The following is a 57,671-nucleotide window of genomic DNA, read 5'->3' on the forward strand; positions in this document are numbered from 1 at the left end:
TAACTTGCATAAAATCAATCTCCTCACTGTATAGTGTAATCCTTCAAAGTTAAAAGTTGGCAAAAAAATTACCTTCATTTTCGACTGTCGGGCATATAACGACTACTCTCAATGAAATACTCCAATCAGTTATTTTGAGAATACAAAAAAACAAGATCACTATGATTTATTCGGCCCATCCAGTTTTTATTCTTTCATCATGACAAATAAGATACCCCTTGAGGTTATTAGACAAAAGCCTTTCTTCGACCATTTCTAATTTAACTAAACTGCATTCGTTAGTGGAAGAACAAAGGCACAACTAGCTAAGAACTACTAGTTGTGCCTTTTTCCGGGCGAAACTTCCGATTGCCCCAGTTTATGAACCCGTCCCGTCCCTGTGGTGTTTCTCGTTACTACTTTCAGTATCAATATTCAACTGTAACTGAAGTAGCGGCCGGGGCACTGGTACCTGCATCATTTGATGCTGTAACAGAAATGGCATAAGTTTGACCTGGTTTAGGCTTACTTAACGTTGCATGTGTTTCTGTGATGGGCCTCAATCTATACGTACGGCCATTCACAGTAAACCAAACGGTAAATTTGACATTTTGAGTAACAGCATTATTGTTGTCCCATTTAATAACAATATTATTAGAGTCTTTATCAAAGTAAGCTTGCAAATTGGTTGGACTGTTTGGCACTTCTGTTTTTTCTTCAACTGTTATTGAAACAGATGCTGGATCACTTTTTATCTCTTCAGAAATGGCAACGATTGTAAGTGTATATGATTTTCCTTTCTCCGGGCTTTGAAGTACTGCTTGGCTTTCATTTGTAGATGTTAGTTTTGTTGTAATTCCATCCACTGTATAAGAAACATCAAAGGTTGTTTCTGAACTGGTTTCAGAAGCATAATTCCATGATAATTGAATGCTATCTGAAGCTTCATCATATTTCGCCTGAACATTGGTTGGTTTATCAATCTTAGGTGCTGGTGGCTTTTCTCCGCCTTGTACATAGTATTCCTTGCCCAATTTTCCAACACTGCTTGGTTGTATAAATCCTTCCGTGCTGGTAGCTGCTCGTGACATAATCTCTTTAAACGCTAATTTAGAGAAGTTCTCGCTTTTGCTTCCTAAATAGTCATCTGAAGAAGTAGTTTCTGTGTAGCCTGTCCAAACAGCACCTGTGTACTGCGGTGTATAACCTACGAACCATGCATCTCTTGTTGCATTATTAGGTAAACCGTATTTCTCTATTGCTGATTGATCGAAGCTGGTTGTTCCTGTTTTTCCAGCTATATCAAGACTACTAACATTTGCCATGGTTCCTGTACCTGAATCCACCACTGTTCGTAACATATCTGTGATGAGGAAGGCAGTAGAGTCTTCCATTACTTTCTTTTTACTTGAAGCTAAGTTCTTTTCCGTTCCATCGGGATAAATTATTTTGGAAACAGTAAATGGTTCTGCATAGTAACCTCCATTCCCAAAAGCTGCATACGCTCCAGCCATATTTAATGGAGATGCTGCATCAATGGCGCCTATTGCATTCGATTCATTTGCTTTTTGAGATTCTGTAATAGGAAAACCAAGGCTATTGGCAAAATCAGTGGCATAGTCTGCTCCTACTTCCTGATATGTTTTTAATGCAGGAATATTACGTGACCAGGCCAGATGATCTCTAATCGTTTTATCTCCTGCATAGGTATGACTTGCATTTCGAATAGGGGCTCCATTTGAGTATTGATACTTCTCATCTTTTATTATGTGTCCAGTTGACCATTTGAATTTTTCAATAGCTGGGCCGTAGTCAAGAATTGGTTTAATCGTAGAACCAGGATGACGTTTAATCCTTGTTGCATAGTTAAATTTGCCGGTTTGATAATTTCTTCCTCCGCCAATGGCTTTAATGGCTCCTGTCTGAGTCTCGGTAATGATAACAGCTGTTTGCAGCTTATCATTATCAGGAAAATTGATATAATCATTTGTTGAAAGAACATCTTCCGTAACTTGCTGGATATTTGGGTCAATGGTAGTATAAATTTCTAATCCATCTTCAAAAATATTCCCACCTGTTTTTTCTTGTACTTCTGAAATGGCAGTATCAACAAAGGCTTGATATTTATTTGATGCCGCTTTTTGAATATTTAATGTATCTTCAATTGGTGTACTTTGTGCTTTCTCCATTTCTGATTTGGAAATATATCCATGTCTATTCATATAATAAAGAACCATATTTCTTCGTTTTTCTGCTGCATCAAGATTATTTTCAACAGTAGGTGTATAGTTATTGGGACTTTGTGGAATCCCGGCAAGGAGTGCTGCTTGTTCCAGTGTTAATTTATTTAACTCATCGGGACCAAGCCCGAAGAACCTTTCGGCCGCTTTTGCGACGCCATATACATCATTGCCATATAAATTCTTGTTAAAATACATTTCTAGGATTTGATCCTTAGAGAACTTTTTTTCTAATTGAATGGCTAAATACCATTCCTGCACTTTTCTTGTAGGGGTTTTTTCAATTGATAAGAAAGAATTTTTCACAACTTGCTGTGTAATCGTACTGCCGCCTTGAGAAGAACCAGTCGTAATATTTGTCCAAACAGCAACAAGAGTACGTTTAACATCAATTCCATGATGCTGATAAAAACGGGCATCCTCTGTGGCCAAAACAGCATTTTTTAAGACATCAGGTATTTGCTTAGTATTAATTTCATTCCGTTTCTCTTTACCGATTTCGGCAATGACGGTTTTCCCATCACTAGCAATAAGTTTGGAAGATAAAGGATCCTTTAATAGCGTTTCGTCAAACTTAGGAGCGTCTTTAATGATCCAGTAAAAAGCGCCCACTCCAAACAAGAACAGTACAATGCCTAGTGTAAGACAAATGTATAAGAATTTTTTCCAAAATCCTCTTCTTGGCCTCTTATTCTCATCCTGTTTTGAAGAACTTTGTTGTTGTTCTTGTATGTTTTTTCTCCGGTCAGTCCGAGACCAATCATTTTCTGTCATGTTTCTTTCTCCTACCTTTCAAGACCATGGACAAGACTGTGGCCCGATTTGAACGAGGCGAACCGTTCCTGTGGTGTTTTTAAAATAAAAGTTGCTATCATCCAAGAACTTTCAATGGGTGAGAAAACCGTAAAAAATCAGCAGAAACCTTTCGATATATCTTCACTATTTTATACTAAGCACTTGAAGTTCTTCGAAAATGCAGGGTTAGTTTCCTTCAGAAAAGCGGAAAAGGTATAGGTATTATTATCTCCAGCTCTATCAAATCATAACAAATCGTAACATTTGCCTTAAAAGAAAGTTTTTTTATAGTGCATCAAATTCAATAAAATCGTCAATAAACCTATGCATGTATTGCTCATGATTTTAATAACTAAATCTAAAAAAGGAAATACTTTACCTTATTAACTTTTCATTCATGATTTCTTAATAAAACTCAAAATGACGTGTATTAGCACACGTCATTTTTGTTTGGACCTATTTTTTTGAACTGATATCAGCCATTTCCTTAGGTTAGTTGGTTAATCATTAGACAATTCTTCCGGCTTGTTTAATTGCTGCTGACGGTCATTTATACTACGGTTTGAAAAACTAGGGAGCGGGTTTTCTTCTTTCCGCACTCGTCTTTTATTTAGCCATTCCCGAATACGTCTGCGCAACCTTGACCTCTTTTTCACTATATATCTCCCCTATCACCTTCACATTTTCCTTGGGCAATCCACCGGATTAGCATTATTTGGGTCTCACTAGTAGTATATGGTTTCATTTTAACAGGTTAAGGGGAATTTTGTTAAATTTATTTGTATCTTCTAGTACGGTCTGCAAACTGCAAGCGGCTTGGTTTGACCGCCTTCGCATCCAACATACTTATTGGGATTATACTGCAAAAAAATGTTTCTTCCTGTTCCGTTGAATTTTCACTAAAAAGTAGTGGTTGTGACGAAAATCAAAGAAAAATAGAGGATGAAAAAGAATCAGTAATTTGTGTCCGTTTTCATGGGATTTCACAAATTTGTCACATTCGCTTATACTTTGTTTTGTTAACAACGGCCCCGACTTTCATGAGAGTTGAAAGTCAAAAAAAAATAACAAAATAAAGGGAGATGTGCTCAGTTTGAATGTAAACACAATTAAATATTCATGGTTTGGAAATATCAAGGGAGATATTCTTTCTGGGATAGTGGTTGCAATGGCTTTAATTCCGGAAGCAATTGCCTTTTCCATCATTGCTGGTGTCGACCCAATGGTTGGATTATATGCTTCGTTTTGTATTGCGGTTACCATTGCTTTTGTTGGTGGCAGACCTGGGATGATTTCAGCTGCTACGGGTGCAACAGCATTATTGATGACGACATTAGTGAAAGACCACGGGTTGCAATATTTACTGGCTGCCACAATATTAACTGGTGTCATCCAAATCATTATGGGAGCTTTAAAGTTAGGTCGTTTAATGAAATTTGTGCCTCGCTCGGTTATGACAGGCTTTGTCAATGCTCTTGCGATTTTAATTTTTATGGCTCAACTTGTTCAGTTCAAAGGTGCATCATGGCAAATGTATGCGATGGTTGCTGGGGCTTTAGCGATTATTTATATCCTGCCTCGATTTACGAAAGCTGTTCCATCGCCATTAGTAGCCATTATTGTTATTACAGCCATCGCAATTTTTACGGGCAGTGATGTTCGTACTGTTGGAGATATGGGTGAATTAGCGTCTAAATTACCTGCATTTTTAATTCCAGACATACCATTTAACTTTGAGACGTTGCAAATTATTTTTCCGTATTCCTTATCGATCGCTGCTGTTGGATTAGTGGAAACCCTTCTTACGGCTTCTATTGTTGATGACATGACCGATACAGAAAGTGATAAAAACAAAGAAGCGCGTGGCCAAGGGATTGCCAATATCGTATCTGGTTTGTTCGGCGGTATGGCTGGATGTGCGATGATTGGACAAACCGTTATTAATGTTAAGTCTGGCGGTAGAGGCCGTTTATCTACATTTGTTGCGGGTGCGTTTTTATTAACACTTATTGTTTCGCTGCAAGGCTTCCTCGTACAGATTCCAATGGCTGCATTAGTCGGTGTCATGTTTATGGTTTCAATCGGTACATTTGATTGGTCTAGCTTAAAAGCAATCAGAAAAATTCCGGTTACAGACACGATTGTTATGATTGTGACCGTTTTGACAGTTGTAAAAACCCATAACTTATCTTTAGGCGTATTGGTAGGAATTATTTTAAGTGCTATTTTCTTTGCCTCAAAAATTTCAAAAGTAAAAGTAACTAGTCTTTCTGCAAAAGGTTCTCATAAGAAGGTTTATCATGTTTCTGGTCAACTTTTCTTTGCTTCCGTAACAGACTTTGTCAGCAGTTTTGATTATAAAGAAGCTGTTAATGAGATTGATATTGATTTATCAAATGCTCACCTCTGGGATGACTCGGCGGTTGGAGCGATTGACAAAGTGGTCATTAAGTATCATCAAAACGGTGTCAAAGTTCATTTAAAAGGATTAAATACGGAAAGTATTAAACTTATTGATAAAATTGCCGTTCATAACAAGCCTGGTGGACTTGAGAAAGTTGCTGGTCATTAATGTTTAAGAGCACACTGATTCAGTGTGTTCTTTTTTATCCTCATAAAATTGTAAACTATTGAGTGGGTAGTTTTTGATTAACATAATATAATTATCGTTTGCTAATATATCTTGAAACATGGTCATTATATACCTTTCGGAAAATGAAAGATTACATATTTTCTGGTCCACATTTCACTGGAAACCATTATTTCCCCTTGCTCATTTTGAAAAACAAAGCCCGAACCTAGTTGTTCTTTAAAAAACCAGCCTTTATCTTCCATCAATCTTTTTAAATTTTCATACGCTCTCCCTTGTTTCATTTCTGATATATACCATTGGTAACTGTCTTCATCTGTGATTTTAACAATATTTCCATTGGATTTATTCACCTTGTTTATTACTTCCGATTTTGAAACTGAATCGATTGGAAGAGCAGGATAATAAACATCCTTCAGATAAATCATTAGGACTCCGAATAAAATTAATACAATCGTTCCTGTCCTAACCCATTTCCCCATGAGGAACACCTACCTTAATATCGAGAGATGACAACTGATTAGGCCTATTTTACAACAGATAGCAAGGTACTACCAATCATTTCCACAGGGAGATATACGAATTCGCTATTAAACTACCGGAAACACTGATCGGCGGATATTTTTTCGGAATTTCTACTTAGTTCGGACAATTCCTCTGCTTTTTTCACCGGTTTTGTCCGAAGAAACCCTTCTTACGGACAGTTCCCCTGCTTTTTTACCTGTTTTGTCCGAAGATCCACTTCGTTCGGACAGTTCCCCTGCTTTTTTTACCAGTTTTGTCCGAAGGGACCCCAGGTTCGGACGGTTTCTCTGTTTCTTTCACCAGTTTTGTCCGAAGATTCACTTCGTTCGGACAATTCCTCTTCTTTTTTCACCGGTTTTGTCCGAAGGGACCCCAGGTTCGGACGGTTTCTCTGTTTCTTTCACCAGTTTTGTCCGAAGGGACCCCAGGTTCGGACAGTTCCTCTGCTTTTTTCACCGGTTTTGTCCGAAGATCCACTTCGTTTGGATTAATGATAATTAAATTACTTCTATTTAACATGCAACAAGGATTAACTCATTATGGGTTAATCCTTGTTCCCAAAGTGTAGCAAGCGACCTCGAAAATCAATCCTATATCTCTTTCAGGCTATTATCAACTACTATTCTGCCACTTAATTGGATGGCTTTATATTATGGTTGTGTCGGAAAAGATTTTCTGGATCGTATTTTTCCTTAATCTCTACCAATCTTGCATAGTTTTCTTGAAATGCATTTGTTGTTGCCTGTTCATTTTCACCAATTGCATTGAGATAGGATGCCTTCTTATGGGAAAATGGCAGCAATCCACCGTAGACAGAATCGATCCATTGTTTACAAAGATCGTCATCCCCTGCCATAGCCATGCAATCAACCAACAGGACAAATTTCGCATCCCTAATAGCATAAGGTGTAGCCGTTGCAGGTACTCGGTTCATCTCTCCGCCAAGTGCCCATAGCTGTACCAAAATACTTGGAGCAGGTGCATTATCGATTTTATATAGAAGCTGGTCAATAATTACGTCCGTTAGTTGATCAAAGTGCAACGAGGTTCCATAAACACGAACGTGTTCAGGTACCATCGGGTCAAGCTTCTTTTGGTATTCTGCAAATGGCATTACACCTGTATGATCCATGATTGGTTCTGCCAATTCGCGCAGCGGCTTTAAAGTAGATTCACCCTCTGATACAACTCCAGCGTATATTCCTGTAAACATAATGACCTTTTTAAAATGTAAGAATTCTGGTAAAAACGGAGCAGGCGGCAATACGGTTGCCGTTAGATTAATAGAAACTGCCTCATCAGGAGCTTGTTCCAAGAATGCTTGCAGCTTTTGAATAATGCCTTTTGCATCTTTAAAATCGTACATGACGTCTAGGGCATATACTTCTGGTCCTACTTTATGTAAGTCAAATTCAAATTTTGTGACGACACCAAAATTGCCGCCACCTCCACGGATAGCCCAAAACAGGTCAGGATAGTTGTCTTCATTCACATCAATGGCTGCACCGTCTGCTGTTACCACTCTTGCACCAACGATATTATCACATGTTAAACCATACTTTCCTCTTAAATAACCAAGTCCGCCATTCAAAGCGAGACCAGCTACACCTGTTTCAGATACTGTGCCAGTCGGTACCGCTAATCCATATTTTTGCGTCTCAAGGTCGATATCCCCAAGTGTAGCGCCACCTTCTACGAGTGCCACTTGTCTAGATTCATCCACGGTTACGTTCCGCATTTGTGATAAATCAATCATCAAGCCTCCCTCACAAACCGCAAAGCCGCCAACATGATGCCCGCCACCGCGAATGGAGATGGATAGATGATTTTCCTTTGCGAACTGAACTCCTGCAACCACGTCTTCCTCTGTTTCACAAACGACAATGGCCGCCGGCTTTTTATCTAATGCCGTATTCCAAACTTTTCTTGTTTCTTCATAGCGTTCATTTCCCGGCAGCAGTAATCGACTACCAATCTGATTTTCAAGTATATTAAACACATTAACACGCTCCTTATATTAGATATAATGACCCAGTACTAATATACCATTTTCCGCCAATAGAAGTGTGACTTTTTTGAATCTTCACTGAATCCATTTACTAATTAATTGGAGCAAGGTGTATAAGATATTAAAAGCATTTAAGTCTAAAATAAACACAAAATGCCAGGCTTCCCCACTTTTTCTTGAGGATCTCTGGCACTTGTTTTGTTTAATTTATTCTTTTTTCCATTTCAGTTCACCTATTGTTAATTTATTCCATTTCAAAATCGAGTTTCTTTTTCTGTAGTTGCAAAAGAGCTAGTACATCTTCCGTTTGGGTCTCAATCCTTTTTACCGTTGCATATACCATTTCGAGTTTATCATCAATTGCGGTAAGTTTAATTTCCGTACTATGCAGTCTATTATCCATTGCATTAAGCTTACTTTCCGTTCTTAGCTGTCTGCCATCCATAGCTTCAAGTTTTTCTTCCGTTCTTAGCTGTCTGCCATCCATAGCTTCAAGTTTTTCATGCATTCTTACTAACAATTCAACAATTTGCTTTAATTCAAGGTAATTCGGAAACAGTAAATCAATAGTTAGAAAAATGGGGCCAGTCCCCCAGTGCATCAAAGCGTTCAATGACCGAGAGACTGACCCCAAAATTATTATTGTATTTCCGCTCGAAACAGCACCGATTCCCTTCCTTGTCCCTTTAACAACACGCGATTCTCTGCTTCTACTAATTGTATTTGCTTGAAATAGCAGATTTCCTCACAGAGTTTGCAATCGACGCAATTTGCTGGATTGAGCTTAATCTGTGTGACGCCATTTTCTGTTTCTTGGATCAATGCATTGGTGGGACAGAGAATCGAACAGGCTCCGCACAAAGTGCAATCAGACAAGATCATTGGCAACCGAACATTCTTTACTGTTTGCAGGTCCTTATTTTTGATTAGTTGTTCCAACAGCAGGTTTCGCTTCACCTGATAGGGGTAGGTGGATTCTTTAAAAACCCTTTCCATTACACCATTGGCTGCCTCCTTCCATTCTTTTCGAATGAGCGAAGCCGAATCGTTCTTGAGCTTTGCCTGGTATGGTTTGATTTCTCCGCTTCCAAGAGCCTCTTTCACTGCAAGCTTATGAACGGCCTTCCATTCTCTCCATACTGAATAAAATAGGGAGCGCTTCCCTTGATCCAGCTCTTCCATTTCCGTTGACTTCCTTACGGCAAAAGCCATGTCAAGCCGCTTTCCGCTCATTCCTTCGGCGGCAGCCAATTCTCTTTCCCATACCGCTTCTCCCTGTTTGATTTCACAGCCCTCGCAGCCCCCGTCTGGAAGGTGAATCGATAGATTGTCACATTCCTCAAGAAAGGTTAACCAGGCTTCTCGTGGTATGCTGCCAAGGCACGGCACAGCCACCGCAACTACCCCTTCCTCTTTAATGGGATTTCTTTGGCAATGCAAATAAACGTGTTCGCTATTTTTGCATGTGTGCAAAACTTCTTCGACCAAATGCTGGAGAGAAGGCCGGTTTGAGGAAAGTGCGCTGGTTGGACAAACGGTTGTACATAATCCACATTCTAAACAGGAATCACTAATCTCTATCGAATCTTTCTTAAAAGTGATGCAGTTTGTTGGACAATAAACAACACACTCCCGGCATGTACTTTTTGGCGATATCAACCGTGTACAAAGATTTGGTTCAATCACGAGTGCGTTAGTTTTTTTCTCAATCGCCTTTACCCAAGTCATTAAATTCATTCCAAACCAGCCTCCTCTCTAGCTTATAAAACTATCTAAAAAATGAGGCATGAGAACCGTCCCCATGCATCACTTACCTACAAATGAACGGCTGTTTCGTAAAATTGAAAGCGGGCCAAGAATTCGCTGATTAATAGGAGCATGAACACCACGGAGTAGGTGACGCCCGTGTGCTTTTGTTTGCCGATTGCGGTGATCGCAAGAATGGCAAATGCGATGACAAAAGTGAACAGCCGGAGCCAAAAGATCAAATGACCCGTTGTCAATCGCAGGCTCTCAGCCGCTTGCGGCAGGCCTCCTTGAAGCCCTGAGAAATAGAGCAGCATCACGATCGCTGCCGTAACGAAGCCAAATAGAACAAAAGTAGTGATCTTCACCGACAACTCCCCACGAATGATTAAAAACACCCCTACAAATAATGGTCCTAAAAGAATCGAAGTTAAAAAGAACATCAGCATCGTCGTCATGCCATTCCAGGCGGGAATCGCTGGAATCATATAAATTTTAGCTGAAGAGAAGATCGCGATTCCGCCAAAGGTTGCCGCGAGAGCGCCAGTAATACCGCGCCAGACCGCTGCATCTTTCAACCAAAACCAACTGTACAGTACACTTAGACCAACAAACGCGCCGTAAAAGGTGACCTCGCGGCTGAGCCAGGAAACCTTGATATTTAAAATAGCCCGGTAAGCTGCAAATGGATGACCTAAATGAAACAGCGAGACAATGACAGCGATCCCGCCAATGACGACAAGCGAAAGCGAGATGAGCAATCCCGTTTTCTGTTGGATGGAGCTTTTCCGGTCCATCCACCAAAGCGTCACAACCCCGCCGACGGCTAGCTGTGATAATACTGTAAAGATGACGAGTGGCAGTTCATGCATTACGATGACCTCCTTGTTTGTTTGCCCGGCTTTGGCAAAATAAACTGTGTCGTTGGATGGGTAATCGAAGGATCGGCAAATGTCGGGACGATACTAACTCCATTTGCGGGCTGGACCTCATTATAATCGACGATTTGAATCGCCTCCAACGGACATTTCTCCACACAGATTGGCTGTTGGCCGACATCTAAACGCTCATAACACATGCTGCATTTGTCCATCTTCTTTTTGACTGGATTATACACGGGCACTTTATATGGACAGGCCTTGCCGCACATTTGGCAGCCAATGCACAATTCCTGATTATGGACGACAATGCCGTCCTCTCGCTTCGTATAGGCACCAACCGGGCAGGCCTTTTTGCAAGCCGGATCCTCGCAGTGGTTACATGCGGTTGATACAAATGCCCGGACAGGCGAACCGACAAGGTCCTCCGGCAATTCCGTTACCCGGCGCCGCCGCATCTCCGGTTCGAGCTGATAAAAACTTTTACACGATATTTCACACGCGTGACAGCCGATGCACCGCTCAATATTTACTAAAAACCCCAGCTTTTTCGCCATGGTTGCTCCTCCTTACGCTTTTTCAATGTTGACAAAGTTATCGTGAAAGGCAATGCCGCGCTGCCCTTTTAGGTGTTCCCCCATATCTTCCGCCAACGCTTTTACGGTAAAATTCTCGGTATAATTGACGCCCTTCCACCAGCCCTCATACATCACAACGGTATCCGGCGGCACCATCTTGGTGATTTTGGCTGGCAATGTCATATAACCAGTTTCATTGATGATTTTCAAAATACCATCGTTCTGGATTCCCTTTTTCCTGGCCAGCTCTGGATGGATCTCGAGGAATGGATGATCTTGAATGGCCATCAGCCAATCTTGATGCTGAAATTGGCTGTGGATGCCAAATTTCCAGTGCGGCGACATACAGCGAATCGGATATTCCTTCGGTGTTTGATACGGTTCTGTAAATACAGGCAGCGGGTGATGGCCGTATTCAACCGCTTGTTTTGAATAAAATTCATATTTGCCTGAGGGTGTTCTAAACTCTAAGTCCTCCCAAGCAACTGTAATCCGTTCATTTGCTTTTACCGTGCCGCCTTTTTTCCTGAGGTCTTCCCAGCTCTCGATGTTAAACAACTCTTTTATTTCATCATTTAACTCTTTTTCGACCCAATCCTGCGGGTCGCCTGAGGTTGGAAATGTACAAGAACCGGGACTCAGCTGGTTTAATTTTTTCGATAGACCCATGGCGATTTCTAAGTCGCTCTTTGCTTCATAGAGTGGTTTAATCGCTTGTTCGTTAACATTCATCCAATAGTGCCAGTAGCTAACATTGATTCCGACCGACTCAAACGGGGTTGTGACAGGCAAAACAATGTCGGAATATTCAACGGTTTGCGTCATATATAAATCGGCTGTCACGACCAAATCCATTTGATCAAACGCTTTTTTGACAACGGTCGGTTCCGGATCTTGCGCTAACGGGTTACGGCAGGCAATCCACATCATCTTAATCGGCGGTTCATCGGCTGCTAACACCTGGGCTCCGAAATTGTTCATATTCACATAACGATCCTCGTTGCCACCGCTTCCTTCTGGTGCTTCAAAGCCCATCGTATAGTAATTGAAGCCCCATGTTTCTTCGCCAATATAGTTGACACCGCCGCCTCGTTTGCCGATGTTTCCAGTAATCGCGGCAAGGGCATCGATGGCCCGGACCATGGCACCGCCGTTTACGTGGCGCTGCATCCCGAAACCAATCCAAATGTTGGCTGGTTTGGCTGTCGCGTATTCACGTGCCAAGCGTTCAATGACCGGCTGTGGAACGCCGGTTTTTTCCGCCGCCCATTCAACGGTAATATTCTTGTTTACATAACTGAAAAATTCTGAGAAACCAATTGAATTTGCGGTCACCCAATCTCTGTCATACAATTGATGATCGAAAATATAGCGGATCATGCCCAGTGCCAGCGCCCCATCTGTACTTGCTTTCACCTGGACGTACTCATCGGCTTTGGAGGCTGTTTGGGTAATCAGCGGGTCTATTACGACTAGCTTTGTCCCGCGCTCCTTCGCCTGCTCAATAAAATACATCGAGTGTGCCGAGGTCCAGGCAGGGTTAGCTCCCCAAAGGATGATATAGTTTGCGTCGAGAAATTGCTCCGGATCGTTATTATAGGGAGCGCCCATATCGAATCCTTGGGCATCCGAACCGGCTGGATCACATGGCGTTCCCTGAGCACGGGTTGTATAGCCGATACTTGACAGCATGCCTTCTGTTGCATAGTTTAGAATATTAAAGTTGCCTGAATATTTATTTAGACAGATTGGCAATGTGCTGCCGTATTCCTTTTTAATTTCCAAAATCTTTTTGGCAATGATCGTGTACGCTTCATCCCAGCTAATCCGTTCCCAGTTCCCGCTTCCCCGGCCCTTTTGCCGCATTGGATATTTAATCCGGTCAGGTGAGTAGACCACGCGGGGATACGTATTTCCCTTTACACAAAGGCGTCCTTTTGTATAGTTATTTTTTTCATTTCCGGTGATAAAGGTAATTCTGCCGTCCTCCACCGTAGTTAAAATAGAACATGTATCATAGCAATTGCGCGGACAGGCATTATAGAATTGTTCCACTTTTCCGTTTGCTTTCGCAGCTGCTTTCTGAACGAGCCCGTTTGGCGCTTGACTTCCGGCGGTCCCCAGTCCCAAAAGGGCCGTTAAGGAAGCTGAACCTTTTATGAAATTTCGGCGTGTAATCGATTCTGTTAACATAAGACGGCCTCCTCTTCTTCTATTGATAATTTTTCCTGCTGCAAAAATCCTTTTAATAAATAGGCAAACGCCAAAGTAATCGGATTTCGGCTATGCTCCTCAATTCTGCTACAGTGAGCCTCATACCATTTCAAAAGATGGTTTTTCAAAAACAGCCTCAAGATATCCTGCTTTTCCTCGAATCGGATTACATGTAGTATAAATTCCAATTCTAAATGGAGATGATCATCAGGAATCTGCCCCTCCATGTCTACCTGCAGCCCTTCATGGTAATAAAAGTTACGTACTTTCAATGTCTCTGCCTGCATCACGGTTCCGTCGATATTTCGATAGCTAGACTCATAGGGAGACGCTAGTAATTTGTTAGGTCCGACAAACAGCCGGTTATAATCATATTCGAAGGTTTCGAGTGTTTGATCGTTGATGCCAGCTAGCAGGTTTACCGCTTTTGTTCCCCATTCATTCTGAACTAGGCTTGGCTTGCTTGAAAGGAAGGCTGCAGCCGTTCCCCATTCGCCATGAGTTAATTTCAGCAAATCCCCTCGATAGTAATGCCAAAAAAGCTGGTACATTTCGAATCGATCATGCTGTTTGCCAATCAATGGTTCATTCATTGGATTCGCCCTCTTTTTTGGACAAGATTTCTTGTTGAAGCTTATTGAATTCCACTTTTTCTTCTTCAGTTAATTTCATTTCCTCTTTCACGATGGGATGCGGATTACCCAGATAATTTTCATTAGCGGAGGATTGAATTTTCATTTTTAGATCATCATTTGCCTTCTCGCTGCACCCGGTCAGTGAACCTGCGATCATGACAGTAAGGAGGAGAAATAGAAACTTTTTCATCATCGATTTAACTCCCTTCAGGATGTTGAATTCAGCATACCATGTTCAGGAGTGAGCAAATGTAGAAGTATCTACAAGCTTTCGAAGCCGCTGGTGTAAAAAGAATGAAGCCGACGCTTTTGTCACATCTTGCTCATATTTTCACAATATTTCCGACACATTTTTATAAAAAAAGAATTTATGAATCCAGCACTTTTATTTGCGATTATACGAGTTTTATTTGCGAATCTAAAATGAAGAGCACCATTCCTGATTTTTATTTGCGGAAGCTGAACATTTATTTGCGAATATCACTGTTTTATTTGCGAAGAAACCTAGCCTTTTATTTGCGAATCCCTATTAGCAATAATCTTTTAAAACGAGCAAAAAAAAGAAAAGTATGGAATTCGATTCCAGCAACTGAAACCATCCATACTTTTTTAATAGAGTTTTTCAATATTAACATACAGATCATTAAGCGCGTTCCCGTTTCCGCCGGTGACTCTTTTCCCCATATCAGCAGGAATAAAGCTGATTAGCTGATTAATCAAGGGATGATTGGGATGAATCACGAGTGTTTGATACTCTACATCCTCTGAGTATTTGGTGCGAATTGTAATTGCTCCATTAGCATTGAACAGTTTGATCAGTGAATTAGACTGAATCCCTTTGTCCTTTGCCAGGGTAGGATGCAGATAGATGCATGGCTCCGGATTGATTTGCTTATAGGAATGCAGGTTTTGAAATTGCGAATTGATTCGAAATGGCTCATGATTTAACAATAGGAGATAGGGATATTCCTCTCTAGTTTGCTTTTTTTGCAGGGCCATTCCAAAAGGCGAGAGCTGTTCGTTTTCTGCCTGTGTTGAGAAAAGCTCCATTTTCCCTGAAGGCGTTTTGAATTCTAAGGTTTCCCATGCTGTTTTCGGAAGATTGACCCTGCGTGGACCGTTCAGCAATTCCCGCCAATCTTGAATTTGCAACGACTGGTAAAAATCATCTGTAAATTCCTGGTCAATAAATTCCTCATCCGTTAGGTCCGTTGGAAAAGCACTGAAACTTTCCTGGTACTCATTTAACCGTTTGGAAAGCATCCGTGCGATCTCCAACTCACTCTTGCTTTCATAGTAGGGACTGATGGCCGGCTGATTGATGCTGATCCAATGATGCCAATAACTCGGAAGCACATCCCACTCCTCAAATTGCGTGGTCGCGGGCAGCACAATATCAGAAAAGGCTGCGGTCTCGGTTAAAAAATGTTCCAGCGTGACGATTAACTCCAATGCTTGCAGAGATTGCTTCAGCTTTCCAATATCCCCGCTTTGGGTCAGTAAATCCCTGCTCGTAATCCAAAGAAATTTCACGGGAGGATCCTGATGCTTTTGCAATTCATTTGCGAAATCATTAAAATCAAGCGGCCGGACTCCTGTCGGTCTATTATTCGGTTCAGCTTTGAGAATGTTATAGCTGAATTTCCAGGTCGCCCGCTGTGCGAATTGAACGCCGCTCCCCTTCCTGCCCAGATTCCCCGTAATCGCCGCAAGAGCATTGATTGCACGAATATTTTGTCCGCCATTTTGGTGGCGCTGCATGCCAAACCCTCCCCAAATATAGGCCGGTTTATTTTTTGAAAGTGACTCTGCCAAGAATTGGATTGCTTCCATCGTTTGCCCGCATTGCTGCAGCGCCTCCTCCATTGAACAGTGCTTTAGGTATTCTGTTAATTCCGTCCATCCATGCGTGTGTTGGCTGATAAATTCAGCATCATGCAAGTTATGCTCAAAAATGTACTTGGCAATCGCAAGTGCCAGTGCCCCATCACTCCGCGGCTTAATCTGAATATAAGCATCCGACTTCTTCGCCGTCTCCGTGTAGACTGGATCAATCGTAATCACCTTCGCCCCTCGCTGCTTGGCAGCCAGAATATATGGCATCGAATGGATCGAGGTCCAAACAGGATTAATCCCCCACAAGATAATCGTTTTCGCATGACGGACATCCGCCATATCAGACGTGTGGTGTTCGCCGAAATCATAATACAGTGCATCCATACCAGGTGACCAGCATGGATTGCCGATTGCCCGTGAGGTTTTCCCAAGCCCGTTAAAGAAGCCCTCCATTGCATGATGCAGGATGCCCATATTCCCAGAATATTTATTTAAGGCTAACGAAAGGTGTGAATCATAGCGCTGATAGAGCTCTATGATTTTTTCTGCTATAAGGTCGATTGCCTCGGTCCAAGAAATCCGCTGCCAATTTCCGCTTCCCCGCGGTACCTGCCGCATTGGATATTTCAGCCGGTCGGGATGGTAAACATGCTGCAAATAATTATATCCTTTGGCACATAAGAGCCCGTTTGTGTAGCCATGCTTTGGATCCCCGGAAACCTTGGTTAATCGGCCATTGACCGTATACCCCAGCATGCTGCAGGAACTATAGCAATTGCGGGGACAAATATGGCGGGTGATCGAGTACGTCTTGTCCACCGCATCCATCTCCTTTCGATGATAAATTGTTAAAAACTTGTACGATATTGCGCAAATCCGTTGTATTAAAACTATTTATACTAAGTATAAAAGGAAAACTTATTTGATTGGGGCTAAAAAGGTGATCATTTTATGAAACAACTTGGTTTTCTTGTCCATATTGAAAAATGTCTGGGATGCCGTTCCTGTGAATTCTCCTGTAAAAATGAACATGGTTATGAAGATACCTTTCGGAGAAAAATTCATGCGGTTACGGATGATGCCAAAAACGAGCACAGCTTTCACCATTTTTCAATGGCGTGCAACCACTGTCAAAATCCCGCCTGTCTCGCGGTCTGCCCGGAAATGTGTATCAAAAAGAAGCCGAACGGGATTGTTTTGATTGATCAAGCCAAGTGTTCGGGCTGCGGAAAGTGTGTGACCGCATGTCCATTTGACGCGATTACCATTAACCCGATTACGGCGAAAGCAGATAAATGCAATATGTGCTACGAGCGCCAGATGCATTCCAAGGCACCGATTTGCGTCTCGGCCTGTCCGGTTAAAGCGATTGAAATCATAGATATTTACGATCCAAAAAATGCCCATTGTGAAAAAGCCATCCATGGCTTCGAAATGAAAAAAGTCACCAACCCTTCCATTCGCTTTCAAACACGGAAGGAAGAAATTCAGCATTTTTGGAGCTGTCAATAGAAGGAGGAATGCAGCATGTTGAGCATTCAGGAAATCATTAGCTCCTCCCCTTTTGACCATGCGGAAATCATGGCCGGATGGAAGGGAAAAGATCGATTTATTTTGCGGGCAGCAACACCTTCCGACGTATTTGAGGAAGCAAACCTGTTACTACTGCCAAAGTCCAGCGACGCCGATTTACAGTTGGCTGATTACCTAACACATCCAAATATTCAAGGGATCCTTATGTATGGGGCTCAGGATCTTCTCCTCTCTCCAGCAATTTTGGATATGGCTGAAACCATTGGTAAGCCTATTCTTGGTGTAGCCATTTCAAATCCAGACAGTTTGAAAAAATCACTGGCCGATTTGCAGCAGCTTAAATCGATGGGATTGTTCCATTTTGTTTGGGAGCGTTCAACGAATTATTGGCTTCAATTCGGGCAAAGAAACGGATTGAACGGGCTTTTGTCAAGATTGGGATTGATCATTGGCGAAGAGATTCAGCTGTTAAATGAACATTTTTATATCCGAAAATGGAGTGGAGAAGCTGGCCCGGAGGAACAAAGAAAAGACCTTCAAACAAGCTACTATCAGCAAGTAAAGTCACGGTCCGATCTTTTATTCATGCTGAAGAACGGCACCGAGGAGTATCTCCTAATGCGGCTAAAGTCAGGGGAACAGCTTTATGGCTTCATGTCCATCCAAGTACGTCCTGGCATGATGCTTGACGTAACGATTGAACAGCTGACACATGCAATACCTGCGATTATTTCTTTGTTAAAAAGCGAAGAAGCTGTTCTTCGCGCCCATCAATCATACAAAGAACAATTTTTGACAAATCTCTTATATAACAATATTGAATCAGAGCAAACGTTAATCCATTTGGGCAGGCAATGGGGCTGGGACTTCACGAAACCAACTCAATTAATGGCGCTGCGCATGGATGTGGCCGCGAATTTCACCGGTACAATTGACCAAAATGAAATCATCAGTCAAATTCGCTCGTGCGTACAGGCAAATTTTCTTACTCTGATTGCCTTTCCCATCCAAGGGTTCATTGTCCTGATTGTCTTTGACGCGCCTGCCGTGACGGGAACAAATCGAAAAGAATTTATGGTTTCATTGGCTGGAAAAATCCACCACAGTCTCGCACACTCATTTCCAGGCATCGACTTCCAGATCGGCCTAGGGCGGCAGCATCCATCGAATATGGAATGTTTTCGAAGCTTTTATGAAGCGAAAGTTGCACTGGAGCTCGGGAAATATGAAAAGAAGCGCCGCGCTGTTCTTCATTTTGAGGACATTGGCATCGCGAGGCTGCTGGCCAACATCCATAATGATATTTTACATGATTATTATCAAGAAACATTGGGTGAGTTGATCGCCCTAGATCAAGAGAATGAGGATTTCTACCTTGAAACAGTAGAAGCGTTCTTCACGAATAATGCGGATATAAATACAACCGCTGAACAGTTGTTTATCCATCCAAACACATTAAGAAAACGAATCAAAAAAATTGAATCTCTCCTAAATGTAGATTTTAATCTCTTAGATGACCTTGTCAAAATTGATGTTGCCTTAAAAATTATGAAAATGCTGAAATGAGTTAAGTTTAACCAAAAGAGTGACCGTCCCCATAAAACATAGAGACGGTCCTCGTGCTAAAAATGTTAAACCATGTACGACGGGCCTTTTAGTCTATACTAAAACTTTATTTTCAATGATTTTTTCGATATATGTTTGTGAATTCTTAATGATTGCATCCTTGTCATAATCCATGGATGCCACATGGAAAGACTGGTAAAGCGTCACCACTTCTTTTTGAGTAGACCCAACACGATTGAAAATATAATCTGTGCATTCGTGAGGTACTACATGGTCCTCCAGCGATTTAAAGCAAAGGATAGGCTGGGTGATGGTTGGGATGATATCAGGCGTTTTCTTCATCAGAGCTTGGAGTTCATGAATGGACTGAAGTGGAACTTTGTTATAGGTTATTTCATGAACACCTTGTAATCGTATATCCGGCGAACCTTCAGGAAGAAATCTTGGTTTTGATTTTCCAACCAAATATTCATAGTCTGGTAAACTTAAAGCAGCATTAATAGTAACGATTCCCTCTATATCAGCATATTTATTTGCCAGCCAGAGTGCTAATGCCCCTCCCATCGATTGACCGATGACAAAAATAGTGGAGCATCGTTCCTTTAAAAATTTGTAACCTGCTTCTAGAGCTGAAAACCAGTCATGATGCGTAGTATTCTCTAGGTCCCGATAATGCGTTCCATGACCTGTTAACCTTGGGGCATAAACCGTATAACCCAGTTTGGAAAATTCTTGTCCCAAGTATTGCACACTTTGAGGAGTGCCCATGAATCCATGGGAAATTAAGATACCCGTATCGTTCCCTTCTATAAAAAATGACTCCGCTCCAGCCAATACAGGATATTGTTCTTTCATCCCGCGTCCCCTCCTTAAACGACCATTTCCATTTTTCTAATTAAAAAGAGTATAATTCATATTATTCCTACCTGTCAACTATGAATTATGAGGCATGGGGAAGCATGGGGACGGTTCTTGTGCCTCAAAATGTAAGAATCATCTACAGCAGCCTTATTGTCTAACACTAAAAGTCTTAAATATTCAAGCAACAAAATTTAACTTCCACCCAGATTGATTAAAGCAAAAAAAAATAGCATGGCCATTCATACATAGAATGAGGCATGCTAAATCTTTGTTTTAATTTTTTTCAAATGGCATCTATTTTTCATATATTTTAGTTAACATAATAAAATTATCGTATATAGATAAACGAGGTGTTTTAATACCGCTTATTTTTTGACGAATTTGGGCGAAAAAACTAAAACTTGTAAAGTTATAGCTTTAGTACTGTTTCCCATATATTCTGATTTACCGGAATACCATCCCTAAGATTGTCCGCCCGCTCCTTCGCCGTCCTTTCGCCAGGATAAAGGATATCCGTAACACCAGGCATCTTTGTTGATGTTTTAATATAGTCAGACATATTTTCCATGTACGAATCGGCATATTCCTCCCCTGCATATCGCGAAGGATTGATAGCGATAAATACCTGTGAAATTCCTGAATCCTGGCGGTCCATCCGCATGTCGGAAGTAGATCTGCCAACTGATAGTGCGGAAACGACCATATCAATCGCTATGGAAAGGCCGGATCCCTTCCAAAAACCGGCAGGAAGGACCTTACCCCCATTTATAATCGCATCCGGATCGTCGGAAAGATCCCCATCCGCCGTGTAACCTCCCACAACCGGCAAATTTTTTCCGGCAAGCGAATAGGTCTGAAGTTTACCAAATGAAAATTGAGACTGTGCCATATCCAACAGCAAGTGCCTTCCACCTTTTTGGGGAACGGAAATGATTAAAGGATTATTACCGATGCGGTTTTCACTGCCACCCCATGGCGGCATATTAGGGAATGTATTGGTCATGCAAATCCCGATACATCCTGCGTTGGCAGCTCTTAATCCGTAGGTGCCTCCACGAAGCCAGTGGTTTGTATTCTTTAGTGCAACACAGCCTATACCATACTCTACCGCCAATTCAACAGCCCTATCCATGGCAATGGCGGCATTGATCGGACCGAAACCTAACTGCCCATCCCATTGTTCGAGAGCTCCGATACCATTCAGTTTCACAGGCCGCATTTCCGGCTTAATAACTTCTTCATCTATCGCTTTAACAATGGAAGGAAACCTATTTAAACCATGAGAATACACTCCATCACAGCTGTTGTCCGCGATGATAGATGCTGCTGTTTTCGCAGTTTTCGTATCAACACCCCTGCTTATCAGAACTCTTTCAAACTCACTTTTCATTTCATCATATGTTATACGCATGAACCAGCCCACCTTTTATCACTATAAACAAATGGTATGAAATTTATTTACACTACTTTTTCCGGTACTCCCTTTAATAGTTTTGCTTCCCTAACAATGTTTGTTATCGCTATTTTTACATTCTCTGGAGTCGTTGCCAGGTTTAGTCTAACATATCCTTTATAATCGGTACCGAACCATTCCCCAAAGTCGACTGCAATTCGACAACGATCTTGTATAAATTCTTTCGTCTTGCTAGATGGAACTATTTTATTTAAGTCGATAAACATTAAGTATGTTCCTTCTAATGGTGTAACAGTAACTTCTGGAAGCTCTTTATTAAGAGTATCTCTTACATACATAAAGTTTGAATAAATAACACTCTTAACGGATTCCAACCACTCACCTCCGCCGGCATAACCTGCCTCAGTAGCGGTAAGTCCCATCGTATTAAATTCTGTTTGATTAACTGTTTTTATATATTTATCATATTTTTCTCTAAGTGCATCGTCTGTAATAATAATATTAGAATGAATCAATGCTGCTAAATTGAAAGTCTTTGAAGCTGAATTAATTGTTATGATTCTATCGCGATATTTTCCGCCCGTAACAGTTGCAGCAGGAATATGTTTATGATCACCAAAAGTAAAATCTTGATGGATTTCATCCGAAACTATTAAAACATTATGCTTCTGACAAATTTCAAATAGCTTGTCTTGCTCTTCTTCCGTCCAAACTCTGCCAGCTGGGTTATGGGGAGAACAGTGGATGTACAGTTTTGCTTGACTGTCAATGATTGCCTGTTCGAATCGGTCATACTCAATTGTGAAACAACCATTCTCATTATTTAATGGGCAAGTAATGAGTTTCCTGCCGCAATCACGAACGGCATTATGGAATGGATAATAAACTGGGGTAAGAATGATGACGGATTCTTCAGGTTCAGTGAAGGCATTAATAAACCAGTAAAGCGCAGCAACCACACCGGTTGAATAGCGAATCCATTCTTTTTTCAACGGAAAAGAATACCTTTCCTCCATCCATTTGAAGTAGGCATCATAGTAACTTTGTGGCACGTATGAATAACCAAAAACACCATGGTTCACGCGTTTTGTAAGAGCTTCAATGATGGAATCTGAGGTCCTAAAATCCATGTCTGCTACCCACATAGCGAGTAGGTCTGGATCTCCAAAACGTTGTTCTAATAAATCCCATTTTAAAGATGTTGTATTATGTCTCTCTACTTTATACTTTTCTACAAATTCTTCATTGTTCAAGTCTGTTCTCTCCCTTTTTTTACATGTTGATATCAAGCGTCTCCTGCAAATCTTATAGCTCCATAAGGATTATCCTCTATAATCAGCATATCATATTGATTAGCAAGCTCAATCATTCTTTTTTCGTCTTTCAAACTTTAATGTGCGGCCTGTAGGGTTTTGGAAATCTGGAATCGTATAGATAAATTCTAATATACTTTTATTTTGCTCTAGCACTCTTTTATTTTAAGTGAAACCTTTCACAATATATTGGGAAAATAGATCCATAAATCCAAATGTAAATGGAATTGAAAAAAGTCCTTATGCTTATTTTCAGAAGGACTTTAAATATGTTTATAATTGATTCTTTTTCCTAACTAGTTCATCTCGATCCGATGCCATTGGAGGCTGTTCCAACCATCCATTTTTTATCATAATATTAGCTCCATCTTCAGCAAACAACTGCACTTCTAAGGATAGCCTGTTATACATTGCACTAATATCACCTCTTGGACTTTGACTGATAGCTGTACCGTAATACCCTACGCTCAAAGTAACCAAACCAGATGTGTAAAACATCATAAGTTTATCAGAAAATGTATACGCGGTACTATTCGTTATTTCTGAGTCCCATCCCATAGGTGCAGGTAGTTTACTTTCCTCTAACTTTCCTCTAAATAATTTAATATGTTTATTCCCAATTTCTAAACCTTTTAAAAAGAATTGTTTTACATCTTTATTTTGTGCAACCTGACTAAATCCTGTGAGTGTCGCAATTCCCAAAGCGTTTCTTTGGAGATTCGCAAATAAATTGTCTACTTCAGCAGCTGTTAATGGTCTTTTCTCTCCAAACACATCTAACATAAACCATTGCTTTTTCACAAATTCAACCTTTTCTAAATTGGGCAAGCTGGGAGACCTGATAAATAATCCCTTTGACAATAATAAATCGGTTGATTTTTTATATAATTGCATTGTTTCGCTAAGGCATTCCATGTAATAGGTTTTAATATCATCTCTTACAGATGCTGCCACACTACCAGCATATGATGTAAGTCCAACCTTAGACATTTGGTTTATAAAATTAAGTACAAAACTGTCAGAATAAAGCCTAGGAGCAGATAAGTCTACATCCTCTTTTATACTAAAACCATATGGAACTACATTTTTTTTCTCGTTTAAAATGGCTGTAACCTTTAGGATATGTGACTGAGATAAATCTAAAGCATGTTTAATTAGAGGCTTTATTTCTTCATCTTCGGCTTTTTCTAAAAAAAACGAAAGAACACAAATGCTTGAGCTATCATTTAAGTATTGTATCCAAAGTTGAGCAATCTCACCTGCTGTTAGCCTGATCTGGCTTCCTTTTCCCTCCATAAGTACCCTCCAAAAAAGATATACTAAAAAATACTTTTCCCATAAATTATGTATAGTATGTATTAGTTAGCTTAATACCCAACCGTGTAAGCACCCCCAAAAGTCAGAAATCAGCTCTAACTTTTGGAGTCAGCACAGAAGCGCAGCGCTTTTCACTCTTGCCCCCGTTTGTTGAAGAGCTTAACCCTCAAGATTTTCAATCAAAAAACCCTATTTTAGGAGTAGTTTTTTAAGTTGAGAAAAATACTATAAAATAAAAAAAGACCATCGTCATCGATGATCTTTATACTCGCTTTGCTCCAATATATCTAGGATGCCAATATGGGTTGCTTGTGTAGGTGATAATGACCCCTTTTGATGAGGATGCCATGATCATTTTCCCGTACCCGATATAGATAGCAACATGGGTAGGGGCACTTGCTTTGGATGGTCCATAGAACAGTAAATCACCTATCTGCAAATTAGATGGTCGATATCCGTTTCCATAGTACATTTGGGCAGCAGTGCGGTTAAGTGTTCTTCCCGCTTTTCCGTAAGAATACTTAACAAGACCTGAACAGTCAAATCCGCTTGGCGTCATCCCACCCCATCGGTAAGGAACTCCGATATTAGATTTCGCAATCGAAACCGCTGCTGTATGATAATTATAAGTTGCTGCTTCCGCGTTATCACCCTTGGCGGCGAACAAAGAGCCACATGAAGCTAAAATGGTAAAGGCTACGATGAATTTCTTTAGCATGATTGTTTCCTCCTAGTGTGATTTGATAGCTTCACTATACTAGAAAGGTATAACAGACTCATCACAACAATATGATAATCTCATTACAAAGTTTTTCTAATATAATTACAAAACACTAATTAATTATTTTTTACATGTTCTAAGCTGCTTTCTTTTTGCTAATAACCTTTAGTTTAAGTTCATTTCTTCACATATTAATATGAGAGTGAACATCTTGGAGGCTCTATGCAGCCAGAAAACCAAATTTTATTAATCTAAACACCCATTAAATCCCCATTTCGTCACAAACCCCGGATTGCTCCAGATGTTGGCTTTGTTGCGTTTGGCTTGCCGTTCATCGTCCCTAAATAAAGTTAGATATTTATAGGGAGGATTCATCACGTAAGCTACACGCGCAAATCCTTCCTTCAGCAGGCTTTCTTGAACCGATTTTCCATCGACATACACATAGGCTAGCAGCCGACCGTAGGCATCCCTTGTGTTCCTCTCTTCCCATTCCAAAGTCAAGACTCCTGACTTCACCAGCTCGTCATTCCTTGAAAAAGCTTCTTTCGCATAAGGCTGGGTGCACATTCCAGGCTTTTTCGATTCCGGGGTATCAATCAATAAATAGCGGACCGCTTCAACTTTTCCGTTTACTCTTGCACGGATTGTATCTCCATCGATGGTTTCTAATAGAACCGCCGGTACCCGCTCCTGTGTATTAAACGGAGATGCTATTGCTGGAGTCGTTTCCCTATTTTGTTGAACGCTTCTCCCTCCATTTTGGAGGGATCCCGGTTGCAATGCCAGAAGTGCTGCTCCTGCGACGAGAGTCATGCCGGTGATTTGTTTTTTCATAAAGCTTCCCCTCCTCCACACACCAGCAAATTCTTAAACCGCCCATAAAACATCATCGTCTCATTGGTTTATACCACTTATTTAGTGAAATGAATCGAAAATGGACAGGGTCGAAGGAAAAATTTTTTTGACATGGCGAATTTGTGAATCAGAATGAAATTCCTTTCTGTGGTTGATAACAATCCGCCTATTCTAAAAAAGGGAACGCAAAAAAAGTGTACCTTATCTGTTTGGGGGCAGGTCAAACACCGATTTTAATAAATAAGGGGAGAAATTTCTCTTAAATAGAAAATATCACTTAAAATAGCCTAAATAAACGGAAAGATTCCGACTAATGAATCAAAAAACGTGAAAATGGGTAATTTTTCTTTGCTTAATCGGAAAACCTCCGCTTATTTCCCCCGAACCCAGCTCTATTCTACTGTTTAACCGGAAAATCTCCGCTTATTTTTTATATCAATGGTTACTCAATTAAGGACTAGACTACTTATGTTTCTAAGTATTTTTAGTAAGATAAATTGTATTTCAAATTGTTGGGGGACAACAGTCATTGTACCCCTACGATTTGTGGTGCATTTCCCTATACAAATTTTTATGTAATTTTCACCCAAATGGATTTACACCAATAAAAAATGAGTGTCAATTTCATATGCAAATTGGCACTCATTTTAACTTACATTTTTAATGTTTGCGAAAGTTAACGGAACCCATTACCTTAATCCGGTACACTTTTACTAAAAAATTTTGCCTTTTTCAATAATGCTTTTAATACTATACCTATGACAACACCTGGAATCACGCACAACATTGGAAACCAAACTGTTCCCAAGGGAACCCCAAATAACTTTACCTTTGCTGAATACATAAGGCCCACAGTTACGAAAAAAGCACATAGAACAAATGGTAAAAACGAATAAGGTTCTTTACCGCCACCTGCATCTTTAAATGAATCCCACATGGCAAAAAAATAGACACACGGATAAAACATAAGCCATTGGTATTCTGTCTTGTCTATGGCTCTTTCAATTTCACCGTTAAAACTAAGCAAGATTAATTCATTAAAATGAGATTGACCATTAATAAGAAATTCTAATGATATAAAAACAATTCCTTTAAAGTATTTTCCATTGAGTAATTGACCAAATCCAGGGAGTGCAATACTCCACAACAATTTTTCTTTTGGATTCAAATCTTTCTAACCTTTTTCTTTAAGAATTTTATAGAATATATTTTAAGGCTTCGGCAATATGGGCTGGTTACTCGTTTTTTGCTAACTTATTTCTTTCAACGGCATAGGGGGGCTGCTCCATCCAACCGTTCTCTACCATGATCTCTGCTGCATCTTCAACAAATGATGCAAGGCGCAATAATGACTTTGTATACATAAGCCCTATATCATGTCTACCATTTACTGCCTCAGAATTTCCAAATGCCCTAATTTTCATGGAGAACATATCCATCTTATGAAACAACATTAATTTATCTGAAAATGGAGCAAAAGTTGATTTTGTAACCAAATGGTCAAGATAAGATGGCGTAGGCAAATCTTCTTTATGGAGTTTTTCCATGTAGTTTTCAATATGTTTATGAGTCAATTTCTTCCCGCGAATAAACAGCTCTCGAATCCTTTCCGATTTTACCACTTGGCTAAAAGCCATAATGAGTGCTTTACTTGTTACATTATTTTCAATATTGTCGTAAAGGTGAGTAATTTCTAATGCGTGTAATGGCCGTACATCTCCCAAAAAACCATTTAAAAATTCTTTTTGAACAAATTCCACTTTATCGGGTACTGGAATAATAGGGGGTTTGATAATAAGACCTTTACCCATTAATATCTCTTTGATTTGTTTCATCAAAGCAATGGTGGAGTCCAAACAATAAATAAAGAATTCTTCTACATCCTTTCTATAAACAAGCGGCACTGCAATGTGATAGATGCTCAACCCCGCTTTGGCAGCATATTTAAGATAATGAACATAATATTCATCTTCAAATAAACGAGGAGCACCAACATTGAGATCTTCCTCTACTGAAAAACCTTTCGGAATCGGGAAATTTTCCTTATTGAATATCGCTTCTGTTTTTTTCATAAAATCCGTGCTTAATTTTAATGCGTTCTCTAATAATGTCTTAATATCTTGATCCTCAACATGTTGAAGGAAATAGCGTAAAATGCATCCTGACATACTGTTACCCATATAGGTCGCCCAGAGTTTACCCATTTCTGCTGAAGTAAGATTTTCGGTTAGGTCCGTTTTATGTGAACTTATATTAATCGGCATTAGCGGCTCCATTGCAAAAATCTCCCTTCTCGAGTTTTAGGTTAGTATACTCCTCCATACAAATCATATTCAGGATAACTTAACCTAAATTGAGGCATGGGGACGGTTCTTTTGCCTCACTTTAGCCTAAAAAGTGAGGCATGAGAACCGTCCCCATGCCTCACTCATCAATGCAGCAATTGTCGTAATTCTAGTGCGATTCTGCGGTTTGTATCAATTATTTCTTCGACGATCCGTTTACTTTCTGGGTCCAGATCTCCCTTTACGAGTTCTTCCGAGTATTGAACACCATATTGGTCCATCCCTTTTAAAGCATCCTGGATAATCCCTTCAGTTTCATCGGGGACTATCATCTTATGCATGTAGCTTTGCAGCTTACCTTTGAACCCTTCACTATCTGCAGGAACTCCCTGTAAATTTTGAATTCGTTCGGCAAGCACCTGGGCCGATTGCTTCGCCTGTTGCTGCAGGGATTGAAATTTCTGCTTTATGGCTTGATCCTCCAGCTTTTGAATATGGTGTTCAAAAGCATGGATTCCCATATAGGTTCCTCTTAATAATGTGTTTAATTCCTCAAGGACAATTTCGTCTTTATTCATTCCATTCACATCCTCGCTATTATTATGAAGCGTGTGGGAGGTTTTATCCTTTTCTTATAATTCCTTTTCCCAATTCATGATAAACAGCTTTCCTTTTTGACAACTAACTTCAACAATCCTTTTTGAAACACGAGAACCGTCCCCGTGCATCACCCATGCATCAATTAAGGCAGGCTGCCTAAAGGGCAGCCTGCCTTCTCACTTACTTCTCGTTTTTCTTTAAGACGTCAACAATAGTTTCCATACTGACATTGCCAGCCGCATCTGTGGCCGTCACCGTTAATGAATTCTTATGTTTTTGCTTTGGTATAGATACCATAAACTTACCGTTTGCATCTGCTACAGTTGTGCCTTGCTCCACATTGCCCATCATGATCTTAACAATTGCACCGGCTTCTGTTGTCCCTGTGACAATCGTATCATTATGAACGACTGGGTCGACCTGTGGCGCACCTGGTGCGGTTACATCCCTAACTATCACAACTGTCGCTTTACTATCATTGCCAGCAGCATCTGTGGCCGTAACAGCTAATTGAGTTCCAGCAGCTTGTTTCGCAATCTCAATGACAAAGCTGCCGTCCTCGAATGCCGTACCTGATCCAAGAACGGTTCCACCAGCAGATACTGCAACAGTTGAACCTGCTTCTGCCGTGCCCGTCACTTTAGTCGATTGGTCCGTCACTTCGTTAACAGATGGAGCCTCTGGAGCCACGCTGTCCGCAACCTCTTGGACAATTCTACCTTCCACCACTGGTGAAACAGGATTGAACTTTTCTAAATAGGAAGTAAACACTTCAAAGTCTACAATGTATAACTCTGTAATACGTCCTTCGTCCTTCGCCGTTTTAAACATGCCGTATCCATCGCCGCCATCCGCAGTGAAGGCATTCGTCGCTATTCGATACGTTTTATCCAGTTGGAGTTCTTCATAACCATCAGCCGTCAAAGCCTCCACATACCAGACGCGTTCACCAACTGGTTTTGCTGGATCGTACTTGAATTTTAAACCTGAGACCTGCATGAATCCACCTGTACCGGGAGCGCTCACACTGTGCTCTAAGGCAGCCAGAATTTCTTTACCTGTTAGGTCTAGAGTGACCAAGCTGTTGCCGAATGGTAATACAGTTAACACTTCACCTAATGTGATATCTCCCTGATCAATGGATGCACGGATTCCACCGCCATTTTGCATGGCGATATACGTTGGGATGAACTCATTGGCTTTCGCTGCCATTCCGTCGGCAATTAGGTTTCCTAGATTGGTTTCTTTACTGCGTACATCAGTACGTTCGCCATTTAATGCAACAGATGTACTTCCTACCGCCTGTTTTTGTAAGTCTGTTAACGGAGCTTTATACTCCTCCACCTTCGCTTTTGCAGCTGCATCCTCTGCATACTTACTTAAATCCTTCAGTTCACCGCTGTAATCAGAAATCACACCATTTTCGTCGAATATTAGATCAACAACACCAAGGTATTTTAAATACTCATTGGCTTGGACAACTAGTGTCGGCTCCGCTTTATCTACAACCACTGGAGCATCCAGTTTTGTATGGGAATGCCCGCCAACAATAACGTCAATTCCGTCTACCTTTTTCGCTAAATCCAAATCTGGTTGATAGCCTAAGTGGGATAAGGCAATAATTTTGTTTACACCTTGCGCTTCAAGCATTTCGACCGTCTCATTGGCTTTTTCGACTGCATTTTCAAAAACAATATCGTCGCCAGGATTCGCTAGGAAAGTTGTATCTTCTGTCGTTAATCCAAAGATTCCTACCTCTTCTCCATCCACTTTTTTAATAATGGCCGGAAAGATTTCTCCTTGTTCATTCGTTCCACCGAATGTGTTATTGAATAGTGGCCCTAGTTCAGGATCCTTTGTCATGTTTACGTTGGAGGACACAACTGGGAACTCTGCCTGCTTAATAAAATTCGCAAGAGTTTCCGAATCCTTATCAAACTCGTGATTTCCAAGAGTCATCGCATCAAAGCCTAGTTGATTCATAAAATATAAGTCTGCCAGCCCTAGATACTGTCTAAAATATAATGTTCCTGAGAAGACGTCCCCTGCATTTAGCAGCAGGCTATTTTCCTTTTGGGGACGCACTTCGTTCACAGCCGTAACTAGTCGTGGAAATTGCTCTACATAAGCATGTGTATCATTTGTATGAAGAAGTGACAGCGTAAATGGTCCTTTTTCCACAGCTAAATCTAACTGAGCAACCAGCGCATCATGGTCACTTGCACGGCCATGCTCTTCCATATACGGAGAGTTAAAGTTCACGATATCAAGCTTTGCTGACTGAGCTAAGTTATTGGATACTAAAATATGATCCAGCACTTGTGCATTTCCTTGATAGTTGTAGGTGTATCTTTCAGGAGCAGGCAGTGTTTCAACTAGGTTCGTTAAATCATCGCCTTTTAATGCTGCTAATGGTGCAGAAAACTCAAAATCGTTTAAGTCGCCTAATACTACTACATTTGCATCTTCATTCTTTTCTTTGATGTCCGAGACAAAGTTATTTACGATCGTTGCAATTTGCACACGCTGCGCTTCACTTTCAAGGTACGGTGGTTGATTTTTTCCAAATAACGGCTGATCTCCACCTTTTGAGTTGAAGTGATTATTAATGACAATGACTTCTTCGCCGTGGAAAGTAAACTCAGCTGCAAGTGGCTTACGGCTGCTGTTAAATGCAGCATTTGTTGGGCCAATGCGGCCAGGGTTTAATGTAAGTGAACCATTTTCGTAAGCGACAGCCGTTGTGGCATCTCCCTTTGGTGCATTATTCAACGTCACACGTTCAGGATTGTATAAATATCCGACGCGTATATTTCCTCCCGGGACTCCACCGTCTTTCCCGTCAACTGGTGCGATGTCTGTCCATGCATAGGTTGGTCCGCCAAAGCCTTTGATAGCATCGCTTAATGCCTTGTAGTTTGCATCCGCTTTGACAACACCGTTATTCGTTTCACCGCTTTCGTCAAGTACTTCAACTAGACCGATGATATCTGGTGATCCTAGGTTATCGACCATTGATTTTGCCAGCTTATCGCGTTTAGCCGTGTCTGTTGCTACGAAGTTTTCGATATTGTAGCCTGCTATGGTTAGTTTGTCATCTTCTTTTTGGATAGTTGTTACTTCATTCGTTCTTGGACGTTCGACAAGGTTAGGTAAATCAGCTGCTTTTGTAAGAATCTTGAAGTTACTAAACGTATAGCTGACCACTCCTGTGACAGTTCCATCAAAAGTATCTCCCGCTTTCGTTACAAAGCTGCGGTCATCTAGCTGAAGAAGCATTTTCTCAGGGTTTTGATTTTCTTTTGTTAATAGAGGAGTTCCTTCTTTTGTATATGCTTTTCCATCCACTTGACCTGTAATAACAGGGACTTCTCCATATTTCTGTGGTCCTGTAACAGTCGGATTTTCAATGGAAACAAGCATACCTTCTAAGCTTTCATAAAAATCAATGCCATCTTCTGCTGGATCAAATGTGCCAAATCGATCGTTATCGATGACAGAAGTTGGCGGCATTGCGTCCTTACCGATGACGATCGGCGTCGGAACCTGATTTCCACTAGATACCTTTGTAATTTTTCCTGATTGGGCATTAATTTCTGTCATGGCCAAATCAGTTTGCAGCTTCTCTGCATACCCATCTAGTACCCACTCTTTTACAAGTCCCGTAACGGTTACGCTATCTCCCACTGCCACACCATGGGATGGCTTGTAGACGAGAACGCCTTCTGAAGTATTAGGGTTGTTATCTGGGTTTGGATCCTGCATGTAGAAATTGCTGCCGTCTACTACGTAGGTTACTACTCCGGGTACATCTGTTACATTTTTATCTTTATATGGTGAAGTATGAGATTGACCTTGAATGTCGTGAATTTTTAAACCTGTTTCACCAGTTCCAGGTTCATCTGGAGGTGGTGTTGTGCCATCAAAAGAAATGGCCGATGGAGATTTTAGGCCAGGTACTGAAAAATAAGCTTCAAGTGAACCCGTAACAAAAACCTTTTTTCCTACGATCGAGGGATTCGTTAATAATCCATAGGTTGAGCGGAAACTACTAGGGATTTGAACGGGTAGTATTTTTGTTGCGTCTCTTTCCGTAGGGCTATCTGCAATGGCGAAGTTTGTATCTGCAGCATACGGTGCCTCAAAATCATATGTAGCTTTCCCGTTACTGCCGCCTGTTGTGTAACCTACAATATACCCCGTCACGGTGGCTGTCCCCGTATTATTCGCAATTGCCTGAGCAACCGTTATAGGTTCAGCCGCTTGTGCCCGAAATGGGAGAACCATGCTAATCAACATGACAAACATTGTCGTTATCGCAAATAGCTGTTTTCTAAGCCTCTCCACGTGTGTTCCTCCTTTAAATTTGTTTAATTATTACCCACTAAAATAGTACTTCCAGTTAATCTTCTAAATCTATCAATATATCCTCCTTTCTCTTGTAGGAAGCACTAGAGGTATACTATCAATTTACCATTTCTTCTAGTTATTTCCTTTCGTTTTACTGAATTTTAACCCTCACAAAACAAGGCCTTAATAATTTTTACAAAAGAAAATATTGAATTTTTAACTTTAAACTTATTATAATATTTTCCAATTTCTTCTTAATGAGAACAAGTACCTAGACCTTCCCTCTTATATCGACTATCTGCTAGCGTAATAATCATTGAAACATATTTTGCTAAAACAAAAAAATACGACGGTATAAGCCGTCGTATCAACCTAAATACCAGAAGAAATGGTATGTTGGTCAAAGATTCATATTGTTGGGGGGCAACCACGAAAATGGATGCCCTCCTTTCACTCATTATTATAGAGACTTGTTCGCCGTTTCCTTGGTTTTTAGCAAAGCAATAAATGCGATTAAGGAAGCGGCTATTAAGTAGAAGGCAGGTGCAAATTTGTTGTTTGTTTGAAGAATGAGAAATGTCGCAATGAATGGTGCAGTTCCACCAAAAATGGCGTTACCCAAGTTGAAAGACAATCCAAAACACGTAAAGCGTACAGAGGTTGGAAACATCTCTGATAAGAACGTGGCGAGCACGCCATCATTTCCGGCCAATATGGCCCCGAGGAAGATCTGTGCAATCACGGCGTATACTCCTCCCAAGGGTAGAAGCATGAAGGCCGGATAGGAAAACAAAATAAACAATAAACTAGCTCCAATAAGCACTGGCTTCCTGCCTATGCGGTCTGCAAGTGTACCAACAATAGGTAGGAAAATGACATAAGTTCCAAGTGAAGCGATGGTCGACAGTATTGATTTAACACTGTCAAAGCCCAACTCATTAGTAAGGTAGGTCGGCATGTAGCTAAGAATAGTATAAAAACCAACGGCATTGAGGCAGATTACTCCGAAAGCAACGATGATCTTTCTCCAATTCTGACGAATGCTCTCGAAAACTGGATCCTGCGGCTTTTCATGGTCCATCTCTTTAAAAGCAGGCGTTTCTTCAACTCTCGTCCGCAAATACAAGGCGATTAAACCTAGAGGACCTGATACAAGAAAGGGAATACGCCATCCCCAGCTGTGCAATGCATCCTGATTTAGAGAGAATTCAAGACCTGCAGCTGTTAAAGCCCCTAGTAACAGTCCTGCCGCGGTACTCGCCGGCACAACACTGACAAGAAGTCCCCGGCGTGAACTCGGGGCATATTCGGCAATAAACAAGGAAGCTCCCGCATATTCACCCGATGCCGAAAAACCTTGAACAAGACGGCAGAGAAGCAGTAACGCGGGTGCGGCCATTCCTATCGTAGCATAGCTGGGAATTAGCCCAATTAGAAATGTCCCAAGTGACATCATGATAATCGTAAGAGTCAAAATCCGCTTTCTCCCAAGCTTGTCACCAAAATGTCCCCAAACGATTCCCCCTATTGGCCTTGCTATGAAAGAGATGGCAAACACCCCGAATGTACCTAACAATGCGGCTCGTTCGTTCCCAGGGGCAAAGAAGACTGCAGCGATGACCGTAGCTAGATATCCGTATGAAGCGTAATCAAACCATTCAATTAAATTCCCCATACCTGCTCCAAAAACAACTTTCTTTACGTCCGAGTAACTGACTTTCTTCGTTTCTATCGTATTTTCGGCTATTTGTTGGACTTCCACCTAGTATTACCCCCTTGTTTTACAAATCCACCATCAGACAAACTATTCCAATAATTCAGATAATTTTAGTTATTTAAAGACCTTTGGAAACTAAATTCCAAAGGCAAACAAATAACAAAACGACGTTTTGTTTTACCTATACCGAAAGCGCTTACAAGTAGAATAGCATAGTAATATTTCTACAACAATTGGTATCAAACGCTAAACTTGTTGTTAGAATTTCCGAATATTTTGTATTTATTAGACAAAGATACCAAACTTTGCAATCGACTATTTTATTGAGAATGGTTTACTGTCGTATAATCTGCTGTTACTGTCGCATAATGATAATTCCAAAAAAAAGAGCATTCCTCATGACAAAGAAATGCTCCATAAAACCTAGCCTATTCAATTTTTCCTTGCACCAAGCACCCCATCTGGATCGATTAATCCTGCGAAGGACCATGTCTTACCTTGATCCTGGGAGGTAAACTTTGCTAATACCTTCCCTCCCAAATAATCCCCTTCTGGACCTTGATTTACTAATAAAATTCCTTCATTACCGTTAAAGGTAGGAATCTCTGCTATTGTAAAGTAACCCTGATATTCTTCCGGTATCGGAACCTCTACACGTTCCCAGTTTGCCCCGCCATCGATCGTTCTATATAAATTTGGAATTGGAGGTTGTGCTTCATAGCGTAATTCACCAAAGGAGATAAATCCTAATTGATCATCAATAAACCCTCCGTCTGTCACTAAGGAATAGACGTCCTTCACCGATCCGGCGTTGTACCAGTTCTCTCCGCCATCGTTTGTTTTAAATACAAAATGTGCCTCCCAACTCATCGTTTTATCACCTGTCACGATGAGATAACCATCCTTGTCCGATGTGAACCCCAGTATTCGCAGCCTTAATGAAGGCAGTTGGTCCGAAACCAACACCTCATTCCAGGATTCCCCTTTATCCCTGCTAATCAGAACCGTCAAGCCTTTGTTAAGTACAAACGCTGTTATCTCCGATGTAATCACATAGCCGCCATCCAGCAATTTTTGATCCGTACTGCCTAATAAATCTTCAACCGCAACAGGAACTACTTTCCAACTTTTACCGCTATTAAAGGTGACCCTTAGCTTATCATCCTTAATCTCATAATCTATTTTTTTAGATGGCTCTTCAATTCCGACATTCTTTCGATATTCTTCCATCGTTTCAACAGGCGGCAGCCCGATTTGCGTATCGGTTGTTCTTTCAATATTTGTTAACGTGTACGTTAAATTTTCTTCCTTTTTGATGCTTAGTTTCCAAACGATATTTTGAACGAAACGATCATCCTGCATCTTTCCCCATCCGTAATCGATTTTTGGTGTTCCTTCAGGTAACTGCACTTGAAAAACGACCGCCGCAATAAAATAGTTCTCATCTCCCGATAACTTGGTAAATCTAGTAAAGCTCTTATTGGTAATTGCTCCTTCACTCACTAACTGATTCATGAAATCGAACCAGATTCGGTAAGCAATCGTTTCTGGCTTTTGATCGCTTTCTTCTACCTGGACTGTGTAAGGGAGTTTACTGTTTATATCTACCTTTTTTACTTCAACTGGTTTCGTATTGGGATTTTCATGAACCCCATTAAACATTTGGAAGATAATGAAGATAACAATAAATATGGAACTAAAAATGATTAACCTACTTTTCGTTTTTTTCAATGGAATTCATCCTTCATTCAAAATATAACCTTATTCTTCGTGAAAAAATGGTTTATATATATAACGCTGTGGAGGAATCATATCCTCCTTGCCTGGAATGTATAAGGAGATGGTTGGTCCTGAGTTTCCTGGGTCAGCTATGGAAGGAATAGCCTTGCCTTTTTCATCTATATAGTGAATCCCATCCCTAGTAATCCCCCAGTTTCTTATTCCTTTATACAGTACAGCATAACGTCCTTCATTCCACCGTTTTACTTCCTCTTTAACGGGTATCCATTTCAGCATATTGATGACGATCGATAAATCGTTATTCGGATCATAAACTGTTGTTCCTTCCCCATTCCAATCTTGTTTATGGATCTTAACCTTATTGTCCTTTGTTTTATCAAAATAGATTAAATATCCTGATTGCAGCTTCCGATTTTGGTCAAACCCGTAAAGATACATATAAATCTCTGTGATCGTCCCATCCTTATCAAATTCTATTTTTAAGTCATTGGTCATTAAATACGGTTCAAGTTCCATCTTCGCATTTACAGAATCTAATATTCCCTCTAGCTTTGTTGTATAAAAATTATTATCCTCTAACTTTACACGTGTTTCTGTTCTCAACTCCTGGATTTTCCATGCTAATGCCCCGTTAAAATTGACAGCATTTGAGCCAACATAGTATCCTCCAACCATCGTAACCAGTGAAAAGAGAATAACTGTCCATTTCCAAAAGTTTGGATAAACAGGCTTAACGTTTATCTCTCTTTTCACTAGCTTACGATAAGTAACAAAAATATGGATAAACATTAATAATAGCAGAAAGCTGATTCCTATAAAAATCGGAATATTCGTTTTCAATTGTCCTATTTTTGTAATGGTGTACAGGATTCTCCACCACATAACATAAAGTAGAAGGATAAACAAACTGCTTTTATTTCCAAAAAATAAATATCGCAATATCAGTCGTCGATATAATTTTTTTGTCAATTTATTTTCAATCACCATTTATATAACCCCTTTTGGTCAAATTGCAGCCTGTCTGAAATTCTCCACTAAACGATCATATTAAAATAATACCTATTCCAATATATAGAAGGCAAAATAAAAATACTGTATCCCTTTATGGAAGACAGTATTTTTAAATTTAATGAATATAATCGATCTATTAAATCCACTTAGCAAACCAAGCTACATAATATGCTGCAGGGATAAATAGAAGTTGAGCCACAATTGTCCCCAAAAATTTAGAGCTTATCATCGTCAGAGAATAGCTTTTTAAGTAAATGTAATCGGTTTGCTTTTTCATTACCCGATCAGCTAACACCGAGGCTTTGGGATCAATAAACAATGTCAAAAGTATCGTAGCTATACCATTGATAATCCCTGATGACATCAATGCTGCCTGAGCATAATCTTTAGGAACTAACATTGACGCATAAATAGAAGATAGTACTCCGATTGTAAAAACAGCTGAAATGATGACATTAATCACAAAGAGCCGTTTTGGAATGGTTTTTAAGGTAATTCCCTTCAGATAGGCAAATCTCGGCATCCTTAAACACATAAAAACTTTTCTCAAGCCTTTTCGATTAAATTGATGAACAAACAGCGCAATGATTGAACCACGTTGATTTGAAAGTTGAACAATGGCTCTTGAAAAGATATTGATGAATGTTGGAAATAAAAGTATCCCCAACAAAACCCCTATGGAGGTCACAGCTATTAAGATCCTATACTGTTCCTCGATAAAGTGCAATTTGTTTACATCAGGGGCCTCTGCAATAAGTTTTGCTGTAAGAGGTTGTTGAATCATTGTAGAAAACCTTGAAACAATCACCAATGTACTAAACAAAGATAAAGCAGTGGCAATTAATCTTACCCTTGCTCCTGAAATTCTTGTTGAATAAGCTAATGTTTCAATCATTGTAATAATCAATAAAAACAGAGAGATAATGATAACTTTTCCTGAAATGAGTTCCATAAATAACCCCTAAAAAAATATGATAGCCGTATTATAAACTAAATTATTTTCTTTTGAAATTATTAGAAGAGAGAGTAGAAGGATTAATTCGTTTGGTATTTCAATCTTAATCATTGCTCAAATATGATAACTTCTCTTTAATGGTGAAGTTTCACATCCCTTGTGAGTCTTTTAGAAAAGTGGTTAAATATTCAACATTGGTTATTTTTTTATTGCATTCTCTGCTATCGGCGCAAATAAGATTTCCGATGGACTTGTAATAATCTGGGTTCTTTGGTTTTTTCGCTTTTGTTACGGTGGAAAAATAGGCAACCTCACCAAAGCAATTGCAGAAAGAACAAAGATTTTTTTTACTAGTCGGTGCAAATTCGCATTCAATGCCGACCATTTTCCCCTCCAGCTCATATACTATAAATTTTTTATTGGATCTTATGTCGTTCCAGCTTAAATAGGTCAGCTGGCTGTGGTCTATATTTGATAAATCAGGCATCTTTAATTTTTTATGTTTCGGAAACATTTTTTTCAATTGCTGTTCGGTGATTTTTGGAAAGTGCAGCAAATAGTCCGAAAGATGCTGAATATATTGTTCATACTCTTTATCTGTTTTCAATCTCGAAAGATCCAACATTTCTTGTTGTTCCAATGATGCATTTGGAAATAGGTCGGAAATTTTGGCATTGGCTAGGTCAATCACAGCAGCCAAAACGTTTTGGGGTACGTTCTTTTTGGTACTGTCCTTAATGATAGCAATCTGTTTTTTTATATAATTTAATTGTTCATTTTTAATAAATTTTTCGGTCATCTCTTGTATCTCCATTCATTTTGCTGAAGTCTCTTTACACTTATTATAAAAAATAAATGGAACTTCAAAAATGGATAAAATGACTTAGAAACGTTTTTTACATAAAAACAGCACTGATGAAGGATTTTCACCAGTGCTGCTCTCCTACTTTTTATGTGAATAAACAATTTTCTTAATCGTTTCAGGTGAAAGATAATACTCCTCAGCCAGTTGCTGGATGCTGGTGCCACTTATAAAAGAATTTCTAATGGCAGTATTTCGACGGTCAAGCAGCCGTCTTCCGCCACTTGAAGTTCCCCATTTCCGATACTCCGTTTCCTGTTTAGGGATATAAAGGGTTTCTCCCTGAATATACTTTTGGATTTCCACAATTAGCTTTTCGGGTAAAACTTTGCTTGCATTCATATACTTCAATTTTGCTCGCCCCTTATTTGATTTTGATTAAAATAAGGTGCAAAGCCAAAATATTAGAAAAGCTTGTTAAGCGATAAAATTAAATGTTTCGCCCCATGCAAAGTATCGCCTTTCTAATAATAGGCTTTGCATGAGTGGAAGAAGTACCAGACAATCTAACGTGATTCTCCATCTGTACGCACCCCCTTTAAAAATTAATTATAGCGTAATTCAATGAGCTCATCTCACCTTTTTTTTAATTCCCATTTTAACATATCATTCACTGTTTCAATTTTATTCATCTTTAACTTTTCTAACACCTTAATGGATGGAATATTATCATGTAGGCACTCAGCAACTACTTTATCTACATGATCATTTGTAAACGCCCAGTTAATAATTTCTTTTACGGCTTCAGTCGCATAGCCTTTGTTTTGTGCTGAAGGGATCATTCCATATCCAACTTCAACTGTATTCTCTGAATTAGGTTTACCTTTAAATCCAATATCACCAATAATTGTATTGTTTTCTTTATTGATAACTAGCCAAACACCCCAACCTAATTGAGTAGAATCCTCTCTAAGTTTCTCCAAAAACATCCTTATATGAGTGCCTATTTTGTATTCTTCTGGTGAAATCGTTGATAATAAATCATCTGTGCAAGGAACGATTTTTAGTCTTTCTGTCTGTAATTCCATCTTCATACACCTCGTAGATTATAATAAGTATGGGGTTTTTCTAAATATTTTCTATAAAACTCTATAATTCCCTTTAAATTCTCGAGATTAATTTTATTCTTCTTTCACTAAACTCCAGTGGTGGAAGTAGTGAATTTAACGGTTAACTATATCTATTAAGCTTCATTCTGCCACTTTAGGGCCATATTATTGAACCGATTTAAATTCTTTTGACAGAAAAAAAATAAAATAACCCACCAACCATCCAGTATGGTTCCCAAAAGAATAGTCTCCAAAAGGTAGCATATAAGTCCAGGTCAAATTCCAGAATACTTTAATAACGCCATAAAATAAAAAAAGTGCATGAAGTCAGTACTCCATACACTTTTAAAAACAAAAGATGCCCAAAAATACTGTACCTTTTTAAGTAGTATAGTATTTTTGAAGTTAATGAAGATAATCATAAATATTTTTTGCTAGCAATAAGCAGGTAACGGCAATAAACAATGCACGAACATAGCCGCTTCCTTTTTTGATTGCAAATTTTGAGCCGCAAATGGCACCAGCAAGCTGTGCCGCTCCCATGATTAATCCATACGTGTAATTTACTTGTCCTAGAAACATGAACATGAACAACGCGGCAATATTACTGCCAAAGTTTAAAAACTTTGCGTTCCCCGCAGCTTTTAAAAAATCAAAACCAACCAATAAAAAAGAAAAAATTAAAAATGAGCCTGTCCCAGGGCCAAGGAATCCATCATAGAAACCAATCGAAAAAATAGCAATCGTAAAAATAATAAAATGTTGGATGGACAGTTTCTTTGGACTTGAAATGCTCCCCCAATCTTTCTTAAAAATCGTATAAATAGCAACAGCGGCAAGCATGACCAGCATCAATGGCTTAAGCACTTCAGGATTTATCAAATGTACAGTCCACGCACCAAGCATCGAACCAATAAAAGTGAGCGGAAATAATTTATAAACTGACTTAATATCAAGTTTACCAGAACGATAAAACATAAAGGTACTCGTTAAAGAACCGATCGTTGATGCTAGTTTATTGGTCGCTACTGCTCCTGCCGGATTCAGCCCTGTAAATAATAATGCAGGTAGTGCAATCAGGCCGCCGCCCCCTACAACGGAATCAATAAATGATGCCAAAAATCCGAAAAGAATCAAAATCATTAATAACGTTGGGTCTAAGTCAAGATGCATTTCATTCAACCTTCCTAATAGTCACTACTAAAATAGTAACTAATCAATTGCTTATTGTAAATAGGTATTGTAAATTTGAAATATAGGAATGAAAATTGGAGGACAGAAAAAGTGGACGACATCGTGCAACGGCTCAAAAAATTAGGTTTTAACGAATACGAAGCTAAATCTTATTTATCCCTTGTAAAACAAGGCCCTGTCACAGCCTACCAAGTCAGTAAAGAGTCAGGTGTTCCAAGAGCACGAATTTATGAAGTGTTAAGTAATCTTGTTGAAAAAGGGATTGTCTTAAAGGAAGTAATTAATGATACCACTCGTTATTCCCCTTTGCCCGTTGAAATTTTTTTGCAGAAAGCTCAATCAGAGTGGCAAGCGACTTATACAGAAATAAGTGATTCATTAAGAAAGTTAGAAACTTCAGCGAAAAAAATGGACAATCGAGTTATTTCTTTAAAGGACTATAAAACAATCATAAGCTATTGTCAGTCATTAATTAAAAAAGCAAAAAGTCGTATTGTTATTTCGATGTGGGACGATATGTATGAGGTGTTGAAAGAAGAACTGGCTGCGGCGGCGGCTGATCAAGTCAAGCTACATGGTATTACATTACATGTTGAAAATCCTATTAAAAATCTAGAAAGCCATCGCATTACAACTTTTACTGAAACCCCTTCTACAGAGCGTTGGTTTATTTTATCCATTGATTCTACCGAGATGATTTATGGACCATCCATTGAGGAGCGTAGTGTTGCTTTTTATACAAATGACCCTGTCCATATTTATTTATTAGAGGATTATGTGTGGCACGATGTGCTAGTAAACCGACTTGTCCGACGCAGCCAAGACGATCTGGACAATTGGATTACCACTGAGCGGAAAGCCTTTTTTATGGAAAAATAAAGGGAATGCCCCTTTCCTCAAAGAAATAGGCAATCAATCACTTATCATTAAGAAAATACAACCATACACGACTGGCAATGAAATAAGCTTTAAATATTACTATAAATAAATCATTCTCATAATGCGAATAATGATAAAAAATGTGTACAAAGAGGGTTTTTTATTGAAAAAGCTTACGCTACTATCTCTTATTTGTATCATGTTTCTTACCGCATTGGAGAAGCCGCCAAAAGTCGTACCATTTTTACGACCAATCGTAAGTGGGCTCGCAGAACATACTAATGTCCCAGTTTTATTGCCTACCTATTGGAAGGGTCAAAAGGCAAAAAAACATACTTCTGTTATTGTTAAAGCTTATGAAAATGGGTACACGATTTATTTTGTATCCACGGCTAAACCTTATCGAGCAAATGATCCCGTATTATATCATTCACCTGAGTCAAATCGAATCGGCGACCTATCTGGAAACGTTGGAACTATGATACCTGGCGAACGACTGAGTGGTTTAGTCTTTTACAAAAAGAAGGACGGTGCTAAATTATGGATACAGCCGTGGATTAGATCGGTCATTTACGCAAAGCGCGGACCGTGGGCTATGCATTTTGATGGGGATAATGGAGATGAGCCGTATCAGCAGGCAGATGACTTGTTTGAAGCGATGAAGAAAGTCAATTGGCTAAAAAACAAAGGCATTCATGAAGGCTATATTTCCGTTATTGGCACGAGGCTTGATGCATATACAAACATTGCTTGGGATTCAGGTGATGGATTTGTTTATAAATTTTTTTATAAAGGTCCCATTAAGGAAGCCGTAAAAATCGTCGATAGTCTAAAAAATGTTGAGTGAGCAACCTTAAGCGGAGAATTTCCGGTTAAATCCAGAATGAAGCTTGTTTCGAGGGAAATAAGGGAAGTTTTTCCGTTTATGCACAGCAAAATCCCCCATTTTTGAATTTTTCGGGTCAATAGGTGGAATCTCTCCGTCTATTTCAGCCTTTTTTAATATAAATTACTAATTTAGCGGAATTTTTCCGTCTATTTATCAGCTCGGTTGCTTAACCTAATCCCCCAAAAGATAAGTGAGGACCCTATTGATTCTGGATACGGAATTAGCATAGAGGCTTTGCCTATTCCAATCCGGGAACTCCCACAGATACTCTTTTTTATTTGTAAAATACCAATTTGTTGCATATAATAAAGGTATACAGCATAGCATAAAAAAAGGGATACTAGCGCCAACTAGCATCCCTAATATACAGCCACACTGCATGAAGTGCAGTGACCGCCAAGCTATATTATGAGCAAAGAAGTAACCATTACCCTTTTACACTGGCAGGTGCGGGGGGAAGGTTACTTCTTTTTGAAGAGAGCGATTAACACTGAGATAAATGTTAGAATAAACATTCCAAATCCAAACATCAGAGTCATTGCTTCAACAAAAGTAACCATCAGCGGCCTCACCCCCCTTCAGAGGAAGTCGGTTAATACCACCACCTTCCACAAAAGAAAGTTCACGGCCACTGCTCACCCCGCTATGCAGCTGTACACCTTTATTATATCATTCGCCCCTACCCAGCCACAATTTTTATCATGATTAATGCCTCACTTCTATATAGCCACAACCGAAAACAAAATAATTTCCTTATAAAGTTCCTTTCAATTTGATTAATTAGCTACCCTAGCCTTCACTTCTTTTGAAGAATTATCAGCTTGCTTCTTCCAAAATAATGTAAGAACTATTCCCAACGATAATATCAACGTCGCAAAATAGTATGGGTAGTTGATATCGATATCAAATAACATCCCCCCTAGAATGGGTCCACTTATGTTCGCTAAACTTGTAAACATAGAGTTCATTCCACCAACAAAACCTTGTTCGTTCCCGGCGATATTTGAAAGATATGAGGTAACTGCCGGACGGAATATATCGAATCCAACAAAAACAAGAAATGTAACAAGTAAAATAGAGAAATAGGAATGAACAACCGTCATTAAAAAGACAAGTATGGCTGATAAAATGAGGCTATATTGAATCAGTTTAATTTCACCCCAGATTCGTGTCAGCCTATCAAATAAGACGACTTGTGAAACTGCACCAAGGACAGCGCCACCCGTGATGACTATTGCAATATCGGATGGTTTAAACTGAAATTTGTGGTCCACAAATAGACTAAAGAACGATTCAAAAGCCGCTAAACCAAATGAGGCAATAAAAATTAACAGAAACGCAAGGAATAATTTTAGGTCCATTATACGTTTGAAACCAACCTTACCATCTCTGACTTGTTTATGATTATCTTCATTACGATTAGGTTCAGATAATAAAAGGATAGAAAGTGTAGCTGCAATAGTTCCCAGTGCTCCTGCAAAGAAGAATGGCATACGTGTTCCAAATTCCGCTAAAAATCCACCAATACCTGGCCCAATAATAAATCCTGTACTAATCGCGGCAGACATATAGCCTAATGCCTTCGGACGAGTATCCAAATTTGTAATATCAGCAATAAAAGCTGTCACAGCTGGCATGATGAACGCAGCACTAATTCCGCCTAAAAGACGAGAAATCATTAGCATTTGAATGTCTTTGCCGATCCCAAATAAAAATTCTGAGATGCCAAAAATAAATAAGCCAATTACAATCATAATTTTCCGACCCCAAATGTCTGCCGCTTTCCCTGCAAATGGCGAAACAATCAATTGAGCAATAGCAAACGACGCTGTTAAATAACCAACTGTTGTTCCAGTTATGTCTAATTCATTCATCAATGTCGGTAAAACTGGAATGACAAGACCAATTCCCAAAAAGGCGATGAATAAATTCATTAATAATAATCCCAAGGTGACCTTATTATTCTTCACTTTTACATTCTCCTTAACAAAACTAACTACAGCAAACCACTTCATTTTGTTTACCATCATTTGTTTACAATTCCCATCCTAGTGTATATAGTTACTATATAGTCAAGGGCGGTGCTGTAAAAAATGGATAAAAAAAATGGCAAGTATTTAACTACTGGGGAATTTGCGAAGCTTTGTAAAGTAAACAAACAGACACTCTTTTATTATGATCAAATTGGACTGTTGTCTCCCCTATGGAAAAATGAAAAAGGCTATCGTTTTTACTCCATTCACCAAATAGAGCTATTTTTTGTTATTGATTTATTAAAGGATCTTGGTATGTCGCTAAATGATATTCAACAATACATGAATAATAAGTCGCCTGAAAGTTTTTTATCGTTAATGTATCAACAAAAACAAGAGATTGTAAAAAAGCGTCAGGAGATTGAAATGAAGGAAAAAATGATCGATGCTAAAATAGCATTAATGGAAGAAGCGTCGCACCTTGATTTTCAACAAATGACGCTTAAACAATTACCAGAAGCAACACTTTATCTAAGTAAAAACATTGAAAATATAACGGATGAAGAATTTGTAGAGGTTATTTCGGATTTTATTAATGAATTGAACATATCCCAACTTGATTCAGGATATCCAATAGGCGGTATAACAAAACGGGAGCATGTAATGAAGGGAGAATTCTCTAATTATAGCTTTTTATATATTGAGCAGCCCCATCCAAAGGTTGGATATCCCTATTTCCAGGCTGTGAAAGGTAATTTTCTTATTGGGTATCATATTGGGGATGAGAAAACATTACATAAAACCTATAAGCGGCTTTTTTCAGAAATGGAGCGTTTACATTTAGCCTTAGGAGAGTATGTTTTTGAAGAATATATTTATGATACAGTTGTAATGAATGATAAGGAACATTATGTGACCAAAATTATGATACAAGTGGAACAAAACTCTGGAGGATAAGATGAAAATATATGTTGATGCAGATGCTTGTCCGGTAAAAGATATTATTATCTCTGAAGGTACGAAGGCTGATATTCCTGTGATCCTTGTTACGAGCTTTTCACATTTTTCTAATGCGGAAAAACCAGCAGGAGTGGAAACAATTTATGTTGATTCTGGAGCAGATGCTGCGGATTATCGGATTATGAAGTTAGCAGAAAAAGGAGATATCATTATTACGCAAGATTATGGTCTTGCTTCACTCGGTTTAGCAAAAGGGTGTACGGTCCTTCACCATACCGGGTATAGCTATACAAATGAAAATATTGACCAATTACTTCAAGCACGTTATTTAAGTGCAATGGCTCGAAAAAGTGGAAAGCGTACAAAGGGACCAAAACCTTTTACATCTGAAGATAGAGAGAAGTTTAGGGTGCTTTTTAAAAGAGTGATTTCACATTAATAAGGAACCGTCAGTGAAAGGACAACAGTTTCATACGACTATTGTCCTTTTACATTCATCTCTATCTTGTTCTCTTATTTCAAGGTTTCAGCTAATCATATCCCAAAAATGCTATCAAGAACGGATAATGGAGTTTCGTATTTATAGCCAAAATCCCTTCCGGTGTAATAAAATACGGGATTTCTCAGGTTATTTGTAAATGATTTTTCTTTTTCCAATTCTTTTTCCAGCTGGTCCAACGAATCATCCATTTGGCTCTGAATACCCTTCTTACCTTCGCCAATAAATTTAACGGTTACAGAGGCAATCTGCTCTTTTCCTCTCATGATAAATATATCCCGACCACCGTCCGAAAAAGCTTTTAGATGAAGATCATCGAAAGAAACTCTAACCTTATCGTTCCTTTTTCGAATCACAAAGCCCCTTTCACGAAAATAATTCTCAAAGCTATCTAAAAATTCCTGAACTTTGCTATGTAACCCGGGTTCAACAATGGCTTGGAATAACTCCTGATTTTGTTCCTTTACACGGTTTAATTCGACTTTTGCGTCTTCGATCTCTTTCCTATTCATGTTCATTCTCCTCGTTCTTTCATTCCAATCTATTGTAACGTGAAACCATTCTTAATGCCATTTTTCATAGGCAAACCGCTATAATAGGAATATACCGAACCTTTTTATGGAGGATCCACATGGACAAGGAAAATCAGGATTTTCATGAAGAACAGCCGGATTGGGAAGCTTTTTTAACAGAAGAAGAAGAGGCAATGGAATGGGAAAAGGATAAAGCAAAGCGGAAAAAGCGAAGAAAAATTGCTGCTAAAATCGTAAGTTTACTATTGGTGTTTGCCATGTTAATCAGCGGATTAGGGATGTGGTTTGATGTCTTTAATCTGCCTGCCATTCGTTTTGTCAAGGTGTCCAATCAGCTTTCGAAGAAACAGGAAGTGAAAGAATACAAAAAAGCAGTCGTCACCTTGGAATGGGATGGTGTTAAAGGAACAGGCTTTAATATCGCTCAAAATGGTTTAATTGTAACAAATGAACATGTTGTTGAAAAATCAAATCGAGTAAATGTTCATTTTAGCAACGGTGATTCCTTTGCGGGTAAGGTCATTGCCAAACGGCCGGAATGGGACCTTGCCATTGTTGACATTGAGAAGGCAAAAAAACTGCCCCTCCTGCCGGTTGCCGCTGAAAAAGACTGGGAGAAATGGGCAGGCCAGAAAATACTTTTTATCGGCAACCCGTTAGCTTTTACACAGATTGCCAATGAAGGAACCTTCATTAGCCCGGTTCTCGTGAACGGATTGGATATTCCCGTTATGATGATTGAGGCACCGATCTATAAAGGAAATAGCGGCAGTCCAGTAATTAATCAGGATGGCAAAGTTATCGGAGTCATTTTTGCGACATTGCAAAACCCGGAAATTGACACTAAAGAAATCATTGGTGCAGCCGTTCCCTCCTATTACATTCAGCAGATTGTGGAAAAAATTAATGAAGACAATAAGCTGGAGGAACAGTTCTGATGGAGTGTAACCAATATTGAACTTCAGTACTACTGAATCCAAATTTAATGATGCACGAGAACCGTCCCCGTGCATCTTAAACCCTATCATACGCTGTTGGAGGTGATTCCAACCAACTTTTATCAATTAAGATATTCATACCGTCGTCAACAAATAAGCCTATGTTTATTAGCGTTCTTGCATACAACACATCTATATCTCTTCTTGCCGTTACCGCTAGTGAGTTTCCGAATGACCTGATCTTCATCGCAAACATGTCAACTTTATGAAATAGCATGATTTTATCAGAAAACGGCGGATATGTAGATGATGTTACCAAATGATTTAGGTACGCAGGTGATGGTAAGTGTTCAACGTGAAGTTTTTCCTGATATTGCTTTACCGCTTTATCAGTCATGGTTAAACCTCGTTTAAATAAAGCCTTTATCTTTTCATCTTGAACTATTTGATGAAATCCCAATAATAATGCCAAACTTGTTGTGTTATTCTCAATGTTATCCCAAAGATGGATGATTTCTAATGCCTGTAATGGTCGGACATCACCAATAAAGCCATTTAAGTAACTTTGTTTATCAATTTTTTCTATACCAACCGGTGTAGGAATGATGGGAGGTTCTGCAATGAACTTTTTTCCCATTAAAACATCATTAACTTGCCCTAATAGGACGGTAGTACATTGATTACAATAAACAAAAAACTCCCTTATATCCTCCCTCATTACTAATGGAACTGCAACTGCATAAAGGCTCAAACCTGCCTTAGCAGCATATTTTAAATAGTGAACATAAAATTCATCTGCGTATAAACGGGGGGCACCAAGATTTACATCATCTTTAGTAAATCCATTTGGGATCGGAAAATTTTCGTTATTAAAAAATCCTTCTATCCTCTGCATGAAATCCTTTGATAAAGCTAAACCATTTTCCAATAGCACCCTAATATCTTCATCGTCACAATGTTGATGGAAATAACTTAAGATTTGAATGGACATGCTGTTACCCATATAGGTAGCCCAAAGTTTACCAACTTCAAAAGTAGTAAATGGTTTTGTCTCACCTAATATTTTGGGATTTAAATTTAGTGGTTTCATTACATTCATTGGATTTAAATCTTTATCCGTGGTCATCATTAATTCCCTCCCGCTTTATCGTTATGATTTCCATTAGAAAATAATTTAATTCCAACAAACTTTTCCTAGATGAGGATGGGTGAGGCATGGGGACGGTTCTCAGAGGCATGGGGACGGTTCTCATGCATCATTTTAGCATTAAAGGTCAGCCAAAAAAGACAACCTAAAATAGTTGTCTTTTCATAGGGTATCAACGCATTAGCAATATGACACTAGATATTTTATGATAAAAAGCATGATGAAAACTTATATAAGGAGAAAAGTCATGCTTAATGAAGAGTATGAATTGCTTTTAAAGAAATCTGTTGAGGTAGCTCCCGATTGGTTAAAGAAGGATGTCGAAAGCATTGTGAGTAAGGACCCTCATGCAGGCATCAGCTATCTCATTTCAGAATTGCATCACACCTATACATTTAGCATCAGACATATTTTATCGGCAAGCCATTTATCTAGTGAGTGGTCACAGGTTTCAAGAGAGTGACTGAATTTTATTGATAATAACATTGATATTATTGTTGCACTTTACAATGAAACAAAGAATTAAGTAGTAATTCAAGTGTATTGAAATTCTCAAAATAATACATAAATCAATTAGAAAATGGTAAAACTATGGCGACATGCCAGGTTTTTGAAGCTTTTATGGGGACATGCCAGGTTTTTGAAGCTTTTATGGGGACTGTTCTATTGTAATGTTTCATTTTGGTTTGGACAGGAGCAATCCTCTATAAGAACTAGTACAAGATGATGCACGAGAACCGTCCCCATGCATCACCAAGAGAATTTATAGGTTTTTATTCCGTTTCCTACCTGATAGATTGTTACTGTCACTGGTTTGTCTGCAATGTTTTGCTCGATATACCTTTTTACATGTTACCTACGAAGTTTTCTTCGGCGCTTTCTACACCGTATACATAAAGTTTATGACTATTGAGATAGTCTGTATTAGTTGTTAATGTCCAATGACCACTATCTACATATTCTTTAAATAGTTGTTGTTGGGTCTTTTGAGGAACTACCGGCTCATGTTCTACTGGCTTTTCAATTGGAGCAGGTTGTGCGGGATGTTGTTCTATTACCTGTGGCTGCGGCTGTTCTACATTCGGTTTTTGTTCTGTTTGTCGAGTTTGTTCTACTTGTAGTTTTGGCTGTTCTACAGGTTGATTTTTAGGTTTTTGAGTTCGTGGTGTTTGTTCAATTTTCTTATTTTCTTCTTGCTCTGGTTGTTTAGTTTGATTATTATTAGGTGTTTGTTTATTTTGTTCTACTGGTTCTCCTGGTTTTTCCTCTTTAACCACGTTTATCTTTTCATTTTTCATTTCTACTTTTTCTTTCTTTGGTTGCTCTGAGCTCTCCTCTTCTGTTGCTGACTTACCACAACCAGTTAATAATCCTATTGTTAAGAAAACTGATAGTATTTTTTTCATAAGATATTTCCTCCAATAAACCTCGTACAAATTTATTATTCTTAAGATGAGGCATGGGGACGGTTCTCATGCATCATTTTAGCCTTAAAGGTCAGCAAAAAAAGCAACCTAAAATAGTTTTCTTTTCATAGGGTATCTATCCACATTAACAAAATACTTTACATATCCGGTGCCCGTAATGAAAGGAACCAAACCATAATCCCAATTGACCACGCCATTAGCAATATGAGTCTAGATATTGTATGATAAAAAGCATGATGAAAACTTATATTAAGGAGAAAAATCATGTTTAATGAAGAGTATGAACTACTTTTAAAGAAATCTGTTGAGGTAGCTCCAGATTGGTTAAAGAAGGATGTAGAAAGCATTGTGAGTAAGGACCAACATGCAGGCATCAGCTTTCTGATTTCAGAATTGCATCACACCTATACATTTAGCATCAGACATATTTTATCGGCAAGCCATCTATCTAGCGAGTGGTCACAGGTTTCAAGAGAGCGACTAAATTTTATTGATAATAACATTGATGTTATTGTTGCACTTTACAATGAAATAAAGAATAAGTAACGATTCATAAATTTCTTCTTTTAAGATAATAGGACGGCTCCCTATTTGGGAGCCAAAATATTTATTTAACTAAAGCTAAAGCGTGCTGCGAAAATAAATAAACAATCTTTTCCTTCAACTTCTTTTAACATCCCTTTATATGCTTCCTCATTGAGTGAACCAACACGTCCAAATAGCAAATGGGCCTACTGGCTTAATCCCAAAGAATTCAAAGATTCCAGTATTAGATGTAATTTAAAGCCCTTCTGCCATTCCAATCTCATCATTAGAGGAACCCTTCTTTTCAGATGTATTGATTTTTTAATTTACTTTTCAGTACAGGGTAAATAATGAGTATTAAGTGATGGAATGGTGTGTAAAAAGTCCAACAGTTGTCGTTTTGCCTAATACATATATCAATTGGAAAATGGTAAAGATTATGGAGACGTGCGAGGTTTATGTAGGTTCATGGGGACAGTTCAAGATCACTGCGAAACTCTCTCTACCGTGGCTTCTTAAAGAGACGGAAGCGGCCGAACCTATGTAACCTTTGGACAAAATCGCTTGAAAAGAGTCGGAAGCCGTCCGAACCTATGTAACCTTCGGACAATAACCGCTTGAAAAGAGTCGGAAGGGTCCGAATCTATGTAACCTTTGGACAAAAAACGCTTGAAAAGGGTCGGAAGTGTCCGAACCTGTGCAGCCTTTGGACAAAATCGCTAGAAACAAGTTCGGAAGTATCCGAACCTGTGCAGCCTTCGGACAAAATCGCCGGAAAAGGGTCGGAAGTGTCCGAACCTTGTTTAGGGTTTATTTCAGTGATCTCGGACGGCCCTTTTGTTTCATACTGGTTCCCACAAAAGCACTTCTCTTTAAGAACTAGAAAAAGATGATGCATAAGAACCGTCCCCATGCATCAAAAATATTGTTTAAGGAGAGTTCTATCATGAATAATGAGCATACTCTTGAGCCCAAACTTGATGCGGCGGTACACAGCTCTTACGGCAATGGTCCGTTTCCGTGGATGGATCAGTCGCTTTCACCTAGGGAACGTGCCGAGAAGCTCGTAGCAGCCATGACCTTGGAGCAGAAGATTGCCCAGCTTCACGGAGCAATGGAGACGATTAACATCTACGCCTTACCATCAATGGAAGATATGAATGCGATGAGCCCTGAGGAATATGACAAGCTCATGGCCCAGATACAAGTGCAGCGCCATGTAAAGGGTATCGAAGAGTTAGGTATCCCTCGCTTTCGGATTACCAACGGTCCAGTGGGTGTGGGCATGGGTGACGGACACCCGAGCCCGCCCGCTACTGCATTACCGATGACCATTGGTCTGGCTGCCGGTTTTGATCCTGAGCTTGCCCGTGAGTACGGGGACATCATCGGTTCAGAGACCGCGACGCTGGGCCAGCACGTGCTCGAAGGACCAGGTGTTTGTCTGCACCGAACCCCGATTGCCGGCCGCAACTTCGAGTACTTCTCTGAAGATCCATACCTGTCAGGAGTGATGGGTGTTCAGGTAGCCAAGGCGATTCAGGCGCACAACGTTATTGCCATGGGCAAGCATTATGTAGTCAACGATCAGGAGTATGAGCGCTTCCGTGCCAGTGTCGAAGTGGATGAGCACGTGCTCCGCGAGCTCTACCTGCTGCCATTTGAAATGCTGGTTAAAGACGCGGACCTTGCAGCGATCATGAGCGCATACAACCGGGTTCGTGGCACTTACGCCACCGAGAACCGCTACTTACTCAATGACATTCTCCGGGATGAGTGGGGTTTCCAGGGCTACGTGCAGTCCGATTTCTGGTCCTGCCGCTCCACTGCCGCGTCGCTGACCGCAGGCATGGACCATGAAATGCCAGATGCCAAGTGGTGTAACGAGACTAACGTAAAGAATGCGCTCGAGGACACGAGTCTCGAGATTCAGACCGTCGACCGGGCGTTGGTTCGCCGCTTTACCCAGATGTTCCGTTTCGGCCAGTTCGATCGTCCTTACAACCCAGGCGAAATCGACGCAAAAGGCCATGGCGCTATCTCCCGGAAAATCGGCTCCCAGACAGCCGTTCTTCTGAAAAACGAAGGCGGAATGCTGCCGCTTGACCCGAAAGCTTACAGCACCATCGTGATCATCGGCCAATCCGAGTTTGTCGACGATGCCTGTAATGGCGGCGGCGGCTCGTCCAAGGTTGACCCGCTTTACACAGTTCCACCGGTAGAGGGAATGCAGGAAGTCTTGCACGGCCTTGGTTCGGAAGCGAAGGTCAGCAAGGTGACCGTCGCCAAAGACCTGTCGAACCTGGAAGAGGCGAAGTCTGCCGCCAAAGAAGCCGACCTGGTTATCCTGATGGCTGGCTTAGTTGCATCCGAGGGTGCCGATTTGCCAAGTCCAAACATGCTAAACGATCAGAATCGCATGCTTGACGAACTTCTGGAAGTCAACCCGCAAACAGTTCTGGTCATGAAAGACAGCAGCCCCGTGATGATGCCATGGATCAACAAAGCTCCGGCGATTCTGGAAGCATGGAATCAAGGTACTGAGGATGGACATGTCGTCGCCGACCTGCTTTTCGGCGTTGTTAATCCATCTGGCAAGGTTCCTACTACCTACGCAGCGTCCGAGGATGATCTTTTATACACCGGCCACCCTGAACGCTATCCCGGCACCGACGAAGGCAATGGCTTCCCGGTTATTCGTTACTCCGAGGGGCTCAACATGGGGTACCGCTGGTTCCAGGCTCAGGGTATCAAGCCACTATTTCCGTTCGGCTTTGGCTTGTCCTACACATCATTTGAACTTTCCGGATTCTCGGTAACCCCAACCCATTCGGATGGCAAAGCACCAATCACAGTGAAGGTAACCGTAACCAATACAGGGAAGGTCGCAGGTGCCGAGGTCGTCCAGGTTTATTTGGGCATTCCCGTCACAGGGCAGCCGCCTAAGCGCCTGGTCGGGTTCCAGAAGGTCTTTCTAGAGCCGGAGCAGTCACAGGAGGTTAGCATTACAATTGATCCGTCCACGACGAATCATCCGATGAGTGTGTGGGACTACTGTGAACATGACTTTGTAGTGAAGCCCGGTGAATACACGGTATACCTTGGTACCTCCAGCGAAGATACTCCTTTCAAAGCCACGGTAGTCGTTTCCTAATAGCAGATTGATTAATATAGTTAAAAAAGGATTGAATTCTGTATTATACGGGCTCAATCCTTTTCTCTTTTATGATATTCTTAAAAAGTTTAAAAAAGTTTTTCATAATAAATAACAGTTAAATATGCGTTTACTTTTTGCACACCTATTTTTTTATAGCCCAATTTTTCATAGAATTATTTTATAAAATAATGTCCTTGTTAAAGGTGGATGTTGATTTTATCGCATTGAAAATAGGCGGAAAGATTCCTGCTAAATCAGGAAATTCACATTTTTCCTTTCAAATAAGCGGATTTTTTCCTGTTAGAGTATACATTTCTATGATTTTATGGCTTTTCAGGTTATTTTAACGGAAAATCTCCTCCTATTCCCACTCCTTACCACTACTTTTTTCAATATAAACGGAATTCCTCCGATTAAACGAGTACACCTGCCGAAAATCAACAATGAAACACTTCAACTAACTGTTGATTTAGTAGAAAAAAGAAAAGCTCAGATTGAATCTACTGGCAAACCAGCATAATTTTCTTAACGAGTAACTTTAAGCTTCAAAAACAAATTTAAACGCAAAAAAGACGTACGAACTAGCTATTGTTCGATACGTCTTTTTTTTGGTGTTTCGTAAATATTGTTGTTATCTGGATTCCAATAGGCTAAAGCCGTAAAGTCAAAGAAATATTAATCTCATAATATCACGCCCGCAAAGTTTCCCTTCAACACTTGTTTCTCATTCTGATTTGTGCATAAGAAAGTTGCCATAATGGCAGTTCTATTATTCTCTTGCTTTTCAAACTGCTCAATTGTTACTTCACAAATTATCGTATCTCCCGTAAAAACTGGTCTTAAAAACTCAAAATTCATCGTACGTGCGAGCACATTGTAATCTCCGCCAACCTTTGTTGGTAATGTAGCAGTTAACAAGCCTTGTACTACAAGTCTCCCCTGTTCATCAGGAGTAATATGATGATTCCCTTCATCCATAGATACTTTTGTAAACATTTCAACATCTTCTTGTTTGAATGTCCGTTCAAACGTAATGATGTCTCCTACTTTTGTTGCCAATCAGGTCTCCCCCCTTGAATTTAATACTAATATTAGTATAGGCAACACAGAAGATTCGAACAATTTTTACCATGTTTTTTCAACCAGTAATATACCTACAAGCGATGGGCTTAGATTTTTGTCCACACCACGATTAAAAACAATTCATATTTTATTGTAGAAGAAAACGGTATGAAAGGAAGATAAAAGCATTATGGAGTTTGAGAAAGAACACAAGCCTCCACAGGATGATGGCGATCCCTTTACAAATCTAATGTTCGGGAAGAAACGAAGAGCCCGCGAAGAAGATAATCCAATTCAAACAGAAGAATTCCCAGACCACCATGAACCTTCCCATGCACCACAAAGGGATCCTTGGTTGTTTGGTGCAAACGGTTCCCATACCCACCTACAGGATCACAACCAGTACAGCCAAATCGAACATCTTCTTAACCAAATAGATATTATATTGCTCATGGAAACCGTTGATGAGGCAGTTAAAACATATAAACTATATGAACCCATATTTAAAGACGTTTCAACTTACGTAAAAAATTTCTTTAAGAAATGAGTCATGACCGCCACCCAAAAAATGCCGATTTCATTCCACTTTTAAATCTTCCATTTGTTTTCTATTATTGTTTTTCTTATTGGACTGTTTTATTGTGTCCACCAATAAATATAGGAAAGGTATGAACTCTAAAAAGTATAAAAAAATAGGCCATTCGTTATATAAAAAGCTAGTTAGTTCTGCAGTTCCGCTTGCCGTGTTTATAGATAATGCGACCATAACTGCTGCTAACGAATACGTCAAAGGGCGGTGATCTTTTAAACAAAATAGATGGGCGAGAATTTGAACTGAAATAGTAAAAAAAACGGTCACTTTTAAAAAAACCATTGTTGCCCAAATCGAAATTAATAAATGATCCAAGTTTTGAATGAAATCCGCAATTCGAATGTAGCGAATCATCTCTAACATCGGATAGGTAAGATGACTGGTTAAATTCGGACCAAAAAGTAATAATAGCCAAATAATATTTTGTCCAATAAATATAGCAGCAAAAAAAGTTGCCCAAATGATTGACTTTAGGGTTTTATGCTTTTGAGTTAAATATGGAAATATAAAGAGTAAAATAACCACTTCTCCAAAAGATGGAGCTGTCTGGAAGCTGCCGTTAAAGATTCCTTGTCCGCTATGGTTCGTAACAAAAGCGATCCAGCGGTCCCATTGTAATTCCTTACCAATAAAAATCGCATTTCCAATATTCCCTAGAATCACAAGATAAAATAGCCCTTGGGCAATCCGGAATAAATTTTCAAACCCTAAACGTGCTGTGACCGCAACAACCATTCCAAACATGCAGCCAACCGCCCAATTAGGTGTTCTTGGGAGATAGGTCTGCACGATGAAATCTTCATATTCTCTTAGTATGATTCCACTAATTTGCAGGAAGGAGACGAAGAAAAACACCATAATTGGAATATGAATCCATTTGGGAAGTATCTTACTACCATAGTGAACGAAAAATTCGTTTGGTCTTCGGTTCGCAAGTTTTATGACAAAATAGGCTAGAATAATTCCTGCTAAACCGCTTATACAAATCACAAGCACTGAATCGTATTGAGATAGGTAAATCAGGTGACTCGCTGCAAATCCAACCAATGTGGAGTAATAAAAAAGAATGAAAAAAAGCATTAATTGATTTTGAGTGATCTGATCTGTCTTCAAAGGAGTCCACCTAACCAAAAATTTTCTGTTGAATCGGTTCAAAAAGGAACTGAATCATATCACTTGGACTGGGCATATGCTCGAATAATACAGTAGAAATGCAATAAATACAGGAAGCACCTAGGGTACAAAGGACAATCCAATAGGTTCTTTTTTTCCGGTTTTTACTTTTTAAATACGTCCACTCATATCCAAAGATAATGAGAAATCCGAAAATAATTAAAATCATAAACTTTTTTCCTTTTCCCAGAATGAATTGTTTTCAGCACCAAGTCGTTTAATATGCAAATTAACCTGAACATTGATTTTTACTTTTTCATGATAAGATTCAGGCCAATCTTTTTTAACCATTTTCCATATTTTTGGTTTGTGCCAGGATAAGTATTCACTGAATTGGAAAACATCCGCTTTAACCTCTTGAGAAGCCTTTAAAGTGGCTTTAATTCTATTCCGGATTTGCTTTTCAGCTACATGCTCAAGTTGCACCATTTGTTTTTCATTTGTTAAACTCATTTTGGATTGAGATTCAGAAATATTCCCTTCCGCTTTTATATCCACATTAAAAGTGAACGGATCTTTTTTAGATGGGCGGATCTTTGTATGTGCG

At 39.7% G+C, this 57,671-nt stretch carries 53 protein-coding genes (1 of these 53 running past the window's edge); 15 read left to right on the plus strand and 38 right to left on the minus strand.

Annotated features, from left to right (window positions below; all coding sequences use genetic code 11):
• Positions 1-407 precede the first annotated feature (407 nt).
• Together ACNQGS_RS18655 and ACNQGS_RS18660 are read right to left on the minus strand one after the other, a co-directional pair.
• Entirely contained in the window at positions 408-2,993 is a 2,586-nt protein-coding gene (locus tag ACNQGS_RS18655; protein ID WP_491488647.1) for a PBP1A family penicillin-binding protein, read from the minus strand.
• A gap of 521 nt (positions 2,994-3,514) precedes the next feature.
• Positions 3,515-3,670 (minus strand): hypothetical protein, encoded by a 156-nt coding sequence (locus ACNQGS_RS18660; RefSeq protein ID WP_213119337.1) that lies wholly within the window; start codon positions 3,668-3,670, stop codon positions 3,515-3,517.
• 437 nt (positions 3,671-4,107) lie between these two features.
• Here ACNQGS_RS18660 and ACNQGS_RS18665 point away from each other — a divergent pair, with 437 nt between their 5' ends.
• Complete coding sequence (locus ACNQGS_RS18665) at positions 4,108-5,586, plus strand: SulP family inorganic anion transporter (RefSeq protein WP_491488648.1); 1,479 nt, start codon at positions 4,108-4,110, stop codon at positions 5,584-5,586.
• 125 nt (positions 5,587-5,711) lie between these two features.
• Here ACNQGS_RS18665 and ACNQGS_RS18670 read toward each other — a convergent pair whose 3' ends face one another.
• From ACNQGS_RS18670 to ACNQGS_RS18720, 11 genes are all read right to left on the minus strand, one after another.
• Positions 5,712-6,086: a hypothetical protein gene (locus ACNQGS_RS18670; protein ID WP_491488649.1), complete on the minus strand. Its 375-nt coding sequence runs from the start codon at positions 6,084-6,086 to the stop codon at positions 5,712-5,714.
• 391 nt (positions 6,087-6,477) lie between these two features.
• Entirely contained in the window at positions 6,478-6,648 is a 171-nt protein-coding gene (locus ACNQGS_RS18675) for a hypothetical protein (RefSeq protein WP_491488650.1), read from the minus strand.
• A 112-nt stretch (positions 6,649-6,760) separates the two neighbouring features.
• Positions 6,761-8,128: an FAD-binding oxidoreductase gene (locus ACNQGS_RS18680; RefSeq protein ID WP_491488651.1), complete on the minus strand. Its 1,368-nt coding sequence runs from the start codon at positions 8,126-8,128 to the stop codon at positions 6,761-6,763.
• Positions 8,129-8,381: 253 nt separating this feature from the next.
• Positions 8,382-8,750, minus strand: a complete 369-nt coding sequence (locus ACNQGS_RS18685; protein ID WP_491488652.1) for a hypothetical protein — start codon at positions 8,748-8,750, stop codon at positions 8,382-8,384.
• A 26-nt stretch (positions 8,751-8,776) separates the two neighbouring features.
• Positions 8,777-9,874 (minus strand): 4Fe-4S dicluster domain-containing protein, encoded by a 1,098-nt coding sequence (locus ACNQGS_RS18690; protein ID WP_491488653.1) that lies wholly within the window; start codon positions 9,872-9,874, stop codon positions 8,777-8,779.
• A 77-nt stretch (positions 9,875-9,951) separates the two neighbouring features.
• A complete protein-coding gene (locus ACNQGS_RS18695; RefSeq protein WP_491488654.1) occupies positions 9,952-10,755 on the minus strand; it encodes a dimethyl sulfoxide reductase anchor subunit family protein in 804 nt (267 codons plus the stop codon).
• The gene (locus tag ACNQGS_RS18700; protein WP_491488655.1) at positions 10,755-11,318 is read right to left on the minus strand and encodes a 4Fe-4S dicluster domain-containing protein; all 564 of its coding nucleotides are present in this window, start codon (positions 11,316-11,318) and stop codon (positions 10,755-10,757) included. Before ACNQGS_RS18700 ends, ACNQGS_RS18695 begins: the two co-directional genes overlap by 1 nt.
• Positions 11,319-11,330: 12 nt before the next feature.
• Entirely contained in the window at positions 11,331-13,532 is a 2,202-nt protein-coding gene (locus ACNQGS_RS18705) for a molybdopterin-dependent oxidoreductase (protein WP_491488656.1), read from the minus strand.
• Entirely contained in the window at positions 13,526-14,146 is a 621-nt protein-coding gene (locus ACNQGS_RS18710; protein WP_491488657.1) for a TorD/DmsD family molecular chaperone, read from the minus strand. Before ACNQGS_RS18710 ends, ACNQGS_RS18705 begins: the two co-directional genes overlap by 7 nt.
• Complete coding sequence (locus tag ACNQGS_RS18715) at positions 14,139-14,381, minus strand: lipoprotein (RefSeq protein WP_491488658.1); 243 nt, start codon at positions 14,379-14,381, stop codon at positions 14,139-14,141. Before ACNQGS_RS18715 ends, ACNQGS_RS18710 begins: the two co-directional genes overlap by 8 nt.
• 416 nt (positions 14,382-14,797) lie before the next feature.
• On the minus strand, positions 14,798-16,843 hold the full coding sequence (locus ACNQGS_RS18720; protein ID WP_491488659.1) for a molybdopterin-dependent oxidoreductase: 2,046 nt from the start codon (positions 16,841-16,843) through the stop codon (positions 14,798-14,800).
• 132 nt (positions 16,844-16,975) lie between these two features.
• Here ACNQGS_RS18720 and ACNQGS_RS18725 point away from each other — a divergent pair, with 132 nt between their 5' ends.
• Together ACNQGS_RS18725 and ACNQGS_RS18730 are read left to right on the plus strand one after the other, a co-directional pair.
• Positions 16,976-17,536 (plus strand): 4Fe-4S dicluster domain-containing protein, encoded by a 561-nt coding sequence (locus ACNQGS_RS18725; protein ID WP_491488660.1) that lies wholly within the window; start codon positions 16,976-16,978, stop codon positions 17,534-17,536.
• Positions 17,537-17,551: 15 nt separating this feature from the next.
• Positions 17,552-19,123: a PucR family transcriptional regulator gene (locus ACNQGS_RS18730; RefSeq protein WP_491488661.1), complete on the plus strand. Its 1,572-nt coding sequence runs from the start codon at positions 17,552-17,554 to the stop codon at positions 19,121-19,123.
• 93 nt (positions 19,124-19,216) lie between these two features.
• Here ACNQGS_RS18730 and ACNQGS_RS18735 read toward each other — a convergent pair whose 3' ends face one another.
• The 18 genes from ACNQGS_RS18735 to ACNQGS_RS18820 all read right to left on the minus strand — a co-directional run bounded on the left by ACNQGS_RS18735 (position 19,217) and on the right by ACNQGS_RS18820 (position 41,349).
• Positions 19,217-19,978, minus strand: coding sequence for an alpha/beta hydrolase (locus ACNQGS_RS18735; protein WP_491488662.1), 762 nt, complete (start codon positions 19,976-19,978; stop codon positions 19,217-19,219).
• A gap of 415 nt (positions 19,979-20,393) precedes the next feature.
• Positions 20,394-21,395, minus strand: a complete 1,002-nt coding sequence (yiaK, locus tag ACNQGS_RS18740) for a 3-dehydro-L-gulonate 2-dehydrogenase (RefSeq protein WP_491488663.1) — start codon at positions 21,393-21,395, stop codon at positions 20,394-20,396.
• A gap of 47 nt (positions 21,396-21,442) precedes the next feature.
• A complete protein-coding gene (locus tag ACNQGS_RS18745) occupies positions 21,443-22,651 on the minus strand; it encodes a MalY/PatB family protein (RefSeq protein ID WP_491488664.1) in 1,209 nt (402 codons plus the stop codon).
• Positions 22,652-22,984: 333 nt separating this feature from the next.
• The gene (locus ACNQGS_RS18750; protein ID WP_491488665.1) at positions 22,985-24,007 is read right to left on the minus strand and encodes a DUF3231 family protein; all 1,023 of its coding nucleotides are present in this window, start codon (positions 24,005-24,007) and stop codon (positions 22,985-22,987) included.
• A 283-nt stretch (positions 24,008-24,290) separates the two neighbouring features.
• The gene (locus ACNQGS_RS18755; protein WP_491488666.1) at positions 24,291-24,746 is read right to left on the minus strand and encodes a C40 family peptidase; all 456 of its coding nucleotides are present in this window, start codon (positions 24,744-24,746) and stop codon (positions 24,291-24,293) included.
• 249 nt (positions 24,747-24,995) lie between these two features.
• Complete coding sequence (locus ACNQGS_RS18760; protein WP_491488667.1) at positions 24,996-25,586, minus strand: thermonuclease family protein; 591 nt, start codon at positions 25,584-25,586, stop codon at positions 24,996-24,998.
• Between the two features lie 715 nt (positions 25,587-26,301).
• Positions 26,302-26,775, minus strand: coding sequence for a hypothetical protein (locus ACNQGS_RS18765; RefSeq protein ID WP_491488668.1), 474 nt, complete (start codon positions 26,773-26,775; stop codon positions 26,302-26,304).
• Between the two features lie 67 nt (positions 26,776-26,842).
• Positions 26,843-27,883 (minus strand): DUF3231 family protein, encoded by a 1,041-nt coding sequence (locus tag ACNQGS_RS18770; RefSeq protein WP_491488669.1) that lies wholly within the window; start codon positions 27,881-27,883, stop codon positions 26,843-26,845.
• A 155-nt stretch (positions 27,884-28,038) separates the two neighbouring features.
• Positions 28,039-28,470, minus strand: coding sequence for a DUF2383 domain-containing protein (locus ACNQGS_RS18775; RefSeq protein ID WP_491488670.1), 432 nt, complete (start codon positions 28,468-28,470; stop codon positions 28,039-28,041).
• A gap of 202 nt (positions 28,471-28,672) precedes the next feature.
• Positions 28,673-32,839 carry a 5'-nucleotidase C-terminal domain-containing protein gene (locus ACNQGS_RS18780; RefSeq protein WP_491488671.1) on the minus strand — a complete coding sequence of 1,389 codons (4,167 nt, stop codon included), beginning with the start codon at positions 32,837-32,839 and terminating at the stop codon, positions 28,673-28,675.
• 463 nt (positions 32,840-33,302) lie between these two features.
• Positions 33,303-34,604: an MFS transporter gene (locus ACNQGS_RS18785; protein WP_491488672.1), complete on the minus strand. Its 1,302-nt coding sequence runs from the start codon at positions 34,602-34,604 to the stop codon at positions 33,303-33,305.
• A gap of 387 nt (positions 34,605-34,991) precedes the next feature.
• Positions 34,992-36,290, minus strand: a complete 1,299-nt coding sequence (locus ACNQGS_RS18790; RefSeq protein WP_491488673.1) for a WD40/YVTN/BNR-like repeat-containing protein — start codon at positions 36,288-36,290, stop codon at positions 34,992-34,994.
• Positions 36,291-36,320: 30 nt separating this feature from the next.
• Positions 36,321-37,181, minus strand: a complete 861-nt coding sequence (locus ACNQGS_RS18795) for a hypothetical protein (RefSeq protein ID WP_491488674.1) — start codon at positions 37,179-37,181, stop codon at positions 36,321-36,323.
• Positions 37,182-37,446: 265 nt separating this feature from the next.
• A complete protein-coding gene (locus ACNQGS_RS18800; RefSeq protein ID WP_491488675.1) occupies positions 37,447-38,262 on the minus strand; it encodes a lipid II flippase Amj family protein in 816 nt (271 codons plus the stop codon).
• Positions 38,263-38,413: 151 nt separating this feature from the next.
• Positions 38,414-39,064 carry a FusB/FusC family EF-G-binding protein gene (locus ACNQGS_RS18805; protein ID WP_491488676.1) on the minus strand — a complete coding sequence of 217 codons (651 nt, stop codon included), beginning with the start codon at positions 39,062-39,064 and terminating at the stop codon, positions 38,414-38,416.
• A 144-nt stretch (positions 39,065-39,208) separates the two neighbouring features.
• A complete protein-coding gene (locus ACNQGS_RS18810; RefSeq protein WP_491488677.1) occupies positions 39,209-39,478 on the minus strand; it encodes a CD3324 family protein in 270 nt (89 codons plus the stop codon).
• A 224-nt stretch (positions 39,479-39,702) separates the two neighbouring features.
• Positions 39,703-40,155, minus strand: coding sequence for a GNAT family N-acetyltransferase (locus ACNQGS_RS18815; RefSeq protein ID WP_491488678.1), 453 nt, complete (start codon positions 40,153-40,155; stop codon positions 39,703-39,705).
• Between the two features lie 426 nt (positions 40,156-40,581).
• Positions 40,582-41,349, minus strand: a complete 768-nt coding sequence (locus tag ACNQGS_RS18820; protein WP_491488679.1) for a TSUP family transporter — start codon at positions 41,347-41,349, stop codon at positions 40,582-40,584.
• Positions 41,350-41,460: 111 nt separating this feature from the next.
• Between ACNQGS_RS18820 and ACNQGS_RS18825 the strand changes: the two genes are divergently transcribed.
• The 3 genes from ACNQGS_RS18825 to ACNQGS_RS18835 all read left to right on the plus strand — a co-directional run bounded on the left by ACNQGS_RS18825 (position 41,461) and on the right by ACNQGS_RS18835 (position 43,843).
• Positions 41,461-42,249 (plus strand): TrmB family transcriptional regulator, encoded by a 789-nt coding sequence (locus ACNQGS_RS18825; RefSeq protein ID WP_491488680.1) that lies wholly within the window; start codon positions 41,461-41,463, stop codon positions 42,247-42,249.
• 163 nt (positions 42,250-42,412) lie between these two features.
• Positions 42,413-43,096 carry a hypothetical protein gene (locus ACNQGS_RS18830; protein ID WP_491488681.1) on the plus strand — a complete coding sequence of 228 codons (684 nt, stop codon included), beginning with the start codon at positions 42,413-42,415 and terminating at the stop codon, positions 43,094-43,096.
• Between the two features lie 450 nt (positions 43,097-43,546).
• The gene (locus ACNQGS_RS18835) at positions 43,547-43,843 is read left to right on the plus strand and encodes a hypothetical protein (RefSeq protein ID WP_491488682.1); all 297 of its coding nucleotides are present in this window, start codon (positions 43,547-43,549) and stop codon (positions 43,841-43,843) included.
• A 71-nt stretch (positions 43,844-43,914) separates the two neighbouring features.
• Here ACNQGS_RS18835 and norA read toward each other — a convergent pair whose 3' ends face one another.
• Positions 43,915-45,108, minus strand: a complete 1,194-nt coding sequence (norA, locus tag ACNQGS_RS18840; RefSeq protein ID WP_491488683.1) for a multidrug efflux MFS transporter NorA — start codon at positions 45,106-45,108, stop codon at positions 43,915-43,917.
• Between the two features lie 123 nt (positions 45,109-45,231).
• Between norA and ACNQGS_RS18845 the strand changes: the two genes are divergently transcribed.
• Positions 45,232-46,068, plus strand: coding sequence for a MerR family transcriptional regulator (locus ACNQGS_RS18845; RefSeq protein WP_491488684.1), 837 nt, complete (start codon positions 45,232-45,234; stop codon positions 46,066-46,068).
• A gap of 1 nt (position 46,069) precedes the next feature.
• Positions 46,070-46,510, plus strand: coding sequence for a YaiI/YqxD family protein (locus tag ACNQGS_RS18850; RefSeq protein ID WP_491488685.1), 441 nt, complete (start codon positions 46,070-46,072; stop codon positions 46,508-46,510).
• Positions 46,511-46,605: 95 nt separating this feature from the next.
• Here ACNQGS_RS18850 and ACNQGS_RS18855 read toward each other — a convergent pair whose 3' ends face one another.
• A complete protein-coding gene (locus ACNQGS_RS18855; protein ID WP_491488686.1) occupies positions 46,606-47,082 on the minus strand; it encodes a hypothetical protein in 477 nt (158 codons plus the stop codon).
• A 119-nt stretch (positions 47,083-47,201) separates the two neighbouring features.
• Here ACNQGS_RS18855 and ACNQGS_RS18860 point away from each other — a divergent pair, with 119 nt between their 5' ends.
• The gene (locus ACNQGS_RS18860; protein ID WP_491488687.1) at positions 47,202-48,041 is read left to right on the plus strand and encodes a S1 family peptidase; all 840 of its coding nucleotides are present in this window, start codon (positions 47,202-47,204) and stop codon (positions 48,039-48,041) included.
• A 76-nt stretch (positions 48,042-48,117) separates the two neighbouring features.
• On the opposite strand, the gene ACNQGS_RS18865 is transcribed toward ACNQGS_RS18860, so the two are convergent.
• Positions 48,118-49,167 (minus strand): DUF3231 family protein, encoded by a 1,050-nt coding sequence (locus ACNQGS_RS18865; protein ID WP_491488688.1) that lies wholly within the window; start codon positions 49,165-49,167, stop codon positions 48,118-48,120.
• A gap of 268 nt (positions 49,168-49,435) precedes the next feature.
• On the opposite strand from ACNQGS_RS18865, the gene ACNQGS_RS18870 reads away from it, so the two are divergent.
• Positions 49,436-49,651 (plus strand): hypothetical protein, encoded by a 216-nt coding sequence (locus ACNQGS_RS18870; RefSeq protein ID WP_491488689.1) that lies wholly within the window; start codon positions 49,436-49,438, stop codon positions 49,649-49,651.
• A gap of 382 nt (positions 49,652-50,033) precedes the next feature.
• On the opposite strand, the gene ACNQGS_RS18875 is transcribed toward ACNQGS_RS18870, so the two are convergent.
• Positions 50,034-50,594, minus strand: coding sequence for a hypothetical protein (locus ACNQGS_RS18875; RefSeq protein WP_491488690.1), 561 nt, complete (start codon positions 50,592-50,594; stop codon positions 50,034-50,036).
• Between the two features lie 285 nt (positions 50,595-50,879).
• On the opposite strand from ACNQGS_RS18875, the gene ACNQGS_RS18880 reads away from it, so the two are divergent.
• From ACNQGS_RS18880 to ACNQGS_RS18895, 4 genes are all read left to right on the plus strand, one after another.
• Positions 50,880-51,161, plus strand: coding sequence for a hypothetical protein (locus ACNQGS_RS18880; protein WP_491488691.1), 282 nt, complete (start codon positions 50,880-50,882; stop codon positions 51,159-51,161).
• A 343-nt stretch (positions 51,162-51,504) separates the two neighbouring features.
• Positions 51,505-51,687, plus strand: a complete 183-nt coding sequence (locus ACNQGS_RS18885) for a hypothetical protein (protein WP_491488692.1) — start codon at positions 51,505-51,507, stop codon at positions 51,685-51,687.
• Positions 51,688-52,086: 399 nt separating this feature from the next.
• Positions 52,087-54,294 (plus strand): glycoside hydrolase family 3 protein, encoded by a 2,208-nt coding sequence (locus ACNQGS_RS18890; RefSeq protein WP_491488693.1) that lies wholly within the window; start codon positions 52,087-52,089, stop codon positions 54,292-54,294.
• 328 nt (positions 54,295-54,622) lie between these two features.
• Entirely contained in the window at positions 54,623-54,817 is a 195-nt protein-coding gene (locus tag ACNQGS_RS18895; RefSeq protein ID WP_491488694.1) for a hypothetical protein, read from the plus strand.
• A 161-nt stretch (positions 54,818-54,978) separates the two neighbouring features.
• On the opposite strand, the gene ACNQGS_RS18900 is transcribed toward ACNQGS_RS18895, so the two are convergent.
• Complete coding sequence (locus ACNQGS_RS18900) at positions 54,979-55,356, minus strand: FAS1-like dehydratase domain-containing protein (RefSeq protein WP_491488695.1); 378 nt, start codon at positions 55,354-55,356, stop codon at positions 54,979-54,981.
• Between the two features lie 193 nt (positions 55,357-55,549).
• On the opposite strand from ACNQGS_RS18900, the gene ACNQGS_RS18905 reads away from it, so the two are divergent.
• The gene (locus tag ACNQGS_RS18905) at positions 55,550-55,906 is read left to right on the plus strand and encodes a hypothetical protein (protein WP_491488696.1); all 357 of its coding nucleotides are present in this window, start codon (positions 55,550-55,552) and stop codon (positions 55,904-55,906) included.
• Between the two features lie 30 nt (positions 55,907-55,936).
• On the opposite strand, the gene ACNQGS_RS18910 is transcribed toward ACNQGS_RS18905, so the two are convergent.
• Positions 55,937-57,064 (minus strand): GerAB/ArcD/ProY family transporter, encoded by a 1,128-nt coding sequence (locus ACNQGS_RS18910; RefSeq protein ID WP_491488697.1) that lies wholly within the window; start codon positions 57,062-57,064, stop codon positions 55,937-55,939.
• A 225-nt stretch (positions 57,065-57,289) separates the two neighbouring features.
• A protein-coding gene (locus ACNQGS_RS18915) for a Ger(x)C family spore germination protein (protein ID WP_491488698.1) crosses the window boundary here: on the minus strand, positions 57,290-57,671 show its 3' end. It continues 779 nt past the right edge of the window; only the last 382 of its 1,161 coding nucleotides appear in the window; its start codon lies off the right edge, out of view — the gene reads right to left on this strand; the stop codon is at positions 57,290-57,292.

It is taken from the genome of Neobacillus sp. PVCKKU3 (genome assembly GCF_058323225.1).

What these genes read in the sequence shown, in the direction of transcription:
- ACNQGS_RS18845 (WP_491488684.1), top strand. Translation starts at nt 45,232, where the DNA reads ATGGATAAAAAAAATGGCAAGTATTTAACTACTGGGGAATTTGCGAAG.
- ACNQGS_RS18700 (WP_491488655.1), bottom strand. Translation starts at nt 11,318, where the DNA reads ATGGCGAAAAAGCTGGGGTTTTTAGTAAATATTGAGCGGTGCATCGGC.
- ACNQGS_RS18750 (WP_491488665.1), bottom strand. Translation starts at nt 24,007, where the DNA reads ATGGAGGGAAAAGGAAGCCAGATCAGGCTAACAGCAGGTGAGATTGCT.
- ACNQGS_RS18890 (WP_491488693.1), top strand. Translation starts at nt 52,087, where the DNA reads ATGAATAATGAGCATACTCTTGAGCCCAAACTTGATGCGGCGGTACAC.
- ACNQGS_RS18735 (WP_491488662.1), bottom strand. Translation starts at nt 19,978, where the DNA reads ATGAAAGAACAATATCCTGTATTGGCTGGAGCGGAGTCATTTTTTATA.
- ACNQGS_RS18820 (WP_491488679.1), bottom strand. Translation starts at nt 41,349, where the DNA reads ATGCATCTTGACTTAGACCCAACGTTATTAATGATTTTGATTCTTTTC.
- ACNQGS_RS18885 (WP_491488692.1), top strand. Translation starts at nt 51,505, where the DNA reads ATGGAATGGTGTGTAAAAAGTCCAACAGTTGTCGTTTTGCCTAATACA.
- ACNQGS_RS18775 (WP_491488670.1), bottom strand. Translation starts at nt 28,470, where the DNA reads ATGAATAAAGACGAAATTGTCCTTGAGGAATTAAACACATTATTAAGA.
- ACNQGS_RS18715 (WP_491488658.1), bottom strand. Translation starts at nt 14,381, where the DNA reads ATGATGAAAAAGTTTCTATTTCTCCTCCTTACTGTCATGATCGCAGGT.
- ACNQGS_RS18675 (WP_491488650.1), bottom strand. Translation starts at nt 6,648, where the DNA reads ATGTTAAATAGAAGTAATTTAATTATCATTAATCCAAACGAAGTGGAT.
- ACNQGS_RS18670 (WP_491488649.1), bottom strand. Translation starts at nt 6,086, where the DNA reads ATGGGGAAATGGGTTAGGACAGGAACGATTGTATTAATTTTATTCGGA.
- ACNQGS_RS18815 (WP_491488678.1), bottom strand. Translation starts at nt 40,155, where the DNA reads ATGGAATTACAGACAGAAAGACTAAAAATCGTTCCTTGCACAGATGAT.
- ACNQGS_RS18795 (WP_491488674.1), bottom strand. Translation starts at nt 37,181, where the DNA reads ATGTGGTGGAGAATCCTGTACACCATTACAAAAATAGGACAATTGAAA.
- ACNQGS_RS18860 (WP_491488687.1), top strand. Translation starts at nt 47,202, where the DNA reads ATGGACAAGGAAAATCAGGATTTTCATGAAGAACAGCCGGATTGGGAA.
- ACNQGS_RS18905 (WP_491488696.1), top strand. Translation starts at nt 55,550, where the DNA reads ATGGAGTTTGAGAAAGAACACAAGCCTCCACAGGATGATGGCGATCCC.
- ACNQGS_RS18835 (WP_491488682.1), top strand. Translation starts at nt 43,547, where the DNA reads ATGAGCAAAGAAGTAACCATTACCCTTTTACACTGGCAGGTGCGGGGG.
- ACNQGS_RS18800 (WP_491488675.1), bottom strand. Translation starts at nt 38,262, where the DNA reads ATGGAACTCATTTCAGGAAAAGTTATCATTATCTCTCTGTTTTTATTG.
- ACNQGS_RS18690 (WP_491488653.1), bottom strand. Translation starts at nt 9,874, where the DNA reads ATGAATTTAATGACTTGGGTAAAGGCGATTGAGAAAAAAACTAACGCA.
- ACNQGS_RS18805 (WP_491488676.1), bottom strand. Translation starts at nt 39,064, where the DNA reads ATGACCGAAAAATTTATTAAAAATGAACAATTAAATTATATAAAAAAA.
- ACNQGS_RS18730 (WP_491488661.1), top strand. Translation starts at nt 17,552, where the DNA reads ATGTTGAGCATTCAGGAAATCATTAGCTCCTCCCCTTTTGACCATGCG.
- ACNQGS_RS18705 (WP_491488656.1), bottom strand. Translation starts at nt 13,532, where the DNA reads ATGTTAACAGAATCGATTACACGCCGAAATTTCATAAAAGGTTCAGCT.
- ACNQGS_RS18855 (WP_491488686.1), bottom strand. Translation starts at nt 47,082, where the DNA reads ATGAATAGGAAAGAGATCGAAGACGCAAAAGTCGAATTAAACCGTGTA.
- ACNQGS_RS18770 (WP_491488669.1), bottom strand. Translation starts at nt 27,883, where the DNA reads ATGGAGCCGCTAATGCCGATTAATATAAGTTCACATAAAACGGACCTA.
- ACNQGS_RS18725 (WP_491488660.1), top strand. Translation starts at nt 16,976, where the DNA reads ATGAAACAACTTGGTTTTCTTGTCCATATTGAAAAATGTCTGGGATGC.
- ACNQGS_RS18875 (WP_491488690.1), bottom strand. Translation starts at nt 50,594, where the DNA reads ATGAAAAAAATACTATCAGTTTTCTTAACAATAGGATTATTAACTGGT.
- ACNQGS_RS18895 (WP_491488694.1), top strand. Translation starts at nt 54,623, where the DNA reads ATGGCTTTTCAGGTTATTTTAACGGAAAATCTCCTCCTATTCCCACTC.
- ACNQGS_RS18870 (WP_491488689.1), top strand. Translation starts at nt 49,436, where the DNA reads ATGCTTAATGAAGAGTATGAATTGCTTTTAAAGAAATCTGTTGAGGTA.
- yiaK (WP_491488663.1), bottom strand. Translation starts at nt 21,395, where the DNA reads ATGCGTATAACATATGATGAAATGAAAAGTGAGTTTGAAAGAGTTCTG.
- ACNQGS_RS18655 (WP_491488647.1), bottom strand. Translation starts at nt 2,993, where the DNA reads ATGACAGAAAATGATTGGTCTCGGACTGACCGGAGAAAAAACATACAA.
- ACNQGS_RS18695 (WP_491488654.1), bottom strand. Translation starts at nt 10,755, where the DNA reads ATGCATGAACTGCCACTCGTCATCTTTACAGTATTATCACAGCTAGCC.
- ACNQGS_RS18850 (WP_491488685.1), top strand. Translation starts at nt 46,070, where the DNA reads ATGAAAATATATGTTGATGCAGATGCTTGTCCGGTAAAAGATATTATT.
- ACNQGS_RS18760 (WP_491488667.1), bottom strand. Translation starts at nt 25,586, where the DNA reads ATGAAAAAACAAATCACCGGCATGACTCTCGTCGCAGGAGCAGCACTT.
- ACNQGS_RS18880 (WP_491488691.1), top strand. Translation starts at nt 50,880, where the DNA reads ATGTTTAATGAAGAGTATGAACTACTTTTAAAGAAATCTGTTGAGGTA.
- ACNQGS_RS18865 (WP_491488688.1), bottom strand. Translation starts at nt 49,167, where the DNA reads ATGACCACGGATAAAGATTTAAATCCAATGAATGTAATGAAACCACTA.
- ACNQGS_RS18755 (WP_491488666.1), bottom strand. Translation starts at nt 24,746, where the DNA reads ATGCTAAAGAAATTCATCGTAGCCTTTACCATTTTAGCTTCATGTGGC.
- ACNQGS_RS18710 (WP_491488657.1), bottom strand. Translation starts at nt 14,146, where the DNA reads ATGAATGAACCATTGATTGGCAAACAGCATGATCGATTCGAAATGTAC.